Source organism: Stenotrophomonas humi, assembly GCF_001431415.1.
In the GTDB taxonomy this organism is placed as follows: Bacteria; Pseudomonadota; Gammaproteobacteria; order Xanthomonadales; family Xanthomonadaceae; genus Stenotrophomonas; species Stenotrophomonas humi.
In genome coordinates, this window is record NZ_LDJI01000009.1 from 1 (window position 1) to 57,671 (window position 57,671).

The 57,671-nt window shown below is 64.4% G+C and carries 52 protein-coding genes (1 of these 52 running past the window's edge); 20 read left to right on the forward strand and 32 right to left on the reverse strand.

All coding sequences use genetic code 11. The annotated features are described in order from the left end of the window. Positions 1–27: 27 nt before the first annotated feature. A complete protein-coding gene (locus ABB26_RS04265; RefSeq protein WP_057632352.1) occupies positions 28–1,038 on the reverse strand; it encodes an N-acetylornithine carbamoyltransferase in 1,011 nt (336 codons plus the stop codon). Between the two features lie 301 nt (positions 1,039–1,339). Then, entirely contained in the window at positions 1,340–1,909 is a 570-nt protein-coding gene (locus ABB26_RS04270; protein ID WP_057632646.1) for a hypothetical protein, read from the reverse strand. 170 nt (positions 1,910–2,079) lie between these two features. Here ABB26_RS04270 and cysS point away from each other — a divergent pair, with 170 nt between their 5' ends. The 3 genes from cysS to ABB26_RS04285 all read left to right on the forward strand — a co-directional run bounded on the left by cysS (position 2,080) and on the right by ABB26_RS04285 (position 5,327). Further along, a complete protein-coding gene (gene cysS / locus ABB26_RS04275; RefSeq protein ID WP_057632353.1) occupies positions 2,080–3,447 on the forward strand; it encodes a cysteine--tRNA ligase in 1,368 nt (455 codons plus the stop codon). 198 nt (positions 3,448–3,645) lie between these two features. Next, on the forward strand, positions 3,646–4,086 hold the full coding sequence (locus ABB26_RS04280) for a SufE family protein (RefSeq protein WP_057632354.1): 441 nt from the start codon (positions 3,646–3,648) through the stop codon (positions 4,084–4,086). Continuing rightward, positions 4,083–5,327, forward strand: coding sequence for an MFS transporter (locus tag ABB26_RS04285; RefSeq protein ID WP_057632355.1), 1,245 nt, complete (start codon positions 4,083–4,085; stop codon positions 5,325–5,327). Before ABB26_RS04280 ends, ABB26_RS04285 begins: the two co-directional genes overlap by 4 nt. Positions 5,328–5,574: 247 nt before the next feature. Here the strand turns inward: ABB26_RS04285 and ABB26_RS04290 are convergent, their stop codons facing one another. After that, entirely contained in the window at positions 5,575–6,033 is a 459-nt protein-coding gene (locus tag ABB26_RS04290; protein ID WP_057632356.1) for a nucleoside deaminase, read from the reverse strand. Positions 6,034–6,096: 63 nt separating this feature from the next. Continuing rightward, positions 6,097–7,212 (reverse strand): RNA polymerase-binding protein DksA, encoded by a 1,116-nt coding sequence (gene dksA / locus ABB26_RS04295; RefSeq protein WP_057632357.1) that lies wholly within the window; start codon positions 7,210–7,212, stop codon positions 6,097–6,099. Between the two features lie 262 nt (positions 7,213–7,474). Between dksA and yidD the strand changes: the two genes are divergently transcribed. The 3 genes from yidD to ABB26_RS04305 are packed head-to-tail and all read left to right on the forward strand — an operon-like array spanning position 7,475 to position 9,946. Then, the gene (yidD, locus tag ABB26_RS18540) at positions 7,475–7,747 is read left to right on the forward strand and encodes a membrane protein insertion efficiency factor YidD (protein WP_083490687.1); all 273 of its coding nucleotides are present in this window, start codon (positions 7,475–7,477) and stop codon (positions 7,745–7,747) included. 1 nt (position 7,748) lies between these two features. Continuing rightward, positions 7,749–9,095 carry a dihydroorotase gene (locus ABB26_RS04300; protein WP_057632358.1) on the forward strand — a complete coding sequence of 449 codons (1,347 nt, stop codon included), beginning with the start codon at positions 7,749–7,751 and terminating at the stop codon, positions 9,093–9,095. Further along, positions 9,095–9,946, forward strand: coding sequence for a M23 family metallopeptidase (locus tag ABB26_RS04305; RefSeq protein ID WP_057632359.1), 852 nt, complete (start codon positions 9,095–9,097; stop codon positions 9,944–9,946). The genes ABB26_RS04300 and ABB26_RS04305 overlap by 1 nt, the downstream gene beginning before the upstream one ends. A gap of 230 nt (positions 9,947–10,176) precedes the next feature. Here the strand turns inward: ABB26_RS04305 and ABB26_RS04310 are convergent, their stop codons facing one another. The 5 genes from ABB26_RS04310 to efp all read right to left on the reverse strand — a co-directional run bounded on the left by ABB26_RS04310 (position 10,177) and on the right by efp (position 14,362). Next, positions 10,177–10,860, reverse strand: a complete 684-nt coding sequence (locus ABB26_RS04310) for a squalene/phytoene synthase family protein (protein WP_057632360.1) — start codon at positions 10,858–10,860, stop codon at positions 10,177–10,179. Between the two features lie 23 nt (positions 10,861–10,883). Further along, positions 10,884–11,573: a phosphoglycolate phosphatase gene (locus ABB26_RS04315; protein ID WP_057632361.1), complete on the reverse strand. Its 690-nt coding sequence runs from the start codon at positions 11,571–11,573 to the stop codon at positions 10,884–10,886. Next, positions 11,570–12,292 carry a bifunctional 2-polyprenyl-6-hydroxyphenol methylase/3-demethylubiquinol 3-O-methyltransferase UbiG gene (gene ubiG / locus ABB26_RS04320; RefSeq protein ID WP_057632362.1) on the reverse strand — a complete coding sequence of 241 codons (723 nt, stop codon included), beginning with the start codon at positions 12,290–12,292 and terminating at the stop codon, positions 11,570–11,572. The genes ABB26_RS04315 and ubiG overlap by 4 nt, the downstream gene beginning before the upstream one ends. 42 nt (positions 12,293–12,334) lie before the next feature. Then, positions 12,335–13,672, reverse strand: coding sequence for a TRZ/ATZ family hydrolase (locus tag ABB26_RS04325; protein WP_161809007.1), 1,338 nt, complete (start codon positions 13,670–13,672; stop codon positions 12,335–12,337). A 123-nt stretch (positions 13,673–13,795) separates the two neighbouring features. Next, positions 13,796–14,362, reverse strand: a complete 567-nt coding sequence (efp, locus tag ABB26_RS04330) for an elongation factor P (RefSeq protein ID WP_057632363.1) — start codon at positions 14,360–14,362, stop codon at positions 13,796–13,798. 99 nt (positions 14,363–14,461) lie between these two features. Here efp and epmB point away from each other — a divergent pair, with 99 nt between their 5' ends. Further along, entirely contained in the window at positions 14,462–15,520 is a 1,059-nt protein-coding gene (epmB, locus tag ABB26_RS04335) for an EF-P beta-lysylation protein EpmB (protein WP_057632364.1), read from the forward strand. 12 nt (positions 15,521–15,532) lie between these two features. Here the strand turns inward: epmB and ABB26_RS04340 are convergent, their stop codons facing one another. The 3 genes from ABB26_RS04340 to ABB26_RS04350 form a co-directional block, all read right to left on the reverse strand. Then, positions 15,533–17,689, reverse strand: coding sequence for a putative bifunctional diguanylate cyclase/phosphodiesterase (locus ABB26_RS04340; RefSeq protein ID WP_057632365.1), 2,157 nt, complete (start codon positions 17,687–17,689; stop codon positions 15,533–15,535). Beyond that, complete coding sequence (locus tag ABB26_RS04345) at positions 17,686–18,603, reverse strand: phosphate/phosphite/phosphonate ABC transporter substrate-binding protein (RefSeq protein ID WP_083490688.1); 918 nt, start codon at positions 18,601–18,603, stop codon at positions 17,686–17,688. Before ABB26_RS04345 ends, ABB26_RS04340 begins: the two co-directional genes overlap by 4 nt. A 61-nt stretch (positions 18,604–18,664) precedes the next feature. Further along, positions 18,665–19,420: an RNA methyltransferase gene (locus ABB26_RS04350; RefSeq protein ID WP_057632367.1), complete on the reverse strand. Its 756-nt coding sequence runs from the start codon at positions 19,418–19,420 to the stop codon at positions 18,665–18,667. 120 nt (positions 19,421–19,540) lie between these two features. Between ABB26_RS04350 and ABB26_RS04355 the strand changes: the two genes are divergently transcribed. Continuing rightward, positions 19,541–20,368, forward strand: coding sequence for an inositol monophosphatase family protein (locus ABB26_RS04355; protein WP_057632368.1), 828 nt, complete (start codon positions 19,541–19,543; stop codon positions 20,366–20,368). A gap of 158 nt (positions 20,369–20,526) precedes the next feature. Here the strand turns inward: ABB26_RS04355 and htpX are convergent, their stop codons facing one another. Beyond that, positions 20,527–21,393 (reverse strand): protease HtpX, encoded by an 867-nt coding sequence (htpX, locus tag ABB26_RS04360; RefSeq protein ID WP_057632369.1) that lies wholly within the window; start codon positions 21,391–21,393, stop codon positions 20,527–20,529. Positions 21,394–21,486: 93 nt separating this feature from the next. On the opposite strand from htpX, the gene gluQRS reads away from it, so the two are divergent. The 3 genes from gluQRS to phaR all read left to right on the forward strand — a co-directional run bounded on the left by gluQRS (position 21,487) and on the right by phaR (position 23,838). Beyond that, positions 21,487–22,374, forward strand: a complete 888-nt coding sequence (gluQRS, locus tag ABB26_RS04365; protein ID WP_057632370.1) for a tRNA glutamyl-Q(34) synthetase GluQRS — start codon at positions 21,487–21,489, stop codon at positions 22,372–22,374. A gap of 57 nt (positions 22,375–22,431) precedes the next feature. After that, a complete protein-coding gene (phbB, locus tag ABB26_RS04370) occupies positions 22,432–23,172 on the forward strand; it encodes a beta-ketoacyl-ACP reductase (RefSeq protein ID WP_057632371.1) in 741 nt (246 codons plus the stop codon). Between the two features lie 150 nt (positions 23,173–23,322). Then, positions 23,323–23,838 carry a polyhydroxyalkanoate synthesis repressor PhaR gene (gene phaR, locus ABB26_RS04375; RefSeq protein ID WP_057632372.1) on the forward strand — a complete coding sequence of 172 codons (516 nt, stop codon included), beginning with the start codon at positions 23,323–23,325 and terminating at the stop codon, positions 23,836–23,838. Positions 23,839–24,001: 163 nt separating this feature from the next. Here phaR and ABB26_RS04380 read toward each other — a convergent pair whose 3' ends face one another. The 6 genes from ABB26_RS04380 to ABB26_RS04405 all read right to left on the reverse strand — a co-directional run bounded on the left by ABB26_RS04380 (position 24,002) and on the right by ABB26_RS04405 (position 31,599). After that, positions 24,002–24,952 (reverse strand): TraB/GumN family protein, encoded by a 951-nt coding sequence (locus ABB26_RS04380; RefSeq protein ID WP_425477239.1) that lies wholly within the window; start codon positions 24,950–24,952, stop codon positions 24,002–24,004. Then, positions 24,949–25,890, reverse strand: a complete 942-nt coding sequence (locus ABB26_RS04385; protein WP_057632373.1) for a DUF1684 domain-containing protein — start codon at positions 25,888–25,890, stop codon at positions 24,949–24,951. Before ABB26_RS04385 ends, ABB26_RS04380 begins: the two co-directional genes overlap by 4 nt. Next, entirely contained in the window at positions 25,890–27,752 is a 1,863-nt protein-coding gene (mutL, locus tag ABB26_RS04390) for a DNA mismatch repair endonuclease MutL (RefSeq protein WP_057632374.1), read from the reverse strand. Before mutL ends, ABB26_RS04385 begins: the two co-directional genes overlap by 1 nt. Before the next feature lie 192 nt (positions 27,753–27,944). Next, complete coding sequence (locus ABB26_RS04395) at positions 27,945–29,558, reverse strand: N-acetylmuramoyl-L-alanine amidase (RefSeq protein WP_057632375.1); 1,614 nt, start codon at positions 29,556–29,558, stop codon at positions 27,945–27,947. A gap of 80 nt (positions 29,559–29,638) precedes the next feature. Beyond that, complete coding sequence (tsaE, locus tag ABB26_RS04400) at positions 29,639–30,118, reverse strand: tRNA (adenosine(37)-N6)-threonylcarbamoyltransferase complex ATPase subunit type 1 TsaE (protein WP_057632649.1); 480 nt, start codon at positions 30,116–30,118, stop codon at positions 29,639–29,641. 8 nt (positions 30,119–30,126) lie between these two features. After that, a complete protein-coding gene (locus tag ABB26_RS04405; RefSeq protein ID WP_057632376.1) occupies positions 30,127–31,599 on the reverse strand; it encodes a bifunctional ADP-dependent NAD(P)H-hydrate dehydratase/NAD(P)H-hydrate epimerase in 1,473 nt (490 codons plus the stop codon). A gap of 23 nt (positions 31,600–31,622) precedes the next feature. Between ABB26_RS04405 and queG the strand changes: the two genes are divergently transcribed. Both queG and xseA read left to right on the forward strand, forming a co-directional pair. After that, the gene (queG, locus tag ABB26_RS04410) at positions 31,623–32,711 is read left to right on the forward strand and encodes a tRNA epoxyqueuosine(34) reductase QueG (protein ID WP_057632377.1); all 1,089 of its coding nucleotides are present in this window, start codon (positions 31,623–31,625) and stop codon (positions 32,709–32,711) included. A 59-nt stretch (positions 32,712–32,770) separates the two neighbouring features. Then, the gene (xseA, locus tag ABB26_RS04415; protein ID WP_057632378.1) at positions 32,771–34,126 is read left to right on the forward strand and encodes an exodeoxyribonuclease VII large subunit; all 1,356 of its coding nucleotides are present in this window, start codon (positions 32,771–32,773) and stop codon (positions 34,124–34,126) included. Here the strand turns inward: xseA and ABB26_RS04420 are convergent. The 3 genes from ABB26_RS04420 to ABB26_RS04430 form a co-directional block, all read right to left on the reverse strand. Further along, positions 34,117–35,331, reverse strand: coding sequence for an AcvB/VirJ family lysyl-phosphatidylglycerol hydrolase (locus tag ABB26_RS04420; protein WP_057632379.1), 1,215 nt, complete (start codon positions 35,329–35,331; stop codon positions 34,117–34,119). The two genes, xseA and ABB26_RS04420, sit on opposite strands and share 10 nt — an antisense overlap. 78 nt (positions 35,332–35,409) lie before the next feature. Beyond that, positions 35,410–36,324 (reverse strand): M48 family metallopeptidase, encoded by a 915-nt coding sequence (locus ABB26_RS04425; protein WP_057632380.1) that lies wholly within the window; start codon positions 36,322–36,324, stop codon positions 35,410–35,412. A 75-nt stretch (positions 36,325–36,399) separates the two neighbouring features. After that, the gene (locus ABB26_RS04430; RefSeq protein WP_425477240.1) at positions 36,400–38,289 is read right to left on the reverse strand and encodes a formylglycine-generating enzyme family protein; all 1,890 of its coding nucleotides are present in this window, start codon (positions 38,287–38,289) and stop codon (positions 36,400–36,402) included. 95 nt (positions 38,290–38,384) lie between these two features. On the opposite strand from ABB26_RS04430, the gene rnd reads away from it, so the two are divergent. After that, a complete protein-coding gene (gene rnd, locus ABB26_RS04435; protein ID WP_057632381.1) occupies positions 38,385–39,467 on the forward strand; it encodes a ribonuclease D in 1,083 nt (360 codons plus the stop codon). A gap of 207 nt (positions 39,468–39,674) precedes the next feature. Here the strand turns inward: rnd and galU are convergent, their stop codons facing one another. From galU to cmk, 8 genes are all read right to left on the reverse strand, one after another. After that, entirely contained in the window at positions 39,675–40,553 is an 879-nt protein-coding gene (gene galU, locus ABB26_RS04440; protein ID WP_057632382.1) for a UTP--glucose-1-phosphate uridylyltransferase GalU, read from the reverse strand. After that, the gene (locus ABB26_RS04445) at positions 40,553–42,469 is read right to left on the reverse strand and encodes a polysaccharide biosynthesis protein (protein ID WP_057632383.1); all 1,917 of its coding nucleotides are present in this window, start codon (positions 42,467–42,469) and stop codon (positions 40,553–40,555) included. The genes galU and ABB26_RS04445 overlap by 1 nt, the downstream gene beginning before the upstream one ends. Continuing rightward, a complete protein-coding gene (locus tag ABB26_RS04450; RefSeq protein ID WP_245626131.1) occupies positions 42,469–43,407 on the reverse strand; it encodes an MraY family glycosyltransferase in 939 nt (312 codons plus the stop codon). Before ABB26_RS04450 ends, ABB26_RS04445 begins: the two co-directional genes overlap by 1 nt. Before the next feature lie 51 nt (positions 43,408–43,458). Continuing rightward, positions 43,459–44,637: a lipopolysaccharide assembly protein LapB gene (gene lapB / locus ABB26_RS04455; RefSeq protein WP_057632385.1), complete on the reverse strand. Its 1,179-nt coding sequence runs from the start codon at positions 44,635–44,637 to the stop codon at positions 43,459–43,461. A gap of 6 nt (positions 44,638–44,643) precedes the next feature. Then, positions 44,644–44,940, reverse strand: a complete 297-nt coding sequence (locus ABB26_RS04460; protein WP_057632386.1) for a lipopolysaccharide assembly protein LapA domain-containing protein — start codon at positions 44,938–44,940, stop codon at positions 44,644–44,646. A 79-nt stretch (positions 44,941–45,019) separates the two neighbouring features. Next, positions 45,020–45,325 (reverse strand): integration host factor subunit beta, encoded by a 306-nt coding sequence (locus tag ABB26_RS04465; protein WP_057632387.1) that lies wholly within the window; start codon positions 45,323–45,325, stop codon positions 45,020–45,022. 91 nt (positions 45,326–45,416) lie between these two features. Next, positions 45,417–47,096, reverse strand: coding sequence for a 30S ribosomal protein S1 (rpsA, locus tag ABB26_RS04470; RefSeq protein WP_057632388.1), 1,680 nt, complete (start codon positions 47,094–47,096; stop codon positions 45,417–45,419). Positions 47,097–47,292: 196 nt separating this feature from the next. Next, complete coding sequence (gene cmk / locus ABB26_RS04475) at positions 47,293–47,970, reverse strand: (d)CMP kinase (RefSeq protein ID WP_057632389.1); 678 nt, start codon at positions 47,968–47,970, stop codon at positions 47,293–47,295. A 190-nt stretch (positions 47,971–48,160) separates the two neighbouring features. On the opposite strand from cmk, the gene ykgO reads away from it, so the two are divergent. From ykgO to ABB26_RS04505, 6 genes are all read left to right on the forward strand, one after another. After that, positions 48,161–48,286: a type B 50S ribosomal protein L36 gene (ykgO, locus tag ABB26_RS04480; protein ID WP_057628212.1), complete on the forward strand. Its 126-nt coding sequence runs from the start codon at positions 48,161–48,163 to the stop codon at positions 48,284–48,286. Between the two features lie 128 nt (positions 48,287–48,414). Beyond that, entirely contained in the window at positions 48,415–48,744 is a 330-nt protein-coding gene (locus ABB26_RS04485) for a hypothetical protein (protein ID WP_057632390.1), read from the forward strand. Between the two features lie 82 nt (positions 48,745–48,826). After that, on the forward strand, positions 48,827–49,879 hold the full coding sequence (locus ABB26_RS04490) for an agmatine deiminase family protein (RefSeq protein WP_057632391.1): 1,053 nt from the start codon (positions 48,827–48,829) through the stop codon (positions 49,877–49,879). A gap of 111 nt (positions 49,880–49,990) precedes the next feature. Continuing rightward, on the forward strand, positions 49,991–50,878 hold the full coding sequence (locus tag ABB26_RS04495; protein ID WP_057632392.1) for a carbon-nitrogen hydrolase: 888 nt from the start codon (positions 49,991–49,993) through the stop codon (positions 50,876–50,878). A gap of 11 nt (positions 50,879–50,889) precedes the next feature. After that, positions 50,890–51,420 (forward strand): GNAT family N-acetyltransferase, encoded by a 531-nt coding sequence (locus ABB26_RS04500; protein ID WP_057632393.1) that lies wholly within the window; start codon positions 50,890–50,892, stop codon positions 51,418–51,420. Then, positions 51,413–52,645, forward strand: a complete 1,233-nt coding sequence (locus ABB26_RS04505) for a TraB/GumN family protein (RefSeq protein ID WP_057632394.1) — start codon at positions 51,413–51,415, stop codon at positions 52,643–52,645. The genes ABB26_RS04500 and ABB26_RS04505 overlap by 8 nt, the downstream gene beginning before the upstream one ends. Before the next feature lie 118 nt (positions 52,646–52,763). Here the strand turns inward: ABB26_RS04505 and ABB26_RS04510 are convergent, their stop codons facing one another. Further along, positions 52,764–55,832, reverse strand: coding sequence for an efflux RND transporter permease subunit (locus tag ABB26_RS04510; RefSeq protein WP_057632395.1), 3,069 nt, complete (start codon positions 55,830–55,832; stop codon positions 52,764–52,766). Between the two features lie 4 nt (positions 55,833–55,836). After that, positions 55,837–57,671, reverse strand: partial view of an efflux RND transporter permease subunit gene (locus ABB26_RS04515; RefSeq protein ID WP_057632396.1) — the 3' portion only. 1,633 nt of this gene lie beyond the right edge of the window; only the last 1,835 of its 3,468 coding nucleotides appear in the window; its start codon lies beyond the right edge, outside the window; its stop codon occupies positions 55,837–55,839.

Below are 57,671 nucleotides of genomic sequence, written 5' to 3' on the forward strand. Positions count from 1 at the left end.
TCTCCCATGGGGAGAGGGGCTCAAGCATTACTTGCCGGCCAGCGCGGCCATGATCGCCTTCTGCACGTGCAGGCGATTCTCCGCCTCGTTGATGGCAATGCACTGCGGCGAATCCATCACACCATCGGTGGCCTTCACGTTGCGACGCAGCGGCAGGCAGTGGCTGAACACGCCATTGTTGGTCAGCGCCATCTTGGCTTCGTCGACCATGAAGTGCTTGTACTGGTCGCGGATCGGCTTTTCCGGCTCCCAGTTGCCGAAGAACGGCAGCGCGCCCCAGCTCTTGGCGTAGACCACGTCGGCACCGGCGTAGGCACTGGCGATGTCATGGCTGACCTGGAGCGAACCGCCGCTCTCGGCCACGTTCTGCTCGGCCCAGCCCATGTAGCGCTCGTCCAGGATGTAATCCGGGGTCGGGCACAGCAGGGTCACGTCCATGCCCATGCGCGTGGCGATGGTCAGCGCCGAGTTGGCCACGGCGGTGTTCAGCGGCTTGGGGTGATAGGTCCAGGTCAGCACATACTTCTTGCCGCGCAGGTCGGTGGTGCCGAAGTGTTCCTGCAGCGCCAGGATGTGGGCCAGCTCCTGGCACGGATGGGTGATGGTCTCCATGTTGATGACCGGCACCGGCGAGTACTTGGCAAAGCTTTTGAGCACGATGTCCTGGCGGTCGTAGGCCCAGTCCACGAACTTAGGGAACGCGCGCACGCCGATCAGGTCGACGTAGCGGCCCAGCACCTTGGCCACCTCGGCGATGTGCTCCTCGGTATCGCCGTCCATCACCGTGCCCAGGTTGAACTCGATCGGCCACGCATCCTTGCCCGGCTGCAGCACCACCGCATGGCCCCCCAGCTGGAACGCACCCAGCTCGAAGCTTGTACGGGTACGCATGGAGGGGTTGAAGAACACCAGGGCGATCGACTTGCCCTTGAGGTCATCGCCCAGCTTGTTTTGCTTGAACAGCGTCGCCTGAGTGAGCAGCGCGTCGAGGTCGCCACGGCTCCAGTCCTGGGTGTTCAAGAAATGCTTCAGAGACATCAATCCATCCTTTGCTGCGGAATGTCGCCGTTACCGGCGGTTGGATGCGCCAAGGCGCGACTCATTGCGTTTGAAACTTTCAGAAACCAAAAACGAAAAAACCCAGCCTGGGCTGGGTTTTCTGAACAGACAGCACGAAGCCCCGGTCACCCAGCGAATATGTGGGATTCCGGTCGGCGGGCACGCGAAGTCATGCCGGAGGCCATCCGGGCGGTGCTGGTTGCGTGCTGGAAGCTGTTGGCTTTCATCGTCGCGCATACTCGCACGCACCCTGCCGGTGCGCAAGTGTCGCAGCGCAACATCAGGGCGTGGCCGACGATGCGTCGAATGATTGGCCGATATCCGGGGTGATCGACACCCGCAGCTTCAAGCGGTTGCCCGGATCTTCCGGCAACCGCGAGCGGAACTTGATGCCCTTGTAGACGTAGTCCACGTCATAGGCGATGGGCCGGCGGAATTCACGCCCCACCTCCACCACCTTGCACTCGGGGGTCAGCATCGCCGAACCGCCGGATGCGTGCCGGGGCTGCGCCTCTTCGCCGCTGACGACTTCGTCGGCTTCTTCCTTGCCGCCGCCGAAAATGCCCTTCACCGAGTCCCAGAAGCGACGCATGCCACCGCGCTCTTCGCCGTTCTCACCCTTGACCTGCACCGGCGCCAGCGTGCGCGTGGAGACCGGCTCGCAATGTTCCTCGGTACGCGTGGCGCGCAGGGTCTGGAACACCGGCTCGACATTGAGCACCTGCGCGTAGTCGTAGCGGACGTTCTCCACGATGACCACCCGATTGCGCAGATCACTCTCCTGCGCCACGACAACCCCGGGGGCGACGGTACACAGGCAAAGCGTCAACAGCAGCGGAATGGGTTTCATCAAGGTCAGCAGTACGATGCGGGAGCGAATGGTAGCCAATAGTGTAGGCAGCACCGCGGCCCTGGGGCTGAACCTTACCCGTCCATCCGCATCCTGCACAGCCCGGGAGTGCCCCGTCGGCCCCAGGCCGCTAGAATTGCGGGGTTCGCCTCACCCCCAATAGATACCCAATGACCCTGCGCCTGCACAACAACCTGACGCGGCAGCTGGAGCCGTTCGCTCCACTCGATGCCTCCGCCCCGACCATGTATGTGTGCGGCCCCACGGTCTACAACTACGTCCATATCGGCAATGCCCGCGGCCCGGTGGTGTTCGGGGTGCTGGCCAACCTGCTGCGGCGGCGTTACGGCGCGCTGCGCTACGCGCGCAACATCACCGACGTTGACGACAAGATCAACGCCGCGGCCAAGGAACAGGGGGTGCCGATCTCGGCCATCACCGACCGTTTCGCCGCAGCCTACCGGGAAGACATGGCCGCGCTGGGCGTGGTCCCGCCGGACATCGAGCCGGAAGCCACCGCCCATATCCCGCACATCATCGCGATGATCGAGGACCTGGTCGGCAGCGGCCATGCCTATGCCGCCGAAGGCCACGTGCTGTTCTCGGTGAGCAGCTTCAAGGGCTACGGCAAGCTCTCGCGCCGCGATCCAGAAGAGATGCTGGCCGGCGCACGGGTCGAGGTGGCTCCGTACAAGCGCGACGCCGGCGACTTCGTGTTGTGGAAGCCCTCCAGCGACGACCTGCCCGGCTGGGACTCGCCATGGGGCGTGGGCCGCCCGGGCTGGCATATCGAGTGCTCGGCGATGGCGGCCGCGCACCTGGGGCCGACCATCGACATCCATGCCGGCGGCGTGGACCTGCAGTTCCCGCACCACGAGAACGAGATCGCGCAGAGCGAGTGCGCGCACGGCGGGCAGACCTTCGCCCGCTTCTGGCTGCACAACGGCATGCTCAACTTCGGCGGCGCCAAGATGAGCAAGTCGCTGGGCAACATCGAGCGCGTGCACGACCTGGTCCGCCAGCATCCGCCCGAAGCCCTGCGCTACGCGCTGCTGTCGGCCCACTACCGGCAGCCGCTGGACTGGTCGGACAACCTGATCGAGCAGTCCATCCGCACTCTGGACCGCCTGTACGGCACCTTGCGTGACCTGGTGGACATCGACGCCACGGCCGAGATCCCGGCGGCGGTGGAAGCCGCGCTGGATGACGACCTCAACACGCCGCTGGCGCTGGCCGAAGTGGCGCGCATCGCCAGTGACGCACGCAAGGCCGAGAGTGCTGACGACAAGGCCCGCCTCAAGCGCGAACTCCTTGGCGCCGGCCTGGCGCTGGGGCTGCTGCAACAGGCGCCGTCCGCATGGTTCAGTCGTGGCGCCGAAGCGGGCGATGATGCCCGCATCCAGGCTTTGATCGATGAGCGCCTTGCCGCCAAGCAGGCCCGTGACTTCGCCCGCGCCGATGCCATCCGCGACCAGCTGGCCGCAGAGAACATCGTGCTGGAAGACACCGCGCAGGGCGTGCGCTGGAAGCGGGGGTAAGGCTTCTCCTCACCCCGACCCCTTTCCCCCAATCGGGACAGGGGCTGAAGCGGAAACTGCAATTGCACACACAGCGTCGGCTCGCGACGCACTGAGCCCCTCTCCCTCCGGGAGAGAGGCTGGGGTGAGGGGAACCGACCCAGCACCCCACCCAAAGCCCATCGCCAGCAAAGCAACGGGCCAAGAACAGGACCAACGATGATCAACTCCCCCTTCCCTCTCGAACCCACCCCCGCCGAAGCGCAGGCCACCATTGCCGAGGAGTTCTCCTTCTTCGGCGATTGGTCCGAGCGCTACCAGTACCTGATCGACCTCGGCCGCAAGCTGCCCACCTTCCCGGAGGAATGGAAAAGCGAAGAACACCGCCTGCTCGGTTGCCAGTCGATGGTCTGGATCGTGCCCGAAGGCAACGCCGACAAACTGATCTTCCACGCCATCAGCGACTCGGCCATCGTCTCGGGGTTGATCTACCTGGCCCTGCGTGTGTATTCCGGACGCTCTGCCGCCGACATCCTGGCCACCGAGCCGGACTACGTGTCCGCCATCGGCCTGGCCAAACACCTGTCGCCCACCCGCAGCAATGGCCTGGCAGCGATGCTGGCCTTCATCCGCGACACCGCCAAAGCACAGCAGCAGTGAGCGCCACGGCTGACAACTCCAGCGCCGCAGCGCTGCTGCGCCAACCTGGTTTTGCCCAGCTGCTGATGTACCGCATCGCGGCGATGCTGTCCTACCAGATCGTCGCGGTCACGGTCGGCTGGCACATCTATGAGATCACCCGTAACCCTTTCTCGCTCGGGCTGATCGGCCTGGCTGAGGTGCTGCCATTCTTCTGTGTGGCACCATTTGCCGGCTACCTGGTCGACCACCTGCCGCGCCGCAGGCTGGGCATGGCCGCCACCCTGGGGCTGATCGCCACCGCCCTCGTGCTGGCCGCCGTGGCGATGGGCTGGCTGCCGGTCAAAGGCGTCTGGCCGATCTATCTGGCGATTGCACTGACCGGCATGGTCCGCGCCTTCCTGTCACCGATCTACAACGCCCTGTTCGCACGCGTACTGGCCCGCGAGCAGTTCGCGCGTGGCGCCGGCTTCGGCAGCGTGGTGTTCCAGGCAGGCATGGTGATCGGCCCGGCGCTGGGCGGCGTGCTGGTTGCCTGGGGTGGCAAGGGCCTGTCTTATGGCGTTGCTGTGGTGATGGCAACCCTGGCGCTGGCGGCGCTGGCCTCACTCAAAGTGAGCGAACCGCCACCACCGCAGACCCGCGCACCGATTTTCGCCAGCATCGCCGAGGGCGCACGCTTCGTACTGTCCAACCAGATCATGCTCGGCGCGATGGCACTGGACATGTTTTCGGTACTGCTCGGCGGCGTGGTGGCGATGCTGCCGGCCTTCATCCAGGACATCCTGCATTACGGACCGGAAGGCCTGGGCATTCTGCGCGCGGCGCCGGCGCTGGGCTCGATCTGCGTTGGCCTGTGGCTGGCGCGGCGTCCTTTGCAACGCAATGCCGGCCGCGTTCTGTTGTTCGCGGTGGCCGGCTTCGGCCTGTGCGTGATCGCCTTTGGCCTGTCTCACAGTTTCTGGCTGTCGGCCGCGATCCTGCTGTTCTACGGTGCCTGCGACGGCGTGTCCGTGGTGGTGCGCTCGACCATCCTGCAGCTCGCAACTCCGGATGAAATGCGCGGCCGAGTGTCCTCGATCAATGGCATCTTCATCAGCTCCTCCAACGAACTCGGCGCGTTCTACGCTGGCAGCATGGCGCGACTGCTGGGCCTGGTACCGGCAGTGGTGATCGGCGGCTGCGCGGTGCTGGCTGTGGCCGGCGTCACCGCATGGAAGGCACCGCAGCTGCGTCGGTTGAATCTGCGGGATCTTCAGTAAAGCCCCTACCCTCATCCGCCCTTCGGGCACCTTCTCCCGTCTACGGGAGAAGGGAGAAGGGAGAGATTGCTTGGAACGCCGCACGGCATCCCGTCATTGAACAGCTTCCGGCGCTCCGCTCCCCCTCGGGCGGGGTGACGGCATGCCGCTGACGAGCCACTGGCTCGTGCGTGGCTGAACGCTTCGCATGCTTTGCGAGGCCGGGGCACGGAGCGAGCTGCCCGAGCGGATGAAGGCCACCTTCCCGCTACTGCCCCGCTTTCCACGCCGCGTACAGGCCCTGCTCACCGGCGGGTTTCAGCTGCCGCAGGCCGGAAGCAGGCGCCGCGGGCCCCTCGGCCAGGCGCGCATACACCGCTCCGGTTGAAAGCCCGAATGGCTGGCCCTCGTCATTGGAGTAGGCAAACCACGCCTGTTCGATGCCACACAGGTACATCGCGGCCAGACACATCGGACACGGGTGGCCACTGGCATAGATCTCACAGCCGTCCAGGCGTGCGCTGCCAAGCACCGCGCTGGCCTGGCGGATGGCGCGCATTTCGGCGTGGTCAGTCGGGTCATGGCTGGTGTGAATGCTGTTTGCAGCCTCGGCCAGCACTTCACCGTTCTTGACCAGCACTGCACCGAACGGACGGCCACCGGCAGCGACGTTCGCGCGTGCCAATGCCACTGCACGGCGCATGAAGATTTCCTGCCTTGACATCATCGCTCTCCAAAAAGAAGAACCCCGCCTGGGCGGGGTTCCACGTTGCTCGGCGAAGCAGGACGATCAGTCGCCCTGCTGCTTCTGCAGGTGCTCCCAACGCTCCTGGGCGTCGATGGTGCGCTCGGCAGTGAGGCGAGCTTCCAGACGATCCAGACCGATTTCTTCGCCGGTATCGACGCAGAAACCATAGTCACCTGCTTCCAGACGCTTGAGCGTGCTGTCGATCTTGCCGATCAGCTTGCGGTAGCGGTCACGGGTCCGCAGTTCCAGCGAGTTCTCGGTCTCGCGGGTTGCGCGCTCGGCTTCGTCGCCGATGTCACGCACTTCCTCACGCAGATTCTCGATGGTCTGCTTCGATTCCTCGACCAGATCACCACGCCATTGCAGCAGGCGCTGACGGAAGTACTCCTGCTGCAGCGTGCTCATGTACTCCTCGTCCGCCGTCGGCTTGTAGCCGGCAGGCAGGATCGGGCGGCCGGAGGCCTCGTCGGTCTTGTATTCAACCACCTTGTACTTGCTGCGCGGCGCCGGAGCGGTCGAACGAGCGGTTACGGCGACGGCCACCTTGCCAACCGGGCGGACAGCAACCGGGGCGGTGGATTTGACGGGTGTTTTTACGGGGGATTTCGAAACAGGCACGGGCTTCTTGGATTGCGGGGCTTTGGCCGCTGGCGTCGGCTTGGCAGCGACCGGCTTGACGACCGGAGCTGGAACCTTCTTGGCGACTTCGGCCGGGACAGGCTTGGCCGTCACCGGCTTGACGGCCGGCTTCGGTACGGACTTGACCACGGGTGGGGTGGCGGGCGTCTTGACGACTTTGGCAACGGATTTCTCCGCGGCCTTCTCCACCACCGGCTTGGCTGCAGGCTTGACGGCCTTGGCCACGGGTGCAGTTTTCTTGGCAGGCGCGGCGACCGGCTTGGCCACCTTGCTGACAGGAGTTTTGGTTTTCTTGGCCACCGGAGCCGCCGGCTTGGCAGCAACCTTCTTGACGACGGCCGGCTTGGTCGCTGCCTTCTTGGCAACCACCTTTTTGGCAGGGGCCTTGGTCGCGGCAGGCTTTACAGCCTTGGCAACGGGCTTGCTCACAGCCGGCTTGGACACCGCCTTCTTGACTACGGGTTTGGCGGTCTTCTTGGCGACCTTGACGGCCTTCTTTGCAGGTTTTTTAGCAGCCACGAAACGCTCTTCCTTGTTTCCCCCGGGGCCCGGGAAAGCGGGCCTTTATAGCCTACCCGACCAGCAGCAGCAACCGCGCCGGACACCGTTGCCTGAACGGACGCCTGGCCCGCGCTGCGAGGGTCCGGTGGCGTCACCGGACCGTTGTACGCAGTTCGGAACGTAACCAAGCGCGGCATCCGCGTCTGGCCGGCAGCGGGAAAGCCCAAAAGCTTTACCGGTACCGTCACGCATCCTGCGACAAATCCAATGGCAATGCCAAGTGGCATATCATTCGCCTGTGATCGGCCGCCTACTCATTGCCGTACTGCGCTTCTACAAGCGCTTCATCAGCCCCCTGCTCGGGCCGCGCTGCCGTTTTGTCCCCAGCTGCTCTGAATACGGAATGGAAGCCATCCGTGTGCACGGCCCGCTGCGCGGCTGTTGGCTTACGCTGCTGCGGCTGGGCCGTTGCCAGCCCTTCCATCCTGGCGGCTTCGACCCGGTGCCCGAGCGCCCTGACTCTTCTTCTTGCCGCTGTACAGGAAAACACTGACATGTCCTCCACGCTCATCACCAATGCCCGCATGGTCAATGAAGGCCGCACCTTCGATGGCGACCTGCGCATCGAGAACGGCCGCATCGCGCAGATCGGCACCGGGCTGACGCCGCGCGACGGCGAACAGGTGGTGGATGCCGCCGGACGCTGGCTGCTGCCCGGCATGATCGATGACCAGGTGCACTTCCGCGAGCCAGGCCTGACCCACAAGGGCGACATCGCCAGCGAATCGGCTGCGGCCGTGGCCGGCGGCCTGACCAGCTTCATGGACATGCCCAACACCAACCCGCCAACGTTGGATTCGACCATCCTCGAAGCCAAGTATGAGTTGGCCAAGGGCCGCGCCTGGGCCAACTACGGCTTCTATCACGGCGCCAGCAACGACAACCTCGAAGCCATCCGCGCGCTGGACCCGAAGAAGGCCCCCGGCGTGAAGGTGTTCATGGGCGCCTCCACCGGCAACATGCTGGTCGACAACCCGGAAACCCTGGACGCGATCTTCCGCGAATGCCCCACCCCGATCATCACGCACTGCGAAGACACGCCGATGATCGATGCCAACCTCAAGGCCTTCCAGGAAAAGTACGGTGACGCGTTGACCCCGGAGATGCACCCGGACATCCGCTCGCGCGAAGCCTGCATCAAGTCGACCCGGCTGGCGATGTCGCTGGCACGCAAGCACGGCACCCGACTGCACGTACTGCACATTTCCACCGCTGATGAGCTGGCGCTGTTCGAGAAGGGCCCACTGATCCGCGCCGACGGCAGCCGCAAGCAGATCACCGCTGAAACCTGCGTTCACTTCCTGCACTTCGCCCGCCCGGATTACGCCACCAAGGGCAACCTGATCAAGTGCAACCCGGCGATCAAGGACGTGGCCGACCGCGAGGCCATCACCGCCGCGCTGGCCGACGACGTGCTCGACGTACTGGCCACCGACCATGCCCCGCACACCTGGGAAGAGAAGCAGAAGCCCTACGCACAGGCGCCATCCGGCCTGCCATTGGTGCAGTACGCACTGGTCGCGGCATTGGAGCGCGTGCACGAAGGCAAGCTGACCCGCGAGCAGGTGGTGCAGAAGTTCGCCCATGCGCCGGCACAGCTGTTCGACGTGGAAGAACGTGGCTTCCTGCGCGAAGGCTATTTCGCCGACCTGGTGCTGGTGGAAGACGTGCCGTTCACGGTCAAGCGCGAGGACGTGCTGTCCAAGTGCGGCTGGTCGCCGTTCGAGGGCACCACGTTCCGTTCGCGCATCGCCTCCACCTGGGTCAATGGCCAGCTGGTGTGGGACGGCAACAAGCTGGTCGGCGCGCCGGCTGGCCAGCGCATGACCTACGACCGCTGATGCGTGGCATCGTGATGTGGGGGGCGTTGCTGCTGGCAGCGCCGCTGTTCCCGGCACCGTCCGCGCAAGCGCAGGACGGCATTGGCGATCTGCTCGACAATCGCATCATCTTTCCCGCCAGCGCCTCACAGGGCGCGATGGTGATCGGCAAGGTACCTGCGGGCAGCAGCGTGCGCTACGGCGGTCGCGAACTGCGCGTGAGCGGCTACGGCAGCGTGGTGTTCGGCATCGGCCGCGACGAGAAAGGCCCGCTGCAGGTGCAGGTACGGCGCTCGGATGGCAGCAGTGAAACCGCATCGATCGCGGTGACAGCACGCGACTGGCCGACCGAGCGCGTCAACGGCGTGCCGCCGAAGACGGTGAACCCGCCACCTGCCATCGCCGAACGCATTGCCCGCGAGCAGGCCCAGGTCACCGAGGCACGCAAGCGCGACGACAACCGCACCGATTTCAGCCAGACCTTCATCTGGCCGGTCCAGGGCCGCATCAGCGGCCGCTTCGGCAACGCGCGCGTCTACAACGGGCAACCGGGCAGCGGCCATTCCGGCATGGACATCGCCGTGCCGACCGGCACGCCGGTGAAGGCGCCGGCTGCGGGCATCGTCACCTTCGCCGGTCCGGATCTGTACCTGACCGGTGGCACCCTGGTGCTGGACCATGGCTTCGGCATCAGCTCCAACTTCCTGCATCTGTCGCGCATCGACGTAAAGGTCGGCGACAGGATCGAGCAGGGGCAGGACATCGCGGCCGTTGGTGCGACGGGACGAGCAACCGGCCCGCATCTGCATTGGGGGATGAACTGGTTCGATACGCGGATCGATCCGCTGTTGGTACTGGAACGCGGGAAGTAACAGCCACTGGTTCGCCGTCAATGGCGCGCGGCGGCGCGCTCCGGCATCTCCGCGGCTGAAGGATTACCTGGCGCGGCTCGATACGCGGATCGATCCGCTGTTGGTACTGGAACGCGGGAAGTAAACACTGCTTGTCCGTCCGGTGCGCGCAGCGCACCCGGGGCTTGCACCGGCGCGCCTGACTTTCGGTACAAGCGCCGCTCCCTACCCGCGCGGCGTACGGGCGTGCATCAACCGCGCGCGGCCCACCAGCTGCGCCACAGCAATGCTGCGGGACTGGGCTGATACTCCCCGCCTTTCAAGCGGGCCTGCTGCCGCGCACGCGCCAGCGATGCGTACAACCGTCGGGGGCGTGGGCCGGCGACACGCGATGGCCATGCTGCCAGCAGCTGTTTCTCCCACTGCGTTTCATCGCCCGGGGCACGCGGCACCGCAACTGCGCCCAGCTCCTGCACGCGTTGCGCAAGCGTCTGTGTCAGCACGGCATCGGCAGCATTGGAAACAGGTGATTCAGTGAACACCGCTGCTTCCACTGCAGCGACAGCGGCGGCGTAGGTGCCCAGCGCATTGCGCGCCTGGGCGGCATCGGCCGGCCTTTCGCGGGCGTCGATCAGGCTTGGAAGTGCGTCGGCCAACTGATCCCACGGTGCACGCACCGGTTCCAGCACGCGCCCCAACGGATGTCGCGAACGCTGCGCGGCCCAGCTGCGCAGTTCCTCGCCCCACCACGCCAGCTTGGCGTCCTGCGGCGTGGTGTCGCCGGTGGCATTCAAGATGTTGTCGAACTCCTGCAGCAGCGCAAACCACGCCACGGCCCGGGCGCGATCCCCCTCGGCGACGAAGCGCTCCACGAAGATCCATTCGGGCCAACGGTCCCGCCACTTGTCCAGGAAGCTATCCAGCGCACTGCTCACGTCATTACCTCTGTTTCGTTGGGTCAGGCCGAAGCCCGCTTGGCGGCCGGCCACGCGGCGGCCTGCCAGAGCTGCTGCGGCAACTCGCATAGGTGATCGGCCTGCCACGCCAAGGGGTCGTCACCGTCGAGGCGATAGCCCCACAGCGCCGCGACCGAAGGCATGCCGGCCGCGCGCGCAGCGACGATGTCACGCTCGTCGTCACCCACGTACACACAGGCGCCGCACGCGACTTTGATACGTTGCGCGGCTACTTCCAGCGGCAACGGATGCGGCTTGCGCTCGGCCAGCGTGTCGCCGCCGATCAGCACTGCACAACGCTGCTCCCAGCCCAGCTGCGGCAGGATCAACCGGGCCAGGTACTCCGGCTTGTTGGTGACGATGCCCCAGGTGGTACCGGCCTGCTCCAACCTTTCCAGCATTGTTTCGATACCGTCGAACAAACGGCCGTACTGGCAGATCAGCGCTTCGTAGACCTCCAGGAACTCCGGCACCAGCGCGTGGCGCTCGCTCTCGGCCATCTGCGGAAATGCCACCGCCAGCATCGCACGGGAGCCCTTGGACACAACCGGCCGCAACTGCTCCAGCGGCAAGGCCGGCATGCCGCGCGCTTCACGCATGCGGTTGGCGGTGGCGATGAAGTCCGGCGCACTGTCCAGCAGCGTGCCATCCAGGTCGAACAGTACTGCCGTCGGGAACGACGAGGTGGTCATGCCTGGCCCGGCTTGACTGCGTAGGCCAGGTAGTTGATCTCGGTGCGGCTACTCAGGCGGGCGCGGTTGCGCCACGGCTCATAGGCCATGCCGGTGACGTCCTGCAGCTGCAGCTCGGCCTCACGCAGCCAAGCACCGAGTTCGGCCGGCTTGATGAATTCCTGGTAGTGGTGCGTGCCCTTGGGCAGCAGGCGCGCGATGTACTCGGCGCCCACCACCGCGACCGCAAACGCGGCCGGGGTACGGTTGATCGTGGACAGGAACAACTTGCCGCCCGGACGCAGCAAACGCTGGCAGGCGGCGATGATCGCACCCGGATCCGGCACATGCTCCAGCATTTCCATGCAGGTGACCACGTCGAACGCGCCCGGCTGCTCGGCAGCCAGGTCTTCGGCGGCCTGCACGCGGTAGTCCACCTGCACGCCCGACTCCAGGCCATGCAGGCGCGCCACCTTGACCAGTTCCGGCGCCAGGTCGATGGCCGTCACCTGTGCCCCTTCCTTGGCCAAGGCCTCGCTGAGCAGGCCACCGCCACAACCGATGTCCAGCACCTTTGCACCCCGCAGCGGCGCGCGGTCAGCCACGTATTTCAGGCGTACCGGATTGAGCGCGTGCAGCGGTTTCTGCGGACCATCCGCGTCCCACCAGCGGGTCGCCAGCGCGGCGAACTTGTCCAGTTCAGCCTGATCGAAATTGGTGGAGGTCGAAGATGCGCTCATGTCAGATTCCTTGTAAGGCTGTGGTTGCAGCCCATTGCGCCGTCAGGCGCGGATGTTGCGGATGCGGTTGCGCCACTGGCGTGCATTGGCGGTGATCGCCTCGACGTCCATGCCGACCAGCTCACGCTGTACCAGCTTGGGTCTGCCGGCGATCCACACGTCGCTGACCTGATGACGGCCGGCGGCATAGACCAGCTGCGACAGCACATGATGCAGCGGCTGGGTTTCCAGCGCGGACAGATCCACGCAGGCCAGATCGGCCTGCTTGCCGACCTCGATCGAACCGATGCGATCACCGAAGCCCAGCGCACGCGCGCCGCCCAGCGTGGAAGCACGCAACGTGGTTGCTGCATCCAGCGCGGTGGCGTCATTGGCAACGGCCTTGGCCAGGATCGCCGCAGTGCGGTTCTCGCTGAACATGTCCAGGTCGTTGTTGCTGGCGCAGCCATCGGTACCGATGGCCAGGTTCACGCCAGCGCGCACCAGTGCGCAGGCCGGGCAGAAACCGGAAGCCAGCTTCAGATTCGACTCGGGGCAATGCACCACGCTGACGCCGCGCTCGGCGCACAGGTGGATTTCGGCATCGGTGAGCTGGGTCATGTGCACCGCGATCAGGCGGTCGTTGACCAGGCCCAGCCGGTCCAGCCGCGCCAGCGGGCGCTGACCGTACTGCGCGATGGAATCAGCGATTTCCTGCGCGGTTTCATGCGTGTGCAGGTGCACCGGGATGTCGAGCTGGTCGGACAGCATCCGCACCCGCTCGAAGTTGGCATCGTTCACCGTGTACGGCGCATGCGGCGCGAACGCGGTGCCGATCAGCGGGTCATCGCGCCACTGGTCGTGCAGTTCGGTGGCACGGGCGAAATATTCGTCATCGGTCTTGGCCCAGGCACTGGGGAAGTCGATGATCACCGAGCCCACCAGCGCGCGGAAACCGTGCTTCTTGTAGACGGCGGCCTGTACGTCGGCGAAGAAATAATTCTCGTTGGCGCAGGTCGTGCCACCGCGCAGCATCTCGGCGATCGCCAGGGTGGTGCCGTCAGCCACGAACTCCGGCCCGATCACCGCCGCTTCCACCGGCCAGATGTGCTCGCGCAGCCAGGTCATCAGCGGCAGGTCATCGGCGATGCCGCGCAGCAACGTCATCGGATTGTGCGTATGCGCGTTGACCAGGCCTGGAATCAGCGCCGCTTCCGGGCGCGAAACCACTTCCCTGGCGGCGAAGCGCTCACGCGCCACGGCGCGCGGCAGAACCGCCACGATCACACCATCACGCACGGCCACGGCATGGTCTTCCAGCACCACCGCATGCGGTTCGACCGGAACCACATAGCCGGCTTCGATCAGAAGATCACATTGTTCGGGTTGCACTTCACTCACGGGAATCACCATCTTCTGCCATGACATTCCAGCGCTGGCGCCGGATGCGAACAGGCGCCGCATCCCCCACACCCGCAGCCGCTGGCTGTGTGGTGAAGGGTGGCGGCGCCTGCATCGTGTTGCTTACTTGACGCGCGCGGAGTATTCGCCGGAGCGGGTATCAACGCGGATCACTTCGTCCTGGTTGACGAACAGCGGCACGCGGACCACGGCGCCGGTTTCCAGGGTGGCCGGCTTGCCGCCGCCGCCGGAGGTATCGCCACGTACGCCCGGATCGGTCTCGGTGATCTTCAGTTCAACGAAGTTCGGCGGGGTGACGTCGATCGGAGCACCGTTCCACAGGGTGACCACGCAGGACTCTTCACCCTTGAGCCACTTCTCGGCACCGTTCATGCCAGCCTTGTCAGCCTGCACCTGCTCGAAGGTTTCCGGGTCCATGAAGTGCCAATGCTCGCCGTCGCTGTACATGAAGTTCATGTCGGTATCGACCACATCAGCCGCTTCCATGGTGTCGGTCGACTTCATGGTTGCTTCCTGCGTACGGCCATCCTTGATCAGGCGGAACTTGACGCGGGTGAAGGCCTGGCCCTTGCCCGGCTTGACGTACTCGGTGTCGATGATGACAGCCGGTTGGTTGTTGACCAGGATTTTCATCCCGTTCTTGACGTCGTTCATGCCGTAACTGGCCATGCTGAAGCTCCTGAGGTGGCAAAACCGGCGCTTATCGCGACCGGCCGGATTAGAATGGAACGCCCGCCATCAGGCGGGGCAACTGTTTTTAGACCACCAATGATAACCGCAGCCCCCGCCCACGCTCCACAAAAAGCCGTTCTGACCCTGCCTGCCGACCGCTGGCAGGCGCATTGGCGGCAGGCCATCCGCGTCCCGTCGGAGTTGCTGGCCGAGCTGGGACTGGTGCCGGAGGACGTTGGGGTTTCGGCTGAGGCGCTGGCGCAGTTCCCGATGCGGGTGCCGCGTGGTTTCGTGGCGCGCATGCGCCATGGCGACCCGGCCGACCCGCTGTTGCGGCAGGTGCTGCCCATCAACGAGGAGATGCAGGTCGTCCCCGGGTTCAGCTTCGACGCAGTCGGCGACAGCCAGGCCAAGAAGGCCACCGGCGTCATCCAGAAGTATCAGGGCCGCGCCTTGCTGGTTGCCACCGGCAGCTGCGCCATCCATTGCCGCTACTGTTTCCGCCGGCACTTTGATTACGCCGAAGAGAACGCTGCCAAGGGTGGCTGGCAGGAGGCGCTGGCCGCCATTGCCGCCGACACCAGCATCGACGAGGTCATCCTCAGCGGCGGCGACCCGCTGTCGCTGGCCACCTCCAAGCTGGCCGAACTGACCGATGCGCTGGCGGCCATCGGCCACGTCAAGCGCCTGCGCATCCACAGCCGCCTGCCAGTGGTGCTGCCCGAGCGGGTGGACGAGGATCTGCTGCGTTGGCTGGGCACCGTGCCCTGGCCGGTCGCATTCGTGATCCATGCCAACCACGCCAACGAATTCGATGCCAGCGTCGACGCGGCGATGGCCCGTCTGCGCGGCACCGGCGCGCAGCTGCTCAACCAGGCGGTCCTGCTGCGCGGGGTCAATGATGATCTGGCCACACTGGCTGAACTGAGCGAGCGCAGCTTTGCCGCCGGCGTGCTGCCCTACTACCTGCATCAGCTGGATCGCGTGCAGGGCGTGGCGCATTTCGAGATCAGCGACGAACGGGCACTGTCATTGCATGCCGGGCTGATGGCCCGGCTGTCCGGCTATCTGGTACCCAAGCTGGTGCGCGAGATCGCCGGCGACACCAGCAAGCGGCCGATGCAGGGCCCGGGCTACGAGCTGGCCAGCGCCTGAGCCTGCCACCCCTCAGGCCAATATGCCCGGCACACCCGCGGTGTCGTGCTCCAGCAGCTGCACCAGCGCATCGGCGTTGAGCGGGCGCCCCAGCCAGTAGCCCTGCACCAGATCGCAACCGCGCTGGCTGAGCAATTCAAACTGCGCCCGCTGCTCCACACCCTCGGCCACCACGGTGATGCCCAGTGCGTGCGCCATGGCGATGATGGCGGTGGTCAGGGCCAGGTCGTCCGGGTCGCGCTCCATGTCCGCTACGAAGCTGCGGTCGATCTTGACCCCATCCACCGGCACCTGACGTAGATGGCTCAGGCCCGAGAAGCCGGTACCAAAGTCATCCAGCCACACCCGTACCCCGGCACGATGCAGTTTTTCCAGCAGCGTCACGGCCAGGATCTCGTCGCCGATGACCGCGGTTTCGGTCAGCTCCAGATGCAACCGTGACGCTGCCAGTCCCGAGGTATGCAGGCTGGTTTCAACCTCCCCGACCAGGTCACCGTTACGCAGCTGCCGCGGCGAGACGTTGACCGAAATGAACACTTCCTCGCCTGCCGCATTCCGCGGCCACTGCATGGCCTGTTCGCAGGCAGCATGCAGCACCTTCGGGCCAAGCGCCTGGATCAGACCACTCTGCTCGGCTACATCAATGAATACCGACGGCGGAATCGAGCCCAGCGTCGGGTGGTTCCAGCGCAGCAGTACTTCCGCGCCCACCAGCATATGGTCACGGGTGCGGAAGATGGGCTGGTAAACCAGCCGCAGTTCACCACGGTCCCAGGCACCGCGCAGCTCCTGCTCCAGATACAGGCGCCGCTCCACGGCATGATCCATGGCCCGGTTGTAGTAGCGGAAACAGTTCTTGCCGGCCAACTTGGCCTGGTACATGGCTATGTCGCCGTTCTTCAGCAGCACCGTCGCCCCGTTCGCGTCTTCGGGGAACAAGGTGATGCCGATGGAACTGCCCAGGAAGATCTCGCGCTGCTGCACCTGCAATGGCTGCCCCAGCTCCACCACCAGCCGCTCGGCCAGCTTCGCGGCCACTTCCGCTGCGCTGCGCTCACCATCGCCGACCAGAATCACGAACTCGTCGCCACCAAAGCGCGACAACAAGGCTTCGCTGCCACCGACCTGGTCCACCGAATTGGCGATGCGCTGGGCAAACTGCAGCAGCGCATCGTCACCAGCCTCATGGCCCAGGGTGTCGTTGACCCGCTTGAACTCATCGATGTCGATGAACAGCAAGGCCAGCGAGCGACCGGCCAGACGTGCTTCGTGCAGCCTCCCGTCCAGCGCCTCGCGGAACGCCAGGCGGTTGGTCAGCCCGGTCAGGGCATCGGTATAGGCCATCTGCCGTACTTCGCGATCATGCCGGGCGATGCTCTGGCTCATCCGGTTGAAGGTGCGCAGCAACTCGCTGATCTCATCGCCACGCCGGGTCGATTGTTCCTCGATCTGGTAGTCACCGCGTTCGATGCGCTGGGCCGCATCGCTCAACCAGCGGATCGGCCGCACCATCGTGCGCTGGATGTACAGCGCCGTGGCGCTGACAAATGCCACCAACGCCGCCATCAGCGCGGTCAGCCACAGCCATTGGCGGCGGCGGCTATCATCCAGCCGCTGCGACAACGTGCGCATGGCCGCCGCCTCCTGCGCCAGCACCGGTTTCAGGTCCATACCGACCCGCAGCCCGCCGATACGCTGGTCGCCGATGTGGATGGGCAGGTCGATCTCCAGCACCGAAGGCGATTGCTGCAGCAGCAGCTTCTGTGCGCGCACCGCCGTATGCGCCAGCGGATCGGCCATCGGCTGGCCATAGCCGGCCACATCGATGGAGCCGTCGTGGATCAGGTTCCCCTCGGCATCGTGCACCAGCACATAACTCACCGATGTCTGCGCGGTGGTGTTGCGCACCAGCGCACCGATCGCAGCCAGATCTTCGTAATAGAGCGGATTGACCAGACTGTCGGCCAGACCCTGCGCCAACGCGGTACCGCGTTCCTTGATGCTCTCATCGAGCACCTGGCTGACCACCTCGATACTGTTTCGCAACACCTCCTGCTGGGCTGCCGCCTGGCGCGCCAGCATCAGCGCGACGATGGCTGTCACCACCAGCAACGCCGCGCCGGCGGCAAGCAGGAAACGGGCCTGAAGACCAAAGCGAAACCGGTTCATTCCACCTCCAGGCGGATGCGGGCCAGGCCATTACGCAGGCGCTCCAGAACCCGTTGGCTTTCGGCATCCACCGGATGGAACCCCGTGGTACCGAAGAACTTGGCCAGCGCCGGCCCGGCAACGGGATCGCGGCTTGCCTCCAGCAACACCCGCTGCAGCCGCTCGCGCACCGCAGGGTCCAGATCGCCGCGCACCATTTCCAGCGCACGCGGCATCGGCTCGCTGCGGAAAATCACCCGCATGTCATTACGGAACGCTGGCGGCATGCTGCGATCGTCCATCCAGTCCAGGTTGCTGATCACCCCGGCGTCGACCACCCGCTTGTGCACGTAGGTGGAGATGTTCAATTCGGTGCGCGCAAATACATAACCCACGGTATCTGCGGCGGGTACATCACTGGGAGTCAACAGGATTTCCGGCTTCACGCCATGCTCAAGCAGCTCCATGGCCGGCACCAGATAGGCACTGGTGGAAAGCGCGCTCTGCAGCGCCACGGTGCGGCCCTTCAAGTCCTCCAGGTCACCTACCGGGCTGTCACGGCGCACGAAAAACACGCTCTCGTACGCCCCCACGCCACTGCGCTCGGTCAGCAGCAACGGACGCGCACCTGCCCGCTGCTGCAGGGCCATGGCCGTGCCAGCGGTTTCAGTCACCCAATCCACGCGCCCACGCCGCAGGTAGCTGCCCATCTGCTGGGCATCCTTGGCCATCAGGATGCGTCCTTCGACGATCCCGACCTCCCGCATCCGTGGCACCACGTAGTCCAGCAACGGCTTGAGCTGGTCATAGTGCGACTTCGGATCATCACTGATCCGACCCAGCACCAATACCGACCGCTCGACCGCCCCGCATGTAACCGGCTGTAGCGCAGCCAGTCCCAATACGGCTCCCCAAAGCCATCGAAACACGCGCAAAACGGCAGCTCCCCAAACGATCGATCAAGCCTACCGGAAATCCCCTGCCGTGATGAGGTACTCAGTCGGGACGGATTCCAGCCAGTCGCGCCATCCGCTGTGCGTCAGCCAGAATGCCGCGCAGCAAACGGACTTCCTGCTCGGTCAGGTCCGCCTTCATGAACAACCGGCGCAGCTTGCGCATGGCCGATTCCGGCGCGCGGCCCTTGTGGAAATCGATCTGATCCAGGGTCTCGCCGAACTGGCTGAACATGCCCTCCAGCTGTGCATGGCTGGCCGGCGCATCGCCAAAACCCGGCTCGCGCGCCGGCTGCACCTGCCCTTCAAGCTGCGCCATGCGCACTTCGTAGGCCAGTACCTGCACAGCCGCAGCCAGATTCAGCGAGCTGAATTCAGGATTGGACGGAATATGCACGGCCAGATGGCACAGCTGCAGTTCCTCGTTGGTCAGGCCGGTACGTTCGCGACCGAACACGAAGGCCACTTCGGCGCCCTCACTGGCCTTGGCCACCGCGCGCTGGCCAGCCAGCTCCGGCAACAACTCTTCCAACTGCACCCGACGGGAACGCGCGGTGCAGCCCAGCACCAGTTGGCAGTCGGCCACGGCCTCGGCCAGGGTCGCCACCACCGGGGCATCGCCCAGCACATCCTCGGCACCGGCTGATCGGCGCATCGCCACGTCGTCCAGCGCCTTTTCAGGGGCCACCAGCACCAGCCGCGCCAGCCCCATGGTTTTCATCGCACGGGCGGCTGCCCCGATGTTTCCAGGGTGCTGGGTACCAACAAGAACGAAACGGATATGGACAGGAACAGACATGGATGGCAAAAAATCAGGAGCGAGACAGCTGCAGATGGTAAACTGCGCGGCCGGCCTGTGCGCCGGACCCGCTCTTTTCCCCCGCCAATCCGATCTCAGCCTTCACGGGAGCCTTTCGCCATGCAGAAACCCGCCGTAACCGTCATGGTCAAGGCCGCCCGCCTCGCCGGCAACGTCCTGCTCCGCAACATCAACAAGCTCGAAACACTCAACGTAGTGCAGAAGGGTCGGATGGATTACGCCAGCGAAGTCGATGGCGATGCGGAGAAAGTAATCGTCAAAGAGCTCAAGCGCGCCTATCCCGAATATGGCATTTTCGGTGAAGAAGGTGGCGTCCAGGGCAGCAAGCGCCAGATGTGGGTGATCGACCCGCTCGACGGCACCAGCAACTACCTGCGCGGTTTTCCACATTACTGCGTGTCCATTGCGCTAGTCGAAAACGGCGAGCCGACCGACGCGGTGATCTTCGATCCGCTGCGCAACGAACTTTTCACTGCCAGCCGTGGCAATGGCGCGGTGCTCAACGACCGCCGCATCCGCGTGTCCGACCGCAAGGATCTGGAAGGCACGATGATCCACACCGGCTTCGCTCCGCGCGAACGCGCCCGCGCCAGCAGCCAGCTCAAGGCGCTGGACACCCTGCTGGTGCAGGCTGAAGACGTGCGCCGCACCGGTTCGGCTGCGCTGGATCTGGCCTACGTGGCCTGTGGCCGCGCTGACGCCTACTTCGAGGCAGGCGTGAAGGCATGGGACATCGCAGCCGGCGTGCTGCTGGTCCGCGAGGCTGGCGGCAAGGTCTGCAACTATCGCGGCGCCACCCCGGCCCGCATGGACGACAAGGGCCCGGAGACCCAGCAGATCGTGGCCGGCAACCTGAAGGTGTGCGAGGCGCTGCAGAAGGTGCTCGTCAACACCGGCCATGCCGCTGAGTTCGATCCGAAGTTCTGATCGACCGACAACGTCGCATCACCAGGAACGGCGCCCGGGAGGGTGCCGTTTTTGTTTGCGCGCGCCAGCCGCCTTCTTCGTGGCGCAGGCCTCTCGCACAAACCAGAACGCCCGGCACATGGCCGGGCGTTCTGCTTGCAACAACTGGCTGAAACCGATCAGACCACCGTCGACGAACGCAGTGCTGCAATGCGCTCGTCCAGCGGCGGGTGACTCAGGAACAGCTTCTTGGCGGTCGAGCCGGCGATGCCAAACGCAGCGATCTGGGTCGGCAACGTGCTCTGACCATGGTTGAGCTTCAGGCGCTCCAGCGCTGCGATCATCTTCTGGCGGCCGGCAAGGGTTGCACCACCATGGTCGGCGCGGAACTCGCGACGACGCGAGAACCACATCGCGATCATCGTCGCGAACAGGCCGAACACCATCTCCAGCACGAACACGATGATGTAGTAGGCGAAGCCGCGGCCACCACCTTCGCGGTTGCCCGACAGCGTGCTGTCGATCACGCCACCGACCACACGGGCAAGCACGATCACGAAGGTGTTCAACACGCCCTGCAGCAGCGCCATGGTGATCATGTCGCCATTGGCAACGTGGGCGATTTCGTGGCCCAGTACCGCTTCAGCCTCGTCTTCGCTCATGTTGTGCAGCAGACCGGTGGACACCGCCACCAGCGCATTGTTGCGGTTGGCACCGGTGGCGAAGGCGTTGATTTCCGGCGCCTCGTACACGGCCACTTCCGGCATGCCGATACCGGCAGCCTTGGCCTGGCGTGCCACCGTGTCCAGCAACCAGCGTTCGGTCTGGTTGCGCGGCTCGGTGATCACCACCGCGCCGGTACCGCGCTTGGCCATGAACTTGGACAGCAGCAGCGAAATGATCGAACCACCGAAGCCGAAGATGGCTGCCATGACCAGCAGACCACTCATCTGCGCGGAGTTCACACCCAGAATGGACATGACGACGCTTGCCAGAACAAGCACCGCAAGGTTGGTCAGAAGAAACAGCCCGATACGGGTAAACATGGGAAAGAGTTCCATGAAGGTGGAAAAGATGGATAGATCTGCGGCTCGCGCAGCTTGAATTCAAGCACAAATCTGACCGACGATTCAGCTTCAATGCCTTCCCTAAATTATCGCGGCCGTTTCGCCCCCTCCCCGACCGGCCCCCTGCACCTGGGCTCAATGCTGGCAGCTTTCGGCAGTTGGCTGCTGGCCCGTCATGCCCGCGGCCAGTGGCTGGTCCGGATTGAGGATGTGGACCCACCTCGTGAAGTACCCGGTGCAGCGGAACTACAGCTCGCTACGCTGGCTGCCTTCGGTCTGCATGCCGACCAACCCGTGCAGTACCAGAGCCGCCGCCACACGCTTTACCAGACGGCCAGTGCACGGCTGTTGGCAAAGGGCAAGGCGTTCCATTGCCACTGCAGCCGCGCCGACCTGGCCAGCCAGCACGGCATCCACCGACACTGCGCGGCCAGCCAACAACGGGCGCAGCCGGCCATCCGTCTGCGCGTGGCCGACGGGAGCCATGTGACGTTCAATGACGCGCTGCAGGGTCAGGTCGCGCAGGACGTGGACCGTGACGTGGGCGATTTCGTCCTGCTGCGGGCCGATGGCTGCTGGGCTTATCAGTTGGCTGTGGTCGTGGACGATGCCGAGCAGCGCATCAGCCATGTGGTGCGCGGCGCGGATCTGGTCGACTCCACGCCGCGCCAGATCCTGCTGCAGCAAGCACTCGGCGTACCGACGCCGCATTACCTGCACCTACCCCTGCTGCTGGGCAGCGACGGCCACAAACTATCCAAGTCGTTGGCCGCGATGCCAGTGGATGCCGGCGCACCGCTGCCAGTGCTGCGCTGGCTGTGGGCCGCACTGGGCCAAGCCCCGGCGGCACTGGATGCGTCGGTGACCGTCGCCGAACTGCTGCAGCACGCCGTGACCGCGTTCGATCCGGGCAGCCTGCAAAAAGAATCACGGATCGTCGCCGGATCGCCCCCGGGCTGACCGCAGTTTCATTAGAATCGGTGGCTCCCCCGCGCAACCGCCCTGGAGCACCTGCCCATGACACCCCGCGTCGCACTGGTCACCGGTGGTACCGGCGGCATCGGTACCGCCATCTGCCAACGCCTGGCCGACCAGGGCCATCGTGTCGCCACCAACTTCCGCAGTCCCGAGAAAGCCCAGGACTGGCAGCAGAAGATGCAGGCAAAGGGCTATGACATCGCGATGTTCCCCGGCGACGTCGCCGACCCCGTCAGCGGGCGCAGCCTGATCGAATCGGTCGAAGCCGCACTTGGCCCGGTTGAGATCCTGGTCAACAACGCCGGCATCACCCGTGACACCACGTTCCATCGCATGAGTGCCGAGCAGTGGCACGAGGTGATCAACACCAACCTCAACTCGGTATTCAACGTCACCCGCCCGGTGATCGAAGGCATGCGCAAGCGCGGCTGGGGCAGGGTGATCCAGATCAGCTCGATCAACGGCCTGAAGGGCCAGTACGGCCAGGCCAACTACGCGGCGGCCAAGGCCGGCATGCACGGTTTCACCATCTCGCTGGCACGCGAAAATGCCGGCTTCGGCATCACCGTCAACACCATTTCACCGGGTTACGTTGCCACCGACATGGTGATGGCGGTACCGGAGGAAGTCCGGGCCAAGATCATCGCCGACATCCCCACCGGGCGCCTCGGCAAACCCGAGGAAATCGCCTACGCGGTGGCCTTCCTGGTTGCCGAGGAAGCGTCGTGGATCACCGGTTCCAACCTGGACATCAACGGCGGCCACCACATGGGCTGGTGACGCGCTCCGCAGTCATGTTGCGCAACAAGGGGATTCATGCTGCGCAACAGGAAAACGCATTTGTGTGCCCTGCAACCTGTACTTTTGGCTGTTGCAAGGCCTGTTGCACTGCGCCATGCTGGGCGCCTACCGTTGACGAGTGATGGCTTAATGGCTGCGACCCGCATCATCAAGAAGTATCCCAATCGCCGGCTCTACGACACCGAGATTTCCAGTTACATCACCATTGAAGACGTCCGCCAGCTGATTCTCGACGGCGAGACTTTCGAGGTGCGCGATGCCAAAAGCGGTGAGGACCTGACCCGCTCGGTCCTGCTGCAGATCATCGCAGACAAGGAACAGGACGGTGAGCCGATGCTCTCCACCCAGCTGCTGAGCCAGCTGATCCGTTTCTACGGCGATTCGCTGCAGGGCTTCATGGGCAATTACCTGGAGCGCAGCATGCAGGTGTTCCTCGACCAGCAGCAGCAGTTCCGCCAGCAGATGGGCAACCTGCTCGGGCAGACGCCGTGGGCGATGATGAACCAGCTCACCGAGCGCAACATGGAGCTGTGGCAGGAATTCCAGCGCAACATGGGTACTGGCTTCAGCCGCCCGCCGGCCGGCACCAAACCAGCCGACCCGCCGCCAGCCAGCCCCGGCGGCAAGACCCGCAGCACGCGCTGAACAGACAGGCCGACGCAAACGTCGGCCTTTTTTGTGGCCATGTCGCCGGCCTGGCGCAAGCCTCCAAACCGGCATCAGCACCGCCAGCACCTGCAATGCGGCCCAGGATGTTCCCGCACCGCCCGCATCGACTCCGTGGCTTCCACGGCCCCCGCTTGAAGCCTCAGCGCTTCTCTGGCCTGCAGGCGGAACAGATGCGCTCGACCTTGTAGCCGCGCGCGCGCAGCTTTTCCACCACACCGTCACTGCCCAGCAGATGCAGCGCACCGACAACAACCAGCGTACTGCCCTGCCCGGCCTGCAACCGCTGCTGCAACGGGGCCAGCCAGGCGTCGTTGCGCTCCACGTTGATGCGCTGGTACAGCCCTGGGTACTCGCGCTTCATCTGGGCGGCCATGTCCCGCCACAGCACCACATCGTCACCGCGACGCCATGCCGCGTGCAGCTGCCGGCTCTGTTCATCCCCTTTCTCCACCTGCTCGAGTGCCTCGCGGAGCAACTGACGCTGCTCCTCGGCACTCATGCCATCGAGCATGTTGATCTGTGAGGATGCCGTCTCCAGTCCCGCTGCGGGCTTGCCCGCCTGGGCGGCACGCGTCATCAGATGACGATCCAGTCCCGCCTCCGCATCCAGCCCCTGGCGCGTCATCTGGGCGATGCTGATGGTCAAGCCGATGAACCACGGCTTGAGCCCGACCAGACGCTCCAGCGGCATGTTGTTGACGGCCGCATAGTCTTCCAACCGCTTCCAGGTGGCAGCATCCAGTTCATCCTTGAGCTGACGACCATCGCGACGCATTGCCGCCTGCAACATCTGCGTGGCAAGCGCCGGCGAGTTCATGTCTTCCGGCGGCAGCTCGAACAACAACCGGCTCGACGCCTCGAATGCCTTGTCCACATCGGGCGACAACGGATAGTCGTCCTGCTTGAGCAGATGGAACGAGCCCAACAGGTAAAGCTGAGCACCCTGCGGACCACTGACCTTCCACAGCAATGGCACCGGTGGCGTGGCTCTGGCGACCGGCTCGGCCTGTCGCGCCGAGACGGCGACCGATGTTCCCAGCAGCATCACCGCGCCCAGCACCAGGGTTGTCGCGCGCATCATCCACTTCATGCGGCCTCCTCCGGCTTGGGTTTCACGTAGGCTTTTTCGCCCGCTTCAACCTGCATGTCCATGCGGTTCTCCGGCGGCGGCAACGGGCAGGTCGCAAACGGGGTGAACGCACACGGCGGGTTGTAGGCACGATTGAAATCAACCACGACTTCGCTCCTGGCGTCCGGCACGTCCAGATCGATGTAGCGCCCCGCCGAATAGCTTCCGCGGCCGTTGGTGCGGTCAGCAAAGATCAGCTGCAGCGGACGCCCCGGCTCGCCGATTGCTTCCAGCCGCCAGGTGCGGCCGCCGCGCTCGAACTCCACCGCGCCGGCATTGGGTACGTCACTGGCAAGGCCGGTGATGTCGACGATGGGGAGGGTCTTGTTGACGTCATGCGGCACGAAGCGCGCCGTCACCCGCCAGGACGGATCGGCCGGCCAGTACGACAGATGCCCGAAGTTGAGCCGCGCCGGCGCGTCGGCATGCTTCAGACGCAGGGCATAACGTGGGCCGCGATGGATCAGGGTCAGCAGACCTTTGCCCTCATCGAAGGAGATCACGGTCGGCTCGGCGGCATCATCACTGCGGAACGGAATTCGCCCCTTCACCGGCTGCCCGCCGGCCTGCAGAACCACGCCGGGCTCCGGGGTGAACCAGATGTTGTCGCCATCACGCGACACCATGCCCATCCGTGGCGGGCCCATCGCCAGACGGATGCCGCTGGTGCTGCCACTGCCGATGAAATGCGCCTTCAGCTCCAGCCAATGCAGACCCATCAGACTGGCCCAGCCATCGGGCGTCGTCAGCTCGGTCAAGCGCTGTTCGCGCCACAATTCGTTTTGATGCGCGAACACCGGATCAACTGGCGCCGGCTTGCTGACATCGGCGCTCTTGTCGCCGCAGCCACCCAACAGCATTGCGGCGAACAACGCCACACTTCCCCATCGTTTCTTCATCAACGCCCCCGCAGGAACCAACGGTCAATTTCTGCCAGCGAAAAGCGCGCCCAGGTCGGGCGGCCATGGTTGCATTGCCCCGAGCGCTCGGTGGTTTCCATGTCGCGCAGCAGGGCGTTCATTTCAGGGATCGTCAGCCGCCGGTTGGCGCGCACCGCGCCGTGGCAGGCCATCGTCGACAGCAGTTCGTCGCGCGCCGTGGCAATGCGACGGCTCTGCCCATGCTCGCGCAGGTCGGTGAGCACGTCGCGCAGCAGACCCTCCGGTTCGGCATTGGCCAGCAATGCCGGGATGCTGCGCACATGCAGCGAGCCCGGGCCGGAACGGGTGATCTCAAAGCCCAGCGCGGCCAGTGTTTCCGCTTCGCGCTCGGCGGTATCGGCATCCCGCTCGCCCACGGCAAGCGTCATCGGCACCAACAATGGCTGCGCGTGCAGACCGATGCCGTCATGCGCGTTCTTCAACCGTTCGTAGCCGATACGTTCGTGTGCGGCATGCATGTCCACCACGATCAGGCCTTCCGCGTTCTCGGCCAGGATGTAGATGCCGTGCAACTGGGCTACCGCGTAGCCCAGCGGCGGTACGCCGCTGTCGCCGGAAGTGGGCGGCAATGCCGGCCCACCCTCCGCCAAGGATTGCACGGTGCCGGCGGCCGGGCTGGAGTACAGCGCGGCATACGCCGATGGCGCCTCGGCCACCTGCAGGCCCAACGGCGATTGCCGTGCCTGCCAGTCGCCATTGCCGCCGCCTGCGCTACCAGGCGCTCGTCCGAGCACATAGCCACCACCATAGCTGGCGGACAGCGACGACTGCGGCGTGGCGTCTGCCGGATGTTGCTGCTGGCCCATGGTTGATGGGTCCAAGCCGGCGCGTGTTTCAGCCAGCGCATCCTTGAGCGTGCGGTAGACAAAATCATGGATCAGCCGCGAATCGCGAAAGCGCACTTCGTGCTTGGCCGGATGCACGTTCACGTCCACGCGCGTCGGATCGAGCTCAAGGAACAACACGTAGGCCGGCTGACGGCCGTGGTACAGCACATCGCCGTAAGCCATCTTCACCGCATGGCTGACACTGCGGTCGCGTACCGAGCGGCCATTGACATACAGATACTGCTGGTCGGAACTGGCCCGCGAATACTGCGGCTGTGCGATCCAGCCATGCAATCGCAGGCCAGCTGCGCTGTGATCCACCCGCAATGCCTGCCGCGCGAAATCCTCACCCAGGGTTTCACCCAGGCGCGTATCCGAATACAAATCGCCAGGCTTGTAACGGCGCGACGGCTTGCCGTTGTGCGAAACACGCAGCTCGACATCCGGACGTGCCAGCGCCAGCGAGCGCAACCACTCTTCGATATGCCCCAGCTCGGTGCGTTCGGCACGCAGGAACTTGCGCCGCGCCGGTACGTTGTAGAACAACTCGCGCACTTCCACGGTGGTACCGGGCGCATGCGCGCGCGGTGCGACTTCACCCAGCTTGCCGCCCTCGATCTGCAACGCAGCGCCGTGTTCGTCATCGGCGCGACGCGAGGCCAGGGTGAAGCGGCTCACCGAGGCGATCGACGGCAATGCTTCACCGCGGAAACCCAGCGTCGCCACCGACTCAAGATCATCCAGGCTGGCGATCTTGCTGGTGGCATGGCGCGACACTGCCAGCGCCAACTGCTCCGGGGCAATGCCACCACCGTTGTCGCGGATGCGGATCAGGCGTACACCGCCTTCTTCCAGGTCGATGTCCACGCGCGTGGCACCGGCGTCGAGGGCGTTTTCGACCAGCTCTTTGACAACGGACGCGGGGCGTTCAACCACTTCGCCAGCGGCGATCTGGTTGATCAGGATTTCCGGCAACGGACGAATCGCGTTCATCGTGCACCACCTGCATAAACCGACAACCGGAAGCGGCGGGACGAGGACGACGGAGGGGGAATCAGGCTGACATCATGCATGGCCACGATGATAGCCGAGCCCGGTCGCATCACCGCACCGGGCGCGCAAGACGCGTCGCTTGAAATCACTTGGCGGCCACATGCTGCCAGACCGGGAGGCCCCGGCCGACGTTTACTTGCTGCCGCCGGCTACGGTACCGGCAGAGGCTTCCATTTCGGCCTGGGCGCGGGCGGCGAACAGCGTGCCCGGCGGCGGCTGACGGCTGAAGAAGGTGTGCACGCCATCAAGCACGGCACCGGCGATGCGACGCTGGTAAGCCGGGTCAACCAAACGGCGCTCTTCATCCGCGTTGGAGATGAACGCGGTTTCCACCAGCATCGCCGGCATGTCCGAGGTGCGCAGCACCGCGAAGTTGGCCCGCTCCAGGTTCGGCTTGTGGTTGTTGCCGATCCGCTTGAGCCCACCCAGCACATGCCCGGCAGCGTCTTCAGAGGCCTTCATGTTGCCGCTCTGGGCCAGATCCAGCAGCACGTTGGCCAAGGTGCCCTCGGTGCGGCTGAGGCTGACGCCACCGATCAGGTCAGCCGCGTTTTCCTTGTCGGCCAGCCAGCGCGCACGCTGCGAGGAGGCGCCCTTGGTGGACAGCACATACACCGACGAACCGGTGGCCGAGCGGTTTTCCGCCGCATCGGCATGGATCGAAATGAAGATGTCGGCCTTGGCCGCCCGTGCCCGCTGCGCACGCATCGGCAGCGGGATGAACACATCGGTGTCGCGGGTCAGGTAAGCGCGCAGTCCTGGTGTGGCATTGACCTGCCGGGCCAACTCACGCGCGACCGCCAGGGTCACGTCCTTCTCACGCTTGCCAGTGGGACCGATGGCACCCGGATCCTGCCCGCCGTGACCAGGATCGATTGCCACTACCAGTGTGCGCATCCCTGCCTGCATGCGGATGCGCGACGCATCGCTGGGCATCACCGGGCGCGGTGCTTCCGGTGCGACCGCAGCCGGGGCCGGGACAACAGCTGCGGGCACAACGGTGGCCTGCGCCACCGTTGTCGCGGGCCTGCTGCCGGCAATTTGCGTGGAGGCGCCTGTCGTCTGGCCGCTCAGGATTGCCGCAGGCGATGACTGCCCCGCAGCGTTACCCGCCACAACAGCATTCGTCGGCGCGGGCGTGGAAGTGGTGGCAGACACAGGAGCGGGCGGCGGCGTTGCGGCCTGGCGGCTTACCGCAGCCGTCAACGCAGCAGTCGCGCGCGCAGCTTCGGAACGGGCCTGTTCGCTGGACTGTGCCGGGGTTTGAACCGGCGTCGGCGCCGGGCTTGGTGCCTGAGCCGGTGCGGATGCCGGAGCGACCACCGCAACCGGAGCACGGCCAGCGTTTTCACCCGGCCACTCGATCACCAGCTTGGTTTCGGCGCCCTGCCCCTGGATCTGCGGCTTGAACGCGGCCACGGACTCGGCAAGGTCGAACACCACCCGGAACGTGCCCGGAGTCGGGTTGCCGGTACGCACCGCCGTCACCACGCCGATGGCTGCCGGCAACCTGAGGTTGCGCAGTGCAGTCGAATCGGGGAAGTCGACGACCAGCCGGTTCGGGCCGGCCAGGCTCAGGGTCTTGTAGCTGCCCCCACCTGCAAGCTGGATTTCGGCCCGGGTGCCGGTGCTGCCGGTATGCAGGTTTACCCCGCGGATCTCGCCCGCCCACGCGGATGCGCTGGCAGCCAGACAGAGTCCGGCGACGGCAACTGGCAGAGCGAACAGGCGGTTTCCCGTAGTCATGGGCGGATTCAATCACCGGAATCAGGCAATTGCAACATCTTTTCCCTTAATAATCCGCAACCTGCCACACCTTCCTGCTGTCAGGGGGTAAAAACCCCTTGCAAGTGAGGGGATTGGCGCAGGCGTTCCAGCCAGGCGTGGCCCGCCTCGCTGTGCGCCTGAAGGCGGGCACGCCGGCCATGGCCGTCGATTTCCAGCGCTACGACCAGATCCACCGGTGGCAGGCCGCCCGCGCCGCGTTCGGGCCACTCGACCAGCCACAGATCGGCCGCGCCTTCGTCGAGCCCGAGGAAATCCAGCTCGCCGGCGTTGCCGATGCGATACAGATCCAGGTGCCATGCTTCGCCGACTTCCAGCGGATAGCGCTCGATCAAGGTGTAGGTGGGGCTGCGGATGGAACCCTGCACGCCCAGCGCACGCAGCAGCGCGCGGGCCAACGTGGATTTACCGGCGCCCAGGTCACCCTGCAGATGCACCACCGCCTGCGCCGGACGGGTGAGTGCCAACGCCTGACCAAGCTGGTCGGTGCTTTCGGATGCGGGAAGAAACAATTCGATCATGGCCGCCATTATGGATTGGCCAGCGCCCGCAGGTGTGGCAACAGGTCGCGCGGCAACAGCCCGCGCTCACCTTCGGCTGCCGCCGCATCGCCAGCCAGGCTGTGCAGCAACGCACCGGTGCTGGCAGCGTCGAACAACGCCAAGCCCTGCGCACACAGCGCAGCGATGGTCCCGGTTAGCAGATCGCCCATGCCGCCCACGGCCATGCCCGGATTGCCTGCTGCGATCACGCGCGTCACCTGCCCCGGCGCTGCGATCAGCGTACCGGCGCCCTTGAGCACCACGACGCAGGCATGGCGCTCGGCCAACGCCTGCACAGCGGCAAAGCGATCACGTTGGATCGCAGCGGTGTCGGTCCCCAGCAGACGTGCCGCCTCACCCGGATGTGGCGTGAGGATGGCCTGCTGTAGCGGCTGTGGTGCGCTGGCCAGCAGGTTCAGCGCATCGGCATCGATCACCACGGGCTTTCCACCCTGCAACGCCGCCGACCACAATGCCCGCGCCCATTCGTCCTGCCCCAGGCCCGGCCCGAGTGCCACCACGCTGGCACGCGCCAACAACGGCGCCAGCGCACTTGCCTGTTCCACCGCGTGCGCCATCGCTTCCGGGCAACGCGCCAGCACGGGAGCCACATGCAGGACGCGTGTCGCAACGCTGACCAGGCCCGCACCGCTGCGCAACGCGGCTTCAGCACTGAGCATCACCGCCCCGCCGCTACCGTGATTGCCGCCCACGCACAGCACATGACCGGATTCACCCTTATGGGTATTGAGCCTGCGCCGGGGCAGCTGCCGCGCCAGTACCGGCCTGGCCCAGCGCACGGCGCTGGCAGTTACGCCCTCGAAGGCTGCAACCGGCACATCAAGATCGGCCAGCAGCCGCTGCCCGGCGCACTCAAGCGCCGCGCCGGTATGCAAGCCCTGGTGCGGCACGATGAACTGCAGCACGCGCTCGGCGCGGATCGCCGCCCCCGGGACGTTGCCACTGAAGGCATCCACACCGCTGGGAACATCCAGCGCAAACACCGGTGCCGCGGCGGCATTCACCGCATTGATGAGAGCAACGTCAGCCGCTTCAGGCGCGCGGGTCAGACCAATGCCGTACAGCGCATCAACAATGAGATCGGCCTGTCGCAGGCACTCCAGCGAAATTTCGATCCGTCCGCCGATGGCGAGATAGTCGGTACAGGCACGTTGGGCCAGCGAGGTACGCGGCGCGGCTTCCGGCAGATGCAGCACGCGGACTTCACGCCCGGATTGGCGTGCGTAACGGGCCAGCACATAGCCATCGCCGCCATTGTTGCCGGGGCCACACACCACCACGATCCGGCGCGCCTGCGGCCAATGCTGCAGCACGCCCTGCCAGCCAGCCTGCCCAGCGCGTTGCATCAGCACGTAGCCGGCGCCGCCCAATGCGGCAGTGGCCTGCGCGTCGATGCGGCGGGCAGCTTCGGTCGTGAACAGGGCAACGGGCTCTGACATGCCGTCGATTCTATACTTGCGTCATGTCTGAAGCCGTTTCCATCGCCAATCCGGCGCAGCTGTCGCTGCGCATCCGTCAACTTGCGCGCGAGGCCGGCTTCCAGCGTTGCGGGATCAGTGGCATCGAACTGGCTGACGATGAGGCGCATCTCGCCGATTGGCTGGGCAAGGGCCTGTACGGGACCATGGAATGGATGGCACGCCACGGCAGCCTGCGGGCGCGGCCGCAGGAGCTGCTGCCGGGTACGGTACGGGTACTGTCGGTGGGAATGGATTACGGGCACAAGGACGAAACCGAAGCCTGGGCCACGCTAAATGATGCCGAGCGCGCCTATGTCGCGCGCTACGCGCTGGGCCGCGACTATCACAAGCTCATGCGCAACCGCCTGCAGAAGCTGGCCGAACGCATTGCCGGTGAAATCGGCCCGTTCGGCTACCGGGTGTTCGTTGATTCGGCACCGGTGCTGGAGCGCGCCCTGGCACGCAACGCCGGGTTGGGCTGGATCGGCAAACACACCTGCCTGATCGACCGAAACGGTGGCTCATGGTTCTTCCTCGGCGAGATCTACCTCGACCTGCCACTGCCGGTGGACACGCCGGCAACCGCGCATTGCGGCACCTGCACGCGCTGCATCGATGTCTGCCCTACCGCCGCCATCATCGCGCCGTACCGGCTGGACGCACGCCGCTGCATTTCCTACCTGACCATCGAACACGAAGGCGCCATTCCGCTGGAGATGCGCCCCCTCATGGGCAACCGCATCTACGGCTGCGATGACTGCCAACTGGTCTGCCCATGGAACAAGTTTGCCCATCGCACCGATGAACCCGACTTCCGTGTGCGCAACAACCTCGACACCGCGACGCTGCCGGAACTGTTTGCGTGGAAGGAAGACGAGTTCCTGCGCCGCACCGAAGGCAGCCCGATCCGCCGCAGTGGCCACGAACGCTGGCTGCGCAACATTGCTGTTGCATTGGGCAACGCCGCACCATCGGCCAGCGCCCACGACGCACTCGTGCAGCGCCTGGAGCACCCTTCCGAAGTCGTCCGCGAACATGTGCAATGGGCGCTGCAGCAGCACGCCGATGTCCCGGCACCCGGCAAGCAATAAGCGCTCCGCCCAATCCATGCGACCATGACCGCCCGCTTCACAGCCACATCGCCCGAACCATGGAACGCAGTCCTGACATCCTCACCCCCGGCCAGCTCAACACGCTGGCGCGCGATCTGCTGGAAAGCACGTTCCCGCTGGTGTGGGTGGAAGGCGAACTGGGCAATGTCAGCCGCCCCGCGTCCGGGCATTTGTACTTCACCCTGAAGGATGCCCGCGCCCAGGTCCGCGCGGCGATGTTCAAACCCAAGAGCCAGTGGCTGAAGTTCGTGCCGCGCGAAGGCCTGCGCGTGCTCGTGCGCGGCCGCCTCACGCTGTATGAGGCTCGCGGCGATTACCAGCTGATCCTCGACCACATGGAAGAAGCCGGCGAAGGTGCATTGCGACGCGCCTATGACGAGCTGAAGGCGCGACTGGAAGCTGAAGGGCTGTTCGACCCCACGCGCAAGCGGTCACTGCCTGCGCATGTGCGTCGCCTGGCGGTGATCACCTCGCCCAGCGGCGCTGCCGTACGTGACGTACTGAGCGTGCTGGCGCGGCGCTATCCGCTGCTGGAAGTAGAACTGCTGCCGTCCCTGGTACAGGGGGAAACCGCAGCAGCGCAGATCACCTCATTGCTGCGCCAGGCCGATGCCAGCGGCCGCTACGACGTGATCCTGCTTACTCGTGGCGGCGGCTCGCTGGAAGACCTGTGGGCATTCAATGACGAACAGCTGGCACGCGCGATTGCCGCCAGCAACACGCCGGTCGTCTCGGCGGTCGGCCACGAAACCGACTTCAGCCTTTCCGATTTCGCCGCCGACCTGCGCGCGCCGACGCCCTCGGTTGCAGCGGAACTGCTGGTTCCCGATCAACGGGATCTGGCGCTGCGCCTGCGTCGTCTGCAACAGCGCCTGGCACAACTGCAGGCGCACACCCTCAACCAGGCGATGCAGCGCGCAGACCGCGCCGCGTTGCGACTGCAGGCGCACAGCCCGCAGTCACGGCTTGCATTGCTGCGGCATCGGCAGGAAGCCGCGTTCGCGCGCTTGCAGGCGAACTGGCGCCAGCAACAACAGCGTCGCAGCGCCCGTCTTGCACATGGCGCCGCCGTGCTGCGTGGCGCGCAGCCGCAACGCCAGCTCGGCGCACTGCGCGAACGACTGAACGCGCTTGCACCGCGCGCGCAAGCTGCCATGGCTCGGCATCTGCAGCGCGATGCACTGCACCTGCGTGGCATCGCACGTTCGCTGGAAGCAGTGAGCCCGTTGGCTACCGTGGCGCGCGGTTATTCAATCCTGACCCGCAGCGACGACGGCATGCTGGTGCGCAGCCACAGCCAGGTCCAGCCCGGCGACCAGCTGCAGGCGCGCCTGGCTGAAGGTACGTTGCAACTGCGTGTCGAACAGGGCGCATCCGATGATGCTCAGTCCTGAACGGTGCGGGCAGCGTTCCAACCGTCCAGGATGATCTGCGTCAGTCTTGCCGGGTCGCGGTCGAAATGATGGCCGCCCGGTCGCTCGACCACCTGCACCACATGTTCGCCTCGTAGATCGCGACACAGGCTGTCCTTCTCGGCGGTACCGTGGATGCACTGCACCGCCACGCCATGCACACGCATCAGGGCCGGCAGGACCGGCGTCTCCCGTTGTCTGCCCAGGCCCAACCAGCCGCCCACACGCACTTTGAAATCGGCACCGTGCGACATGCCCAGCAGCGACATGAAATGCACCTGCCGTTGCTGGGTTTCCGGCAGCAATGGATATGCGAACGGCAGGACATCGGCCCCAAACGAATAGCCGACCAGCGCGATGTCATCAGCCTGCCAACGGCGGCTGTAGCTCTCCAGCACGCGACTGAGATCCGCGCCCACCTGCGCGGGAGTCTTCTGCCTCCAGAAATATCGCAGGCTGTTCCAGCCGACCACGGAGATACCGCGCCGGGTCAGCTCTTCGGCGATGCCTTTGTCCAGATCCGCCCAGCCGCCATCGCCGGACATCACCACCACCAACCGGTGACTACCCGCCACCGGCATTTCCACCAACGGCAGCACGCCGGGGCCGTCCCGGGAGGTCGTTGGGAAATGCGCCTTGGCCGCGGTCACCAATCCCTGCTCGGGCACTGTCGTGACGGGCGCGGTGTTGGTCGGCGCGATACACACCGGCACATCACCGGCCGCTCCGGAGGCCACCACGGCACCTGCGATCTCACCCGGGGACGCTCCTGCCAGCGTTGCGCGCGCCAGCGCCGCCCCATCTCCCTGCCCGATCAGCAACGGCGGAAAGTAGTCCTTGGAGACGCTTCGTTTGAGCAGTGCCTTGGCGAGCAGAAGAGCGTCGTCGGCCATCGCCCGGCAGGGCATACCGCCCCGGAACTTAGCCCGATATCGACCACCATCCACCACCGCCACCCACGCCCCGTCAGCGGCCAAGGCAAGCGCCTGCTTTTGGCGCAACGGCGGCGATTGCGCCTGCCCGGGAAAAAAAATCACCAACGCACGCGGCTCGCCCCTGGGCTTGAGCACCTGCACGTCGCCGTAACGGCCGCCAGACAGCTGCTGACGCTGCAGTACCCACGCGCACCCACTTGCCAACAGCACGACCAGCACCGCCACCCACATCACCCGCCAACCGAATCGCATCGCATTGTCTCCGGGCATACGCCAAACGCCGGCAAGCATCTGCCGGCGTTCGTTATGCGGTCGTGCAATCTGCGGGGTTCAGCGGCTTGCGCTGGCGCCACTGGTGCAGAAGCGTTCACGGTACTGCATGGCCTTGGGCATCAATGCCTGCAGGTTCTGGATGCGGGTGCCGGGATTGGGATGGGTCGAGGAGAACTCCGGTGGCGCCTGGCCACCGCTGGCCGCACCCATGCGCTCCCACAATGGCACCGCTTCTTCCGGGTTGAAACAGGCCGCCGCAGCCAACATCAAGCCGACCTCATCGGCCTGGGTTTCATGCGAACGCGCGTACGGCAGCAGGTAGCCGTAGCCCATCGCCGACATCATCATCTGCTGTTGCTGCGCATCCATGCCACTGGCTGCGCCCGCCATCTGTCCGATCTGCGTCAGCTTCTGCTGTGCCATGCGCTGCGCACCATGCCGCAACAAGGCGTGGGCGATTTCATGCCCCATCACCACCGCCACTGCATCGGCGTTCTTTGCTACCGGAATCAGGCCGGTGTACACCGCCATCTTGCCACCGGGCAGGCAGAACGCGTTGGCCTGGTCGGACTGCAGTACGTTCACTTCCCAATCGAAATCGCGCGAGAAGTTCTGCGGCTGCATCCCGTGTTCCTGCGCCAGCGCGGTTTCCACGACGTCGACCTTGGCGATCAGACGGCTGGCGATTTCCCGCACCTGTCGCGCGATCTCGCTGTTGGGATCCACCGGCCGCTCCTGCGACAGGATCTCCTGGTAGGCCTGCAGGCCAAGGGCTTTCTCTTCCTTGGCATCCAGTGCGCTGTCGATCAGCACCTTCTCGCCGGTGTACGGATCCACCGTGCGGTTGCCGAAGTAGTAACAACCGCCGTAGACGGCAAAACCGAGCAGGATGATCCAGCGCACATTGCCGAACAGACCACCGCCACGACGCTGTCCGCCAGCGCGTTGGTTGCCGAAAGGATCTTGTCGCATGCTGGCTCCGCCGGGTTCGGGTTGGGTCGAGGTGGTTCGTTGGCGATGTTAGCGCGCCCTGCCCCGATGGCAATGTCAAATACCGCGTACCAGGCGGAAGCCGATGCGGGCCGAGGTCACATCCGAATCCTGCGATTGTCGCCAGGCTGCCCGGGTCTGCTCCGGTGCATTGGCCCAGTTGCCGCCGCGGATCACCCGTTGCCGGCACCCCGGGTTGTACCAGGCTGCACCATCGGCTGGTGCCCGCCGGTAGCTGGCGTGCCAACAGTCAGCCACCCACTCGCTGAGATTGCCGGCCATGTCATGCAGGCCCCAGGGATTGGCATTGAAGATGCCTGCCGGTGCGGTGCCCCAGAAGCCATCGCCATAGCCGATGAAAGCATTGTTCCAATGCCGGCCGCTGGGCGAGACGTCCAGGCTGCCGGTGAAGTTGCCGGTATTCTCCGGCGGCACCGAGGCGCGGCCCCACGGATAGCGCCCCTGGCTGCCCGCACGCAGGGCGTATTCAAACTCGGACTCACTGGGCAGCCGGTAGTGCCGCCCCGTCTGCTCGGACAGCCAGGCCGCATAAGCCTCCGCGTCACGCACGCTGACGTGCATCACCGGGCTGTTGGGAGCCGCCTTGAGTCCGTTGTAGTCCGACTGCCAATCCACGCCGCTGCGCCGGATGAAATTGCCACTGCGCTCGTCATAGACGATGGAATGGCCCCGCCGGGTCGCACGCGGGCGCGACTTGGCCGTCTCCACGAAACGGCGGAAATCGGCCACCGTCACTTCGGTGATGGTCATGGCGAAGCCGCGGTCGAAACGCACCGCGTGCCGTGGACGCTCGGCGTCATTGGCGCCGATCTCCTCTGCCTCAGCCCCCATCTGGAACGTGCCATATGGCACCACCACCATGCGCGGACCACGGCTGCCATCCTGCAATGCATCGGAAAACACCTGCCGCGGCCGGAAGCTGCCATAGCGGGTCACCAGCTCGATACGCTCGGCCAGCAGCGTGACCGTGCCATCCCCGGCCAGGGCGATGCGCTGGGCTTGTTCCAGCTTCTGCCGCGCGGCCTTCAAGCCCTTGGACGAGGTGAGGTCGCGCAGGCCGCCTTCGCGCAGGGCATCCAGCTGCGCGGTGCGGATGCCTTCGATACGCAGACGCGCATCCGCCAGCGTCGGGCCCTCACCGCGAATGGTGCTGGCCTTGCCCAGCCACATCGCAGCGGCCTGGAAATCGGATTCAACCGCCGCCGCGTGCTCGGCACGTCGGATCAGCCCACTCTCGATCGCCGCCAACCCCTGGCGAGCGCGACTGTTGGCTGGATCGGTCGCCAGCACCTCGCGGAACGCCGCCTGCGCGCCGCCTCCATCCTCGCCGAACTGGTGCTCACGCAGCGCCTGCTCGCCGGCGCGGTTGAGGGCCAGCAGACGCCGTGCGGTGGCAATGCGCTGTGCCAGTTCACGCTCGGCCTTGCCCTCCGGCGCCAGCGCCACGGCCACGCCGACGCGTTCCGCCGCCTGCGCCAAGGCCTGCCGCTGGTTTTCCGTCTGCGCCAGCAGCGCGGTGGCCTGCGTCCGCAATTGCTGCCGGGCCTTGTCCAACCCGCGTTTGGCGGCGCGGTCCTGCGGCTGCAGGGCAAGGATTGCCAGATACAGCGGAATCGCATCGTCCGCCTCCTGGTAGAGCCGCCCTTCGGCCAACGCCTTGTCGGCGGCCTTGCGTGCTTCGGGCAGCTGCTCCGGCTGCAGGCTCACCTCTGGCGCGGACCAGGCCGGCAAAACGGTCATTTCCACCTGCGGGGCGGGGTCAGGCGCCACCGGCGCAGCCTTGGGGACCGCAATGGCCTCTGGCTGCGGCGCCTGCCCCTCCGCGCGCGGCTGCACCTGCGTTGCATCGCCGGGTGGCTGTCCACAGCCGCCGAGCAGCAGCGACAGCAGCAGCGTCACACCCTTCAATTGGCCAGTCCTACGCAAAAAAGCCTCCACTTGCCCGCCTGCTTCGACGGGCGCGGCCCGACGTTAGGCTATTCTCGCCTGCCTGAGCAAACCCTGCCGTCGACGGAACCCACGTGGCTTACTGGATCAAACACCCATCGGAACTGGAAGAGCGCTATCAACAGCGCCCCGACCGCATTGGACTGGACACCGAATTCATTCGCGAACGCACCTACTGGCCGCAACTGGCCCTGGTGCAGATGGCGGTCGGCAACGAAATCCTGCTGATCGACCCGCTGATACCTGGCATGTGCGAGGCCCTGAAGCCCTGGCTGACCGACACTTCGATCACCAAGGTCATGCATAGCGCCAGCGAAGACCTGGTCGCCTTCAAGTCTGCCTGCGATGCACTGCCACGCCCGTTGTTCGACACCCAGATCGCCGCTGCGCTGGCCGGCGTTGGCGGTGGCATGGGCTACCAGAAACTGGTGGCCGAAATCACCGGCGTCACTCTGCCCAAGGGTGAGACGCGCTCGGATTGGCTCAAGCGCCCGCTCAGTGACGCCCAGCTCGAATACGCTGCGGACGATGTCGAGTACCTGTTCGCCCTGCACGACAGCCTCAGCGAACGCCTGCAAGCGAAAGACCGCATGCAGTGGCTGATGGACGACGGCGAACGCATGATCGCCAGCGTCGCGCGCGATGAAGGCGAGCACTGGCCGCATCTATCCATGCGCGCTTCGCAGTTCCTTGAGCCCGAAGCGCAGCTGCGACTGCTGCGACTGCTGCGCTGGCGTGAGCAGCAGGCCCGGCTGAGTGACAAACCGCGCAGTTGGATCCTGGACAACGAACTGGCCAACCTGCTCGCACGCACGCCGCCGGCCGATTACGAAGCGATGCTCAAGGTATTCGGGCGTTTCCCCAAGGCCCCGCGCAAACTGGCGCAATCGCTGTGGGAAGCTCTGACCACGCCACTACCTGACGAAGCCGAGGCGCCGATGGCGCTACAGGCCACCGAGGGCAACAAGGCCGCCTTCAAGCGCCTGCAGGATGCCGTTGCCAGACTCACCGCCGAACTGGGCCTGCCCGACGGTCTGCTCGCCTCGCGCAAGCACCTGGAATCGCTGTTGGAAAGCGGCCAATGGCCAAGTGCCCTGGCAGGCTGGCGCCAGCAACAACTCGAACCCATCCTGCGGCCGCTGCTGCCGGGCGCCTGATCGACAAGCGCCCGCTGGCACTGTCTGTTGATCGTGCCTGACCGTAGTGTCAGGCAGGAATGGCGCGCCATGCGGGGCAAGACTGTCCCCAAGGCAACCCACCAGAACCAAAGAAAAAGCCTGGAGCCCCTATTTTGAGGGCTTCCAGGCCTTTTTGATGCGTCACATGGGGTCGCCCACTGGCCGTATTTCAACGGCCTGGACAACTCACTCGGCCAACATCTTCTTCATGATTTCACGCGCCGGCTGGGCCAGCTTCTCGTTCTCCAGCGCGAAACGGATGGTGGCTTCGACCAGTCCCAAATGGGTACCGCAGTCAAAGCGCGTGCCCTCGAAGCGATAAGCGTTCACCGGCTCGCTTTTAAGCAGCTGGGCAATGGCATCGGTCAACTGGATCTCCCCGCCTGCACCCGTTGCCGTGTGCTCCAGCAGTTCAAAGATTTTTGGACTCAGCACATAGCGCCCCACCACCGCCAGGTCACTGGGCGCCTCCTCCGGCTTGGGCTTCTCGACAATCTGCGAGATCCGCCCATGACGCCCGTCGAAGGTCTCGGTGGCGACGATGCCGTAACTGCCGGTCTTGTCATGCGGCACGTCTTCAACGGCGATCACGCTGGCTCCGGTCGCCTGGTTGAGATCAGCCATCTGCTTCAAGGCGCCCTCGCCCCGGTTCCAGATCAGATCGTCGGGCAGCAGCACCGCGAACGGCTCGTCACCGATGATGGCCTTGGCGCACAGCACCGCATGTCCCAGGCCAAGCGCCTCGGTCTGGGTGACGAATACCGCACGCACACCCTTGGGCAGCACATGCCGGATCAGTTCCAACTGCTCCTGCTTGCCGGCACGCTCCAGCTTCTGCTCCAACTCGTAGGCTTTATCGAAGTAGTCGGCCACCGCATGTTTGTAACGATTGGTGATGAACACCAGCGTGTCGCAACCTGCCTCAATGGCCTCATCCACCGCGTACTGGATCAACGGCCGGTCAATGATCGGCAGCATCTCCTTGGGAACGGTCTTGGTCGCGGGCAAAAACCGCGTACCGAGACCTGCAACGGGGAATACCGCCTTTTTGATACGACCGCTCATCAGTGATTCCTTCCTGCTTCCTTGGTGGGGAACTGCACAATCTTTGCCGTAGCACTGCGCGCGGCATGCTCTACAACGGGTTGGAACTCAGGAATCGTGGTGGACAGAATGGCGCGCATCACTTCGATATCGTACGAAGCAATCGCCCGCCGTAGCACAGCCACATTACTCAACACCAGCTCCGGTGAAAACTCGCGGACGCCGGCTTCCAGCACCTTCGGGTGTGCTGTCGGCTGGCAATTCTCATCGTCGTAGAACAAGCTCTCGTGAAGCTTTTCGCCAGCACGCAGCCCGGTATAGACGATGGAAATATCCACGCCAGGCACCTTTCCGGCCAGCCGGATCATCTGCTCGGCCAGGTGCCGGATGAATACCGGCTCGCCCATGTCCAGCATGTAGATGGCACCCCTCGACGACGATGCCGCCGCCTGCAGAATCAGCAGGCACGCCTCCGGAATCGTCATGAAATAGCGACTGACATCCGGATGGGTCACGGTGATCGGCCCACCGGTGCGGATCTGCTCACGGAACATCGGAACCACGCTACCCACCGACCCCAGCACGTTGCCAAAACGCACCGTGACGAAGCGGGTCGTAGGCGAGCGCTTGTTCAAACTCTGGCAGATCATCTCGGCATAGCGCTTGCTCGCGCCCAGCGCGTTGGCCGGATCCACCGCCTTGTCGGTCGAGATGAAGACAAAGTTCTCCACTCCGCTTTCGACACAGGCTGTAGCCACGCATTCGGTCGCCAGGGTGTTGTTACGCACCGCTTCGCGCAGCTGCTCTTCCAGCAATGGCACCTGCTTGTAGGCGGCAGCATGGAACACGGTGTCAGGCTTGAAGCTGCTCAAGGCATGCCGGACCACGGCAGGGTCGCCACAATCACCCAGCACCCCATGCACGTGCAGGTCAGGAAAACTGCGCCGCAGCTCTGCCTGGATGTTGATCATCAGCAGTTCGCTGATTTCCAGCACGACAATACGGGTGGCGCCATGGCGTGCGACCTGTCGGCAAAGCTCCGATCCGATCGATCCGCCACCACCGGTGACAAGCACGGTGCGACCGCGCAGCCAGCCGCGGATCAATTCCCAGTCAGGAAGAATGGGCTTGCGTCCCAACAGGTCCTCGATCGCCACTTCCTTGAGCTGACCGGGCAACGAGCTGCCTTCAAGAATATCTGCCAGCTTCGGTACGGTCCGGAACGGCAGGCCGGTGCTTTCACACAGCCCGACCACGCGCTGCATGCCAGCCGCGTCCAGCGTGGGGATCGCAATCACCAACAGTTTGGCATCGGTTTCCTTGGCCACCGAAGCAACATCATCGAGCGCACCCAAGATCGGAATGCCGTGCAGATTTGCTCCGCGCAGATGCGTCGAGTCGTCCAGCACGCCGACAGGTTCATAATCGCCGGATCGGCGCAGATCCTTGATCAGTGACTCGGCGGCCTGCCCGGCGCCCAACACCAGCACTCGGCGTGCCCGCGCATCGGATTGGACATTCTGGTAGTCCTTCCATGCCCGGTACAGCAAGCGCGGGGTGCCCAGCAGCGCTGACAGCGCAAATGGGTAAACCACCAGGACGGATATCGGAATACCTTCCAGTCGCCGGTACGAGAACACCACCACAATGGCCAGCAAGCCGACAAAGCTCGCCTTGAAGATATTGATCAGGTCAGCGACGCTGGCAAAACGCCAAAGGCCGCGATACAGCCCCACCTTCCAGAAGGCAACCGACTGGAGGGCGACCACCGCCAGCACGTCCAATGAGAACAGCGGCAAAGCGGGGGCATTTTCCAACATGGCGTAACGAGCGGCAAACAGCAGCTGCCAGCACAGCCAGACCATGGCCAGGTCATGCAGCATCACCGCATACCGCAATCCACTGTCTGCAAAGAAACGCTTTTGCCAGGATGCCATCAGCTCTCGTCCTTTATGAAAAATTGCCTGCGCAGGAAAAACCAGGCCACTGCCGTCGCAGCCACCCAGATGACGCCCCCTGCCCATTCCCAACCTTGGGAAAGCCTTGAAAACAACGCCGCAAGTGTAATTCCGCAAAGGGTAAAGAGCGAATAGCCTCCCGTAACAAGGGAGTGACTCCATTCACGCTTTACGAAACGCTGGTACAGATGCTGGGTGTGCGGCTGCATCCAACGCTCGCCGTTGAAGATGCGCGTCAGCAATGTGAAGCCAGCATCAATGAAGAACGCGGCGGGCAGCATCAGCCACACAGGAATGGCTACTTCGGTCACGCTCATACCGAGGGACAACAGCCCCGCCATCACGTAGCCCAGCGCCCCGCTCCCCACGTCCCCCATGAATACCCTGGCCCTCGGGAAGTTGAACGGCAAAAAGCCCAAGCATGCTGCAGCCGTCACCAAGCCCGCCAACGCGTACGGAAACGGCAACAGGAAGGCGGCGCCAATGGCCACCAGAATCGCCTGGGTGACGGCTAGACCGTTGATCCCATCCATGAAGTTCCAGATGTTGATCAGCGAGACCGCAAGCAGCGTACAGAACAGCGCTTTGATCACACTGCCGCTGCCCATCCAGACCAGCAACCCCAGTAGGATCGCCGCCAGCAGATGCACCAGCAGCCGGGGAAGCGCGGGAAGTGATCGATGGTCGTCCCACCAACCGATTCCCGCCACCATCATCAAACCAATGGCGAACACGCCCGCAGGCACAGCTGCCGCCGGATACAGCAACGCCACGGCGAAACACGCCAGCAGCACCGAAACCACGATGCCGATCCCACCACCACGCGGCGTGGAGACTTTGTGACTGCGACGCTCCCCCGGCATATCGACCAGTTGGCGCTTGATCGCATAGCGAATCGCCAGCCAGGTCGTCGCCACGGCCACCCCGAAGGCAACCAACGGAAGCCACAGATGATGCGGTAACACGCCTCAGAGCACCGCGTAGTTCAGCAGCGGCTTGACTGTACCCCACTCTTTGCAGCTGGGGCATTGCCAATGGTGGGTCCGCGCACCAAAGCCACAGCGGGTGCAGCGGTAGGCAGGGTTGCGAACCAGCAACTGGTCGGTGATGTGCTTGAGATCCTGCAGCGTGGCAACCGGGTCGGCCCCTTCAGCCAGCGTCAGGTCGATCAACGCCGACTCGCCGCGCACCGACGGGCGATCCTTCAACTGGCGCCCCAGGTAAGCACGCGCCGGAGCGGTACCCTCCTGCTCTTCCATCAAACGCGTCAACGCCAGCACCGGTGCGATACCGCGATAGTGCTCGGTCATCTCCGCAAGGAAAGCACGCGCACCGGCGATGTCGCCGACATTGCGGTAGTTCTTGACCAGTTGCGGCAGGATTTCGGGCAGATAATCCGGGTCGTTGCGTGCGGCACGCTCGAACGCACGAACAGCCGCCTCGTCATTGCCGAAATCGCTCTCCAGCCGCCCTTCGATGATGCCGGCACGCACGCTCATGGCGTCGGCGGCGTTGGCACGATTGATCGCGGCACGCGCGTCATCCAGCCGGCCGGCGGCGCGATAGCGCTCGGCCAGTTCGCATTCGAACTGGCCAATCAACTTACCCATCGGCTCATCGGTGACCTGCTCATAGCGGGTCGCGTTCTCGATCGCCTTTTCCCAGTCGCGCTCGGCCTGATAGATGCTGATCAGGTGCTTGAGCGCCTGTGGTGCGCGCTGGTCCAGCTGCGCCAGCTCGGTGAACACCGTCTCGGCACGATCGAGCAGGCCGGACTTCATATAGTCCTCGCCCAGCGCCAGCAGTGCCTGGACACGCTGCGCATCGCTCAGATCCCCGCGATTGACCAAGCCTTGATGCAGGCGGATGGCACGATCCACCTCGCCACGGCGACGGAACAAATGCCCCAACGCCACCTGCGTTTCGAACGTTTCCTTGTCCAGCTCCGCGATATGCAGGAACAGCTCGATGGCCTTGTCCGGCTGTTCGTTGAGCAGGTAGTTCAGACCACGGAAATAGGTACTGGACAGGCGACTGACCTGGTTCTCGCTATGACGTTGACCGCCTCGTCGACCCACCACCCAGCCACCAACCGCCGCAATGGGCAGACACAGGAAGAACCAGAACCACTCACTGATAAAGGCCATCTTCGATCAGCGCCCGTCGAAAGGAGAAGGAGATTGCACGGTAGCCGCCGGCTCGGAAACCGCTGCGGAAGCGGCCTTGTTGGCACGCCGCAACTTGGCATACATCGGCACGACCAGCCCGGCCAGCACCATGCCACCACCGACCAGCGCACCCACCAACAGCGATGCAATGATCGCCAGGCCAGAGGTGGTCTTGAGCACCCAGAACGCCAGGCTGATTTCAATGGGTTGGGAATTGAGCGACCCAATCACCAAGCCGCCGACAAGAACTGCCAGCAGGATCAATAAACGGACGATCTTCATGCGGCAGCTGCTCCAATAACTAGAGGCCGTAGCTTACCGAATCAGCGCATGAATGCGCAGCGAAGTACGGCGGCCCGTTTCAGGCCGGATCGCTTTCCAGCGGCACCACCGAGCTGACGCGCTCGCGCAGCTCCTTGCCCGGCTTGAAATGCGGCACATGCTTGCCCGGCAACGCTACCGACTCACCCGTCTTCGGATTGCGGCCCAGGCGTGGCGGGCGGTAATGCAGGGAAAAACTACCAAAACCGCGGATCTCGATGCGATCCCCGGAAGACAACGACCCACCCATCATTTCCAACAACGACTTCACCGCCAGATCGACATCATCGGCCTTCAGGTGCGCCTGGTGGCGCGCAAGGATTTCGATCAGCTCGGATTTGGTCATTGCGTACTCGCCAATGGCTGGGTATCAACCCTGAAGCGGCCCGGATTGATATCCGGGCCGCCCAGGTCACATCTGCAACAGGATGCCCGAATTACTCGGACTTGTTGCCATTCAACTGCGCACGAAGCAGCGCACCCAGCTGGGTGGTGCCGCCGGAAGCGGACTGGTAGTCCTCCAGCGTTTCGCGCATTTCAGCATCGTCCTTGGCCTTGATCGACAGCTGCAGGGTGCGGCCCTTGCGGTCCATGCCCACGAACTTGGCTTCGACCTTGTCGCCGACCTTCAGGTGCTGGGTGGCGTCGTCCACACGGTCGACACTGATGTCGCGTGCAGCCACGTAGCCTTCGATGCCGTCAGCCAGTTCGATGATGGCGCCCTTGGCGTCAACTTCCTTGACCACGCCTTCGACCTTCGAGCCCTTCGGATTGATCGCCATGAACTGGCCGAACGGATCCTGCTCAAGCTGCTTGACGCCCAGCGAGATGCGCTCGCGCTCCGGGTCGACAGCCAGAACAACGGCTTCCAGGGTGTCGCCCTTCTTGTAGTTGCGGACCACGTCTTCGCCGGTGGTGTTCCAGCTGATGTCCGACAGGTGCACCAGGCCATCGATACCGCCGTCCAGGCCGATGAAGATGCCGAAGTCGGTGATCGACTTGATCTGGCCGGCAACCTTGTCGCCCTTCTTGAAGATGGCGGCGAAGGTTTCCCACGGGTTGGCAGCAACCTGCTTCATGCCCAGCGAGATGCGGCGACGCTCCTCGTCGACGTCCAGGACCATGACTTCAACTTCGTCACCGACCTGCACAACCTTGGACGGGTTGACGTTCTTGTTGGTCCAATCCATTTCCGAGACGTGCACCAGGCCTTCGACGCCCGGCTCGATCTCAACGAACGCGCCGTAATCGGTAACGTTGGAGACCTTGCCGAACACGCGGCTGTTGGCCGGGTAACGACGCGAGATGTTGTCCCACGGATCTTCGCCCAGCTGCTTCAGGCCCAGCGAAACGCGGTTGCGCTCGCGGTCGAACTTCAGCACGCGCACGTCCAGCTCGTCGCCGACGTTCACGACTTCGGACGGATGGCGCACGCGCTTCCATGCCATGTCGGTGATGTGCAGCAGGCCGTCGATACCGCCCAGGTCCACGAATGCGCCGTAATCGGTCAGGTTCTTGACGACACCCTTCAGGATCGCGCCTTCCTGCAGCTTGTCCATCAGCTGCTCGCGCTCTTCCGAGTGCTCGCTCTCGACAACTGCACGACGCGAAACGACCACGTTGTTACGCTTGCGGTCGAGCTTGATGAGCTTGAACTCCAGCTCCTTGCCTTCCAGGTAGGCCGGGTCGCGCACCGGGCGCACATCCACCAGCGAACCGGGCAGGAACGCGCGGACATCCTTGATGTCCACGGTGAAACCACCCTTGACCTTGCCGCTGATGCGGCCGGTGATGGTTTCGTTCTTTTCCAACGCTTCTTCCAGCTCGTCCCACACCATGGCGCGCTTTGCTTTCTCGCGCGACAACACGGTTTCGCCGAAGCCGTTCTCGATCGAGTCGAGGGCGACCTTGACCTGGTCGCCTTCAGCGACGTCGATCTCGCCAGCGTCGTTACGGAACTGTTCGATCGGCACAATGCCTTCAGACTTCAGGCCGGCGTTGATCACCACCACGTCGCCGCGAACTTCCACGACGGTACCGATAACGATGGAACCGGGCTTCAGCTTGGCCAGATTGGCCTGACTGGCTTCAAACAGTTCTGCAAATGATTCGGTCATTAGATTTACTCAATTGAACAAATGGACAGCGGATGTGTTGCAAAAACCCGTACTGTCCAGCCTGTTGGACGACCCCATGAAGGCGGCCGCATGTGAATGAAAAAGCCCACCACGCACCATTGCGCAGCGGGGTTGTTGCAACTTCTCTATCTGCGACTGCAGCCGATGGACTGGCCACACTCAACGCAGCATTGGATCAGGCTTCCTTGACGGAAACCAGACCCAGCACCTTGGCAACGACGTCGTCGATGCCAATACCGCTGGTGTCGATGAGAACGGCGTCTTCGGCCGGCCTCAGGGGCGCCACTGCGCGCTGTGCATCACGGGCGTCGCGGGCCATGATCTCACGCAGGAGGTCGTCAAAGTTAACCGAAACCCCTTTTTCTTTCAACTGCTTATGCCGCCGCTGCGCCCGCTCCTCGGCGCTCGCAGTCAGGAATACCTTGAATGGGGCATCCGGGAAGATGACGGTCCCCATGTCACGCCCATCGGCCACCAACCCCGGCAAAACCCTGAATGCGCGCTGGCGCTCTTTCAGCGCAGCCCGCACTTCGGGGATGGCCGCAATGGCCGAGGCCAAAGCCCCCGTGGTTTCCAGCCGAAGCTCGTCGGTGGCATCGGTACCATTGACCAGCACGCGTAGGCTCTCACCCTGTTCAGCGAACTGAACCTTGGTGTCGAATGTGCACCGCACCAGCGCTGACGCATCAGAGGTGTCGATGTCCGCCCAGCTGGCCGCCACCCCCACCGCACGATAAAGCGCACCTGAATCCAGGTAATGCCAACCCAGCTTTCGCGCAACGATGCGACTGACGGTGCCTTTGCCTGCCCCGGACGGGCCATCAATGGTGAGAACGGGGGAAAGCTGGCTCATCTGGCTGCCTGATCTGGACACGAATCGGGCTATTCTAACGCCCCGCGCTGCCGCTCCGGCGCCCCGTTCAATGCAACCACTTGAACGCGCATGGAATTACCCGGTAGAATGGCGGGCTTGAACGAGCGTCATCCTGCATATCCGCGGCCGCGCTCTTGAAAATTCCAACAGTTATCCGCCGAGGTATGCAATGAAAGTCCTGTCCTCCCTGAAGTCGGCGAAGACCCGTCACCGTGATTGCAAGGTTGTTCGCCGTCGCGGCAAGATCTTCGTGATCTGCAAGTCGAACCCGCGCTTCAAGGCTCGCCAGCGCTGAGCCGGTCGGCGAAAGCCGACACCGGAATCCGAAAGGGTTTCGGCTTTTCACAAAAAGCCGCCTCCGGGCGGTTTTTTGTTGCCGGTTTTTTGCTGTAATCGTCATCTGTCCTCTGGGGAGAAGCGACCATGAAGCATCTGTTGAAAACACTGACCCTGATCAGCGCACTCGTGGCGGCGCCCGCAGCCATGGCCGACACGCTGTTGATCGAGCGGGCACAGGAAAAGCCCGCCGGCGCACTGCCGGTACGTGGTGAAACCGCCAGCCAGGTCGAAGCCCGCTTCGGTGCACCGCAGGAACGGCTGGACCCGCGTGGCGGCCAGAAGCGCCAGTGGCCGACGATCAACCGCTGGGTCTACCCGGCATTCACCGTCTACTTCGAGAAGCAGCGCGTGATCGATGTGGTCGCCAACCAGGCAGCCCCCGACGAAATCGGCCCGAAGCCGCCGATCCGCTGACTTGGCCCGTGGCGACCGGCGGCAACGCCGGCCACCACCTCCGTCCCTGCGCGATCGCGCCGGGCTCTACCAGCAAGAAGAAATGAACGACACGCTCCGCTTTCCTGCCGAATGGGAACCCCAGTCCGGCGTACTGATCGCCTGGCCACACGCCGATACCGACTGGGCCGACCGCCTGGCCGATGTTGAAGAGACCTATATCGCGCTGGTCGCCGCCATCACCCGCTTCCAGCCGGTGCTGATCTGCGTGGGCGATGACGACATCGAAACCTATGCCGAGATGCGCCTGCGCTCGAACCGCATCGACATGGAACGCGTGCATTTCGTCACCGCGCAGTACGACGACACCTGGCTGCGCGACTCCGGCCCGATCACGCTCAAGCGCGCCGATGGCAGCTTCCAGCTGCTGGACTTCCGCTTCACCGGATGGGGCGGCAAATTTGAAGCAAGCCTCGACGACCAACTGGTCGGCGTGCTGCACGGCGCAGGCGTTTTCAGCAGCAGCGCCGACGTACGCAGCATCTCGTTCGCACTGGAGGGCGGCGGCGTCGAGACCGACGGCGCCGGCACCCTGCTGACCACCTGGCAATGCCTGCACGAACGCCATCCCGAGCGCGAGCGCGAAGCACTCAGCGCCGACATGGCGCAGTGGATGCACCAGGACCGTGTGCTGTGGCTGGACCATGGCTACCTGGAAGGCGACGACACCGATGCCCACATCGACACCCTCGCCCGCTTCGCCTCGACCGACAGCATCGTCTACCAGGCCTGTGACGATGCCAGCGATTCGCACCACGCCGAACTGACGGCGATGGGCAATGAGCTGGCGGCGCTGCGGACCACCGACGGTCAGCCTTACCGGCTGTTCCCGCTGCCGTGGCCGCAACCGGTGATCGATGAGGGGCGCCGCCTGGCCGCATCGTATGCAAACTTCCTGATCATCAATGGCGCAGTGCTGATGCCGGCCTACGGCGACGCAGCCGATGACGCAGCCCGTGATGTGCTCGCACAGGCATTCCCCGACCGCGAAATCGTGCAGGTCCCCTGCCGCTCGCTGATCTGGCAGAACGGCAGCCTGCACTGCATCACCATGCAGCTGCCGGCCGGCCTGTTGGCCACTCAGATCACGCCCTGACGGCACCCTGCTGGCGGCACCGCCAGCGCGCACTTACGTTCAGCCGCAGCGGACATTCCGCTGCGGCTTCCGCGCTACCATGCGCCTCTCCCACGCCGGATATGTAACCGAATGAGCTCCCGCCACACCCTAACCGTCGCCCTTGTCCAGGAACGCAACCACGGCGATGCCGCTGCCAATCTGGAAGTCATCGAAGCCCGCGTGGCCGAGGCGGCCGCGCAAGGCGCGAAACTGGTGCTGCTGCAGGAACTGCACAACGGTCCGTATTTCTGCCAGCACGAATCGGTGGACGAGTTCGACCTGGCCGAGCCGATCCCCGGCCCGAGCACCGAGCGGCTGGGCGCACTGGCGAAGAAGCATGGCGTGGTGATCGTCGGCTCGCTGTTCGAACGCCGCGCTGCTGGCCTGTATCACAACACCGCGGTCGTCTTCGAGAAAGACGGCACCTTGCTGGGCAAGTACCGCAAGATGCACATCCCCGACGACCCGGGTTTCTACGAGAAGTTCTATTTCACGCCCGGCGACATCGGCTTCACGCCGATCGACACCTCCGTGGGCCGTCTTGGCGTGCTGGTGTGCTGGGACCAGTGGTACCCGGAAGCCGCGCGCCTGATGGCGCTGGCCGGCGCTGAGCTGCTGCTCTATCCCACCGCCATCGGCTGGGACCCGGAAGACGTGCAGGACGAGAAAAACCGCCAGCGTGATGCCTGGGTACTGAGCCATCGCGGCCATGCCGTGGCCAACGGCGTGCCGGTACTCAGCTGCAATCGGGTGGGCCATGAAGCCTCGCCACTGGGTGCTTCCGGCATCGACTTCTGGGGCAACAGCCACGTGCTGGGTCCGCAGGGCGAGTTTCTGGCCGAAGCCGGCACCGACGCCACCCTGCTGATCTGCGAGGTCGACCTGCAGCGCAGCGAGCACGTGCGCCGCATCTGGCCATTCCTGCGCGACCGCCGCATCGATGCCTACGGCGACCTGCTCAAGCGCTACATCGACTGACAAGGCTTGCCGTGAACCTGCTGCTGCGCCCGGCCACCGCGGCCGACATTCCCGCCATCACCGCCATCTACGCGGTGGAGGTGCGCGAACTGGTCAACACCTACGAATACGAGGTGCCGGCCGAAAGCGAAATGGCGCAGCGCATGAACGACATCATCGCGCGTGGCTTCCCGTATCTGGTCGCCACGCTCGACGATGAGCTTGCCGGCTACGCCTACGCGAACACGTATCGCGGCCGCATCGCCTATCAATGGACCGTGGAGAACTCGGTCTACGTCGATGGCCGCTTCCAGGGCCACGGCGTGGGCAGTGCGTTGATGCAGGCGCTGATCGACGAATGCACCGCGCGCGGATTCCGGCAGATGATCGCGGTGATCGGCGAACCCACCAATACCGCTTCGATCAAGCTGCACGAGCGCTTCGGCTTCCAGCTGGTCGGCATCTTCCGCGGCCTCGGTCGCAAGCACGGGCGCTGGCTGGATACCGTGCAGATGCAACGCGCACTCGGCGACGGTGCCGACAGCGCCCCTACGAATGAATGACCCCATGAACGAAACTCCCAATGAGGCCGGCAGCGAACTGCTTGCGGGCCAGCCGGTGCGCATCGTCGAACGCGATGGCGTGCGCTACACCCTGCTCGGCACCGCACATGTGTCGCAGGCCAGCGTGCAGGCGGTGGAACACGCCATCGGCAGCGGACAGTTTGATGCGGTCGCGGTCGAACTGGACCCGCAGCGCCTGCAGGCACTGACCAACCCGAACGCACTTGCGCAGCTGGACCTGGTGGAGGTGATCCGCAAGGGCCGCGTCGCATTGTTTGCCGCCAACCTTGCGTTGGCCGCCTACCAGCGCCGCCTTGCCGAACAACTGGGCATCGAGCCGGGCGCTGAACTCAAGCGCGCGGTGACGCTGGCCAACGAGCACAACCTGCCGGTGCACCTGATCGACCGCGATGTCGGCCTGACCTTCCGCCGCGCCTCGCAGCAGCTGGGTTTCTTCGGCAAGTTGAAGCTGGTGGCCGGGCTCGGCGCGGGCCTGTTCTCCTCAGAGGATGTGGGCGAAGACGAGATCGAGAAGCTGAAACAGGGCGACATGCTCGAATCGAGCTTTGGCGAGTTCGCCAACGAAAGCCCGGCGCTATACGAAGCCATCATCGGCGAGCGTGACCGCTACATGGCAACGCGCCTGCGCCAGGAGCACAACAGCGAACAGCGCAATGTGCTGGCGGTGGTCGGCGCCGGCCATCTGGCCGGACTGGCGCGTTATCTGGAAAGCGATACCGAAGCCCCCGGCCCACTGCGCGAGCAGCTGGAGTCGGTGCCGAAGAAGCGCAACATTCCATGGATCACGCTGACCATTCTTGCAGTGGTGCTGGCCGGCATCGGCATCGGCTTCTGGCGCGGCGGCCTGGACATGGGCACGCAGATGCTTGCGACCTGGGCGATGTACACAGGCGGTCTGGCCGGTCTGGGCGCGTTGCTCGCCGCCAGTCACCCGCTGAGCATCCTGACTGCCATCGTGGTCGCCCCCTTCAAGCCGTTCCGCCTGAGCATTCCCACCGGCGCGTTCTCCGCCTTGGTGGAGACACGCCTGCGCAAGCCGACCTATCAGGACTTCCTGCAGCTGCGTGACGATGCGCAGACGGTGAAGGGCTGGTATCGCAATCGCGTCACCCGCATCGTACTGACCTTCGTCCTGACCAACCTCGGCAGCATGCTGGGGTTGTGGCTGACCGGTTTTATTGTCTATGGGAAGTTGGCTGGCTGATCTGAGTTCTGGCGCTTGCCGAAGATCTGCCCTCTGCCGTTCTCCCGCATAGGGGAAAGAGGCTAAAGAAAAGGCCCGCATTGCTGCGGGCCTTTTCGTTTTCTTTCGCTGCGCCGACTCAGCTCTCCAGTGCCACCGGCCGTTCTGCCGGCAGGCCGCGGGCGCGGCGCACCAGTCGTGCCGTGCCAGTGCGCAGATCATCCAGCAATGCATAGATGGTCGGCAGGAACAGCAGGCTGACCACCGTCGAGAACGCCAGACCACCCGCAATCGCACGTGCCATCGGGTAGTACGGAGGCATGCCATCGGCGGTGGTCGTGTTCAAGGCAATCGGCACCATCGCCAGGATTGCAGTACCCATCGTCATCATGATCGGCCGCAAGCGCTCACGGCTACCTTCAATCAACGCCTCCGTGCGCGACACCCCTCGCCTGCGCAGGTTGTTGATGTGTTCGATCATCACGATGCCGTTGTTCACCACCACGCCCATCAGCACCAGAATGCCGATCACCGCCATGATGTTCATCTCGGTACCGGTCAGCCAGAACAGCCAGTACACGCCGTAGATCGAGAACAGCACGCAGGACATGATCGCAGCCGGGAACAACAGCGATTCGAACACCGCCGCCATGATCACCACCATCAGGATCAGGGCGATGAAGATCGCACTCACCATCTGGTCCATGCCGTCGAAGTTGATGTTGAAGCCCGCACCGTTGAACGTATAGCCATAGCCCGGCGGGAACTGCACGCGATCCAGGGTTTCCTCGACGGATTTACGCGCCTGGTCCATCGGCACGTCCTTGGCCAGACCAGCCTCGATGCGCAGCATGGTCTGACGGTTCAGGCGCTGGATCGAATTGGCCGCCGGATTGACGTTCACGTCCACCATCGCCAGCAGCGGGATCTCCTTGCCGCTGGAGCTACGCACCATGAACGACGACAAATCCTCGATGCTGTAGTTCTCCGAGCCCGAGAAGCGCACATTGACTGGAATCTCGACATCATCACGGTGGAAATCACGCAGCGACGAGCCACGCAGCGCCATGCCCACGAACTGCGCCACCTGTTGGGCACTGAAGCCATATGCAGCTGCACGTTCGCGATTGACCCGCACCGCCAGTTCGGCATTGGCATCGCCCACGTCCACACGCACGTCGCGCAGCTTCGGATCACGCGCCAGGATCGGCACGATGTCATCGGCCAGCTCGCGCAAGGTCTGGCTTGAATCACCGACCAGACTGAAGCGCAGGCCCTGCCCTTCGCTACCCATGCCGCCCGGCCAGCCGATACCGATCTTGGCACGTGCCGACTGTGGCAGCCCCTTGCGCACCTCTTCCTCGATCTTCTTGCTCTGCTCGCGGTCGTCGATGCTCAGGTACAGCCGCGTCTGCGCCCAGCCCTGCTCGGCGAAACGACTGTATACGCGCTTGATCTTGAACTCATCGCGGTTGGCGTTGACGAAGTCCTCGACCCGCTGCACTTCCTTGCCCATCTCTTCCTTGGAGTAGGAACCCTTCCACTGATAGAAGATGTTGATCTCGTCCGGATCATTGTCATCGCCGCCACCGGTGGTATGGGTCATCGGCCATACGCTGAGCACCGACACCAGCACGATGCCGGCCACACTCCAGCCGCGATTCTGCAATGTCCAGCGCAGTATCCGCGCATAGCGCTGCTGCAGACGACTGATGAACGGCGACTTCAATGCCGGCGGAGTCTTCATCCGCGCCGACAGCATCGGAATCAGGCTCACCGCCACCAGCCACGAGGCCAGCAGCGAGAACGAGATGGTAAGCGCCAGCTGGGTCAGGTAGATGGTGATGATGTTCTTCTCGCCGAACATCATCGGCAGGAACACCACGCAGTGGCACAAGGTGCCGGCCGACAGCGCGATCGCCACGTGGCGGGTACCGATGATCGATGCCATCTCCGGTTTGCCGGGGTATTTCTCGCGCTCCTGGTAGATGCTCTCCACCACCACCACGGCGTTGTCGACCAGCATGCCCACCGCCAGCAACAAGCCCATCATCGAGATGATGTTCAGGCTGATGCCGGTGAAGTACATGAAGCCCAGCGTCATGATGAAACAGATCGGGATCGCCATCGACACCATCAGCGTCGACGGCCAATGACGCAGGAAGGCGTACAGCACGATCACCGACAGCAACAGACCGATCGCACCGGCCTCGGCCAGGGCCAGCAGCGAACTGGTGACCGCCTTGCCCGAATCCCAGGCAATCTCGATGTCGACGCCGCGCAGGGCCGGATCCTCGCCCAACAGCGCGACCTCCTTGGTCACAGCGCGCGACAGATCCACCAGGTTCGCCGAGCGCTCCTTGTAGATGTCCACGCCTACGCTGGGCTTTCCTTCCATCCGCCGCACATAGCTCATGCGCTGCGGCTGCAGGCTGACCTCGGCGATATCGGACAGGCGGGTGCCGCGGTTGTTGACCGGCAGGTCACGCAGCTCCTGCACTTCCAGCAACTCACCCCTGGGTTGCACGCGCAGACGGCGGCCATCCTCGGTGATCTGTCCAGCCGATACCGCGAAGTTGGCTGCCTGCAGCTTCTGCACAAGATCATTCAGGGCCACGCCATGCGCACTGATGCGATCCTTGTCCAATGCAATCAGCACTTCCTGCTTGGCCACGCCTTCCACTTCGACGCGGGCCACCCCGGGCAGACGCTCCAAGCGCTGCTTGATGGCGCGCTCGATCATGTCAGCGCGCGCGGTCAGGTCCTCCGCACTGTTCAGGCGCAGGCTGATCGCTTCCTGGTCGCTGGTACTCCAGCGCTGCACGAAATAGCGGCGGAAGTCATCCGGCAACTCGTCGCGCACCGCGTCGATGCGCTCACGCGCTTCGGATGCGGCCATGGCGATGTCACGGTTCCAATCACTGAATTCGACCTGGATCTGGCCGCCCTCAGCGTTGGCACGCGAGTTCATCGTCTTGATGCCGGGCATCGTGGCGATGGCCTCTTCCACCGGCCGCAGCAGGTTGCGCTCCACTTCTTCCGGGGTCGAACCCGGATAGGGCAAGGCGATGAAGAAGAACGGGATCGATGCTTCCGGCTCCGACTCCAGCGGCAGCTTGAACGCAGCAATCAGGCCGATCACCACCATCGACACAAACAACATGATGGTGGTGACGGGGCGGCGGATGGACAGCTCGGTGATATTCATCCGTTCAGTCCTTGATGCCGCCGATGGGATCCTGCTCATGGCTCAGCACCTGCTCGGCCTGGGCCATCGCCTGACGCGCACGACGGCCGCGCTCGGCGTAGTACTCGTCCGGCTTGCGGTCCAGCAGGTCGTACACCACCGGGATCACCAGCAGGGTCAGCATGGTCGAGACCAGCAGACCACCAATCACCGTGATCGCCATCGGCGAGCGCACTTCTGCACCCTCACCGAAGGCCAGGGCCAGCGGCAGGAAGCCGAACACCGCACACAGTGTGGTCATCATGATCGGACGCAGACGCGAACGTGCACCCTCCACCAAAGCCTCACGCTTGGCCACACCTTCTTCGCGCAGCTGGTTGACCTTGTCGATCAGGATGATGGCGTTCTTCACCACCAATCCGACCAATAGAATCAAACCGATGAACACCACCACCGATACCGGTGAACGCGCCAGCAGCAAGGCCGCAACTGCGCCAACCAGTGCCAGCGGAATGGTGAACAGGATGACGAAGGGATGCAGCAGCGATTCGAACTGCGATGCCATCACCAGGTAAACCAGGAACACCGCCAATGCGAAGGCGAACAACAGCGAGCGGATCGACTCACCCAGCTCCTGGCCCTGGCCACCGATATGCATGCCGACGTCGGTGCCCAGCGGGTTCTTGGCGACCATGCTCTGCACTTCGGTGATGGCCTTGCCCAGATCGATATCGCGCAGGTTGGCCGAGACAATCGCCACGCGACGCTGGTTGGCGCGGTGGATTTCGCTCGGGCCGGTGGTGGCGATGACGTCTGCCACCGAGCCCAGCTCAATCGCCTTGGCGCCGGTCGGGTTGACGATCAGGCGGCGGATGTCGTTCACCGAAGAACGCTCCGACTCCTGCACCCGCACCAGCACGTCGATCTTGCGATCACGGAAGCTGTAGCGGGTGGCGACATTGCCCTTGACCTTGTTGACGACCGCATCGGCGATCTGGCGCGTGGTCAGGCCCAACGCCGCAGCGCGGTCCTGGTCGAACACGACCTGGATCTCCGGGAAGCCCTGCTCCACCGTCGACTTGACGTCGGCATAGTGCGGATTCTCGCGGAGCATGCCCGCCAGGCGATTGCCGGCGACGCGGATGTCTTCGAGGTTGTTGCCCTCGATTTCGATTTCCAGCGGCGGCGACAGCGCGAACAGTTCAGGGCGGGCGAAGTCCACCTGCGCTGACGGCCAGGCCTTCATGGTTTCGCGCAGCTTCTCGGTCAGTGCCGGCTCCAACTTGGTGTCATTCATCACCACCGACAGCTTGCCGATGTTTTCACCACTCTCGGTCGGGCTGGCATCCAAACGGGTACCGGTACCAGATACGCCGTACAGCAGGCGCACACCTTCTTCGTCGGCATGCTTGCGCTGCACTTCGCGCACCAGTGCGTCGGTCTGCGCCAGTGGTGTACCCGGCGGCAGCTTGGCAGTCATCTCGAAGCGGTCCTGGGCCAGCTGCGGCAGCAGGTCCACACCCAGCAGCGGCAACGCCGCCAAGGTCAGGCCGAACGCCAGCGTCGCAAAACCCAGCACCGGCCACGGACGCTTCAATGCCGCAGGCAGCGCGCGCAGGTAGCCAGCTTCAGCACGGCCATACGGCGCCATCGCAAGATCGCTGGCCTTGCGCATCACCGGGCCGACCACCGCGGCAATGCCACGGAAGATCCGCACCACGCTCCAGGCCAGGAAATAGAAGCCATAGCGGAACATCGCACCGATGCCACGGCCTGCATACGCAGCCGGCTTCTTCCAACGGCTCTCGGGACGCCACGGTTCGCGCGGGTCCTCGGCCGGGAACTCCAACGGCGGGCGGC

Bases quoted from the DNA above. Each gene is read 5' to 3' on its own strand.
- ubiG (WP_057632362.1), bottom strand. From the start codon at position 12,292: ATGAGCGCATCTTCGACCTCCACCAATTTCGATCAGGCTGAACTGGAC.
- ABB26_RS04265 (WP_057632352.1), bottom strand. From the start codon at position 1,038: ATGTCTCTGAAGCATTTCTTGAACACCCAGGACTGGAGCCGTGGCGAC.
- ABB26_RS04290 (WP_057632356.1), bottom strand. From the start codon at position 6,033: ATGATGTCAAGGCAGGAAATCTTCATGCGCCGTGCAGTGGCATTGGCA.
- epmB (WP_057632364.1), top strand. From the start codon at position 14,462: ATGATAACCGCAGCCCCCGCCCACGCTCCACAAAAAGCCGTTCTGACC.
- ABB26_RS04395 (WP_057632375.1), bottom strand. From the start codon at position 29,558: ATGACTACGGGAAACCGCCTGTTCGCTCTGCCAGTTGCCGTCGCCGGA.
- cmk (WP_057632389.1), bottom strand. From the start codon at position 47,970: ATGAGCCAGCTTTCCCCCGTTCTCACCATTGATGGCCCGTCCGGGGCA.
- lapB (WP_057632385.1), bottom strand. From the start codon at position 44,637: ATGGCCTTTATCAGTGAGTGGTTCTGGTTCTTCCTGTGTCTGCCCATT.
- ABB26_RS04510 (WP_057632395.1), bottom strand. From the start codon at position 55,832: ATGAATATCACCGAGCTGTCCATCCGCCGCCCCGTCACCACCATCATG.
- rpsA (WP_057632388.1), bottom strand. From the start codon at position 47,096: ATGACCGAATCATTTGCAGAACTGTTTGAAGCCAGTCAGGCCAATCTG.
- ABB26_RS04300 (WP_057632358.1), top strand. From the start codon at position 7,749: ATGTCCTCCACGCTCATCACCAATGCCCGCATGGTCAATGAAGGCCGC.
- galU (WP_057632382.1), bottom strand. From the start codon at position 40,553: ATGAGCGGTCGTATCAAAAAGGCGGTATTCCCCGTTGCAGGTCTCGGT.
- ABB26_RS04445 (WP_057632383.1), bottom strand. From the start codon at position 42,469: ATGGCATCCTGGCAAAAGCGTTTCTTTGCAGACAGTGGATTGCGGTAT.
- phbB (WP_057632371.1), top strand. From the start codon at position 22,432: ATGACACCCCGCGTCGCACTGGTCACCGGTGGTACCGGCGGCATCGGT.
- tsaE (WP_057632649.1), bottom strand. From the start codon at position 30,118: ATGATCGAATTGTTTCTTCCCGCATCCGAAAGCACCGACCAGCTTGGT.
- xseA (WP_057632378.1), top strand. From the start codon at position 32,771: ATGGAACGCAGTCCTGACATCCTCACCCCCGGCCAGCTCAACACGCTG.
- ABB26_RS04405 (WP_057632376.1), bottom strand. From the start codon at position 31,599: ATGTCAGAGCCCGTTGCCCTGTTCACGACCGAAGCTGCCCGCCGCATC.
- ABB26_RS04420 (WP_057632379.1), bottom strand. From the start codon at position 35,331: ATGCGATTCGGTTGGCGGGTGATGTGGGTGGCGGTGCTGGTCGTGCTG.
- ABB26_RS04465 (WP_057632387.1), bottom strand. From the start codon at position 45,325: ATGACCAAATCCGAGCTGATCGAAATCCTTGCGCGCCACCAGGCGCAC.
- efp (WP_057632363.1), bottom strand. From the start codon at position 14,362: ATGGCCAGTTACGGCATGAACGACGTCAAGAACGGGATGAAAATCCTG.
- ABB26_RS04380 (WP_425477239.1), bottom strand. From the start codon at position 24,952: ATGAAGTGGATGATGCGCGCGACAACCCTGGTGCTGGGCGCGGTGATG.
- ABB26_RS04485 (WP_057632390.1), top strand. From the start codon at position 48,415: ATGAAGCATCTGTTGAAAACACTGACCCTGATCAGCGCACTCGTGGCG.
- ABB26_RS04340 (WP_057632365.1), bottom strand. From the start codon at position 17,689: ATGAACCGGTTTCGCTTTGGTCTTCAGGCCCGTTTCCTGCTTGCCGCC.
- ABB26_RS04505 (WP_057632394.1), top strand. From the start codon at position 51,413: ATGAATGACCCCATGAACGAAACTCCCAATGAGGCCGGCAGCGAACTG.
- gluQRS (WP_057632370.1), top strand. From the start codon at position 21,487: ATGCCTTCCCTAAATTATCGCGGCCGTTTCGCCCCCTCCCCGACCGGC.
- ABB26_RS04495 (WP_057632392.1), top strand. From the start codon at position 49,991: ATGAGCTCCCGCCACACCCTAACCGTCGCCCTTGTCCAGGAACGCAAC.
- ABB26_RS04425 (WP_057632380.1), bottom strand. From the start codon at position 36,324: ATGCGACAAGATCCTTTCGGCAACCAACGCGCTGGCGGACAGCGTCGT.
- ABB26_RS04305 (WP_057632359.1), top strand. From the start codon at position 9,095: ATGCGTGGCATCGTGATGTGGGGGGCGTTGCTGCTGGCAGCGCCGCTG.
- ABB26_RS04270 (WP_057632646.1), bottom strand. From the start codon at position 1,909: ATGAAACCCATTCCGCTGCTGTTGACGCTTTGCCTGTGTACCGTCGCC.
- ABB26_RS04385 (WP_057632373.1), bottom strand. From the start codon at position 25,890: ATGAAGAAACGATGGGGAAGTGTGGCGTTGTTCGCCGCAATGCTGTTG.
- ykgO (WP_057628212.1), top strand. From the start codon at position 48,161: ATGAAAGTCCTGTCCTCCCTGAAGTCGGCGAAGACCCGTCACCGTGAT.
- ABB26_RS04355 (WP_057632368.1), top strand. From the start codon at position 19,541: ATGCAGAAACCCGCCGTAACCGTCATGGTCAAGGCCGCCCGCCTCGCC.
- ABB26_RS04350 (WP_057632367.1), bottom strand. From the start codon at position 19,420: ATGTCTGTTCCTGTCCATATCCGTTTCGTTCTTGTTGGTACCCAGCAC.
- ABB26_RS04315 (WP_057632361.1), bottom strand. From the start codon at position 11,573: ATGACCACCTCGTCGTTCCCGACGGCAGTACTGTTCGACCTGGATGGC.
- ABB26_RS04490 (WP_057632391.1), top strand. From the start codon at position 48,827: ATGAACGACACGCTCCGCTTTCCTGCCGAATGGGAACCCCAGTCCGGC.
- phaR (WP_057632372.1), top strand. From the start codon at position 23,323: ATGGCTGCGACCCGCATCATCAAGAAGTATCCCAATCGCCGGCTCTAC.
- htpX (WP_057632369.1), bottom strand. From the start codon at position 21,393: ATGTTTACCCGTATCGGGCTGTTTCTTCTGACCAACCTTGCGGTGCTT.
- ABB26_RS04280 (WP_057632354.1), top strand. From the start codon at position 3,646: ATGATCAACTCCCCCTTCCCTCTCGAACCCACCCCCGCCGAAGCGCAG.
- queG (WP_057632377.1), top strand. From the start codon at position 31,623: ATGTCTGAAGCCGTTTCCATCGCCAATCCGGCGCAGCTGTCGCTGCGC.
- cysS (WP_057632353.1), top strand. From the start codon at position 2,080: ATGACCCTGCGCCTGCACAACAACCTGACGCGGCAGCTGGAGCCGTTC.
- ABB26_RS04460 (WP_057632386.1), bottom strand. From the start codon at position 44,940: ATGAAGATCGTCCGTTTATTGATCCTGCTGGCAGTTCTTGTCGGCGGC.
- mutL (WP_057632374.1), bottom strand. From the start codon at position 27,752: ATGAACGCGATTCGTCCGTTGCCGGAAATCCTGATCAACCAGATCGCC.